Annotated in this window: 53 protein-coding genes (2 of these 53 cut by a window edge); 24 read left to right on the plus strand and 29 right to left on the minus strand. The window is 66.9% G+C overall.

All coding sequences use genetic code 11. The features are described 5' to 3' along the window. The 7 genes from Q0632_RS18345 to Q0632_RS18375 form a co-directional block, all read left to right on the plus strand. Positions 1-601 carry the 3' portion of a DUF3047 domain-containing protein gene (locus tag Q0632_RS18345; protein ID WP_298932905.1) on the plus strand. 182 nt of this gene lie to the left of the window's left edge, so 601 of the gene's 783 nt are visible here — the last part of the coding sequence; its start codon lies beyond the left edge, outside the window; its stop codon occupies positions 599-601. A gap of 114 nt (positions 602-715) precedes the next feature. Then, positions 716-1696 (plus strand): ABC transporter permease, encoded by a 981-nt coding sequence (locus Q0632_RS18350; RefSeq protein WP_298932907.1) that lies wholly within the window; start codon positions 716-718, stop codon positions 1694-1696. Next, a complete protein-coding gene (locus tag Q0632_RS18355) occupies positions 1696-2907 on the plus strand; it encodes a M20 aminoacylase family protein (RefSeq protein ID WP_298932909.1) in 1212 nt (403 codons plus the stop codon). The genes Q0632_RS18350 and Q0632_RS18355 overlap by 1 nt, the downstream gene beginning before the upstream one ends. Before the next feature lie 34 nt (positions 2908-2941). Next, a complete protein-coding gene (locus Q0632_RS18360) occupies positions 2942-4522 on the plus strand; it encodes an ABC transporter substrate-binding protein (protein ID WP_298932911.1) in 1581 nt (526 codons plus the stop codon). Further along, positions 4522-5457 carry an ABC transporter permease gene (locus Q0632_RS18365; RefSeq protein ID WP_298932913.1) on the plus strand — a complete coding sequence of 312 codons (936 nt, stop codon included), beginning with the start codon at positions 4522-4524 and terminating at the stop codon, positions 5455-5457. The genes Q0632_RS18360 and Q0632_RS18365 overlap by 1 nt, the downstream gene beginning before the upstream one ends. A 19-nt stretch (positions 5458-5476) precedes the next feature. Beyond that, a complete protein-coding gene (locus Q0632_RS18370; RefSeq protein ID WP_298932915.1) occupies positions 5477-6454 on the plus strand; it encodes an ABC transporter ATP-binding protein in 978 nt (325 codons plus the stop codon). Continuing rightward, positions 6451-7458 carry an ABC transporter ATP-binding protein gene (locus tag Q0632_RS18375; RefSeq protein ID WP_298932917.1) on the plus strand — a complete coding sequence of 336 codons (1008 nt, stop codon included), beginning with the start codon at positions 6451-6453 and terminating at the stop codon, positions 7456-7458. The genes Q0632_RS18370 and Q0632_RS18375 overlap by 4 nt, the downstream gene beginning before the upstream one ends. Before the next feature lie 4 nt (positions 7459-7462). Here Q0632_RS18375 and Q0632_RS18380 read toward each other — a convergent pair whose 3' ends face one another. Continuing rightward, entirely contained in the window at positions 7463-8311 is an 849-nt protein-coding gene (locus Q0632_RS18380) for an SIS domain-containing protein (protein WP_298932920.1), read from the minus strand. After that, complete coding sequence (zwf, locus tag Q0632_RS18385) at positions 8305-9759, minus strand: glucose-6-phosphate dehydrogenase (RefSeq protein ID WP_298932922.1); 1455 nt, start codon at positions 9757-9759, stop codon at positions 8305-8307. Before zwf ends, Q0632_RS18380 begins: the two co-directional genes overlap by 7 nt. A 172-nt stretch (positions 9760-9931) precedes the next feature. On the opposite strand from zwf, the gene Q0632_RS18390 reads away from it, so the two are divergent. The 6 genes from Q0632_RS18390 to Q0632_RS18415 all read left to right on the plus strand — a co-directional run bounded on the left by Q0632_RS18390 (position 9932) and on the right by Q0632_RS18415 (position 17276). After that, positions 9932-10945 carry an ABC transporter substrate-binding protein gene (locus tag Q0632_RS18390; protein ID WP_298932924.1) on the plus strand — a complete coding sequence of 338 codons (1014 nt, stop codon included), beginning with the start codon at positions 9932-9934 and terminating at the stop codon, positions 10943-10945. 22 nt (positions 10946-10967) lie between these two features. Further along, positions 10968-13184, plus strand: a complete 2217-nt coding sequence (locus tag Q0632_RS18395; RefSeq protein WP_298932926.1) for an iron ABC transporter permease — start codon at positions 10968-10970, stop codon at positions 13182-13184. Next, positions 13181-14236 carry an ABC transporter ATP-binding protein gene (locus tag Q0632_RS18400; RefSeq protein ID WP_298932928.1) on the plus strand — a complete coding sequence of 352 codons (1056 nt, stop codon included), beginning with the start codon at positions 13181-13183 and terminating at the stop codon, positions 14234-14236. Before Q0632_RS18395 ends, Q0632_RS18400 begins: the two co-directional genes overlap by 4 nt. A gap of 45 nt (positions 14237-14281) precedes the next feature. Continuing rightward, a complete protein-coding gene (gene tal / locus Q0632_RS18405; protein WP_298932930.1) occupies positions 14282-15229 on the plus strand; it encodes a transaldolase in 948 nt (315 codons plus the stop codon). Positions 15230-15231: 2 nt separating this feature from the next. Next, positions 15232-16830 (plus strand): glucose-6-phosphate isomerase, encoded by a 1599-nt coding sequence (pgi, locus tag Q0632_RS18410; protein WP_298932931.1) that lies wholly within the window; start codon positions 15232-15234, stop codon positions 16828-16830. 71 nt (positions 16831-16901) lie between these two features. Next, entirely contained in the window at positions 16902-17276 is a 375-nt protein-coding gene (locus Q0632_RS18415; RefSeq protein ID WP_298932933.1) for a DUF805 domain-containing protein, read from the plus strand. 52 nt (positions 17277-17328) lie between these two features. Here the strand turns inward: Q0632_RS18415 and groL are convergent, their stop codons facing one another. Then, positions 17329-18981: a chaperonin GroEL gene (gene groL / locus Q0632_RS18420; RefSeq protein WP_298932935.1), complete on the minus strand. Its 1653-nt coding sequence runs from the start codon at positions 18979-18981 to the stop codon at positions 17329-17331. A 46-nt stretch (positions 18982-19027) separates the two neighbouring features. After that, the gene (gene groES, locus Q0632_RS18425; protein WP_298932937.1) at positions 19028-19318 is read right to left on the minus strand and encodes a co-chaperone GroES; all 291 of its coding nucleotides are present in this window, start codon (positions 19316-19318) and stop codon (positions 19028-19030) included. 201 nt (positions 19319-19519) lie between these two features. Here groES and Q0632_RS18430 point away from each other — a divergent pair, with 201 nt between their 5' ends. Next, positions 19520-20488 (plus strand): DMT family transporter, encoded by a 969-nt coding sequence (locus Q0632_RS18430; RefSeq protein ID WP_298932939.1) that lies wholly within the window; start codon positions 19520-19522, stop codon positions 20486-20488. Between the two features lie 18 nt (positions 20489-20506). Here the strand turns inward: Q0632_RS18430 and Q0632_RS18435 are convergent, their stop codons facing one another. From Q0632_RS18435 to Q0632_RS18450, 4 genes are read right to left on the minus strand one after another with little or no spacing between them, the layout of a single operon-like run. Further along, the gene (locus Q0632_RS18435; RefSeq protein ID WP_298932940.1) at positions 20507-21406 is read right to left on the minus strand and encodes a 5'-nucleotidase; all 900 of its coding nucleotides are present in this window, start codon (positions 21404-21406) and stop codon (positions 20507-20509) included. Continuing rightward, a complete protein-coding gene (gspF, locus tag Q0632_RS18440; protein ID WP_298932942.1) occupies positions 21407-22630 on the minus strand; it encodes a type II secretion system inner membrane protein GspF in 1224 nt (407 codons plus the stop codon). 51 nt (positions 22631-22681) lie between these two features. After that, on the minus strand, positions 22682-24292 hold the full coding sequence (locus tag Q0632_RS18445; RefSeq protein ID WP_298932944.1) for an AMP-binding protein: 1611 nt from the start codon (positions 24290-24292) through the stop codon (positions 22682-22684). A gap of 19 nt (positions 24293-24311) precedes the next feature. After that, entirely contained in the window at positions 24312-24788 is a 477-nt protein-coding gene (locus tag Q0632_RS18450) for a MarR family winged helix-turn-helix transcriptional regulator (RefSeq protein WP_298932946.1), read from the minus strand. Positions 24789-24942: 154 nt separating this feature from the next. Between Q0632_RS18450 and Q0632_RS18455 the strand changes: the two genes are divergently transcribed. Continuing rightward, positions 24943-26205, plus strand: a complete 1263-nt coding sequence (locus tag Q0632_RS18455) for a class I SAM-dependent methyltransferase (RefSeq protein ID WP_298932949.1) — start codon at positions 24943-24945, stop codon at positions 26203-26205. Beyond that, positions 26205-26498, plus strand: coding sequence for a DUF1840 domain-containing protein (locus tag Q0632_RS18460; protein ID WP_298932951.1), 294 nt, complete (start codon positions 26205-26207; stop codon positions 26496-26498). The genes Q0632_RS18455 and Q0632_RS18460 overlap by 1 nt, the downstream gene beginning before the upstream one ends. Positions 26499-26505: 7 nt before the next feature. Here Q0632_RS18460 and Q0632_RS18465 read toward each other — a convergent pair whose 3' ends face one another. From Q0632_RS18465 to Q0632_RS18505, 9 genes are all read right to left on the minus strand, one after another. Beyond that, entirely contained in the window at positions 26506-27516 is a 1011-nt protein-coding gene (locus Q0632_RS18465; RefSeq protein ID WP_298932953.1) for a tripartite tricarboxylate transporter substrate binding protein, read from the minus strand. Positions 27517-27595: 79 nt separating this feature from the next. Then, positions 27596-28585 (minus strand): tripartite tricarboxylate transporter substrate-binding protein, encoded by a 990-nt coding sequence (locus tag Q0632_RS18470; RefSeq protein ID WP_298932955.1) that lies wholly within the window; start codon positions 28583-28585, stop codon positions 27596-27598. A gap of 170 nt (positions 28586-28755) precedes the next feature. Further along, a complete protein-coding gene (locus tag Q0632_RS18475) occupies positions 28756-30003 on the minus strand; it encodes a phenylacetate--CoA ligase family protein (RefSeq protein WP_298932957.1) in 1248 nt (415 codons plus the stop codon). Between the two features lie 11 nt (positions 30004-30014). Further along, positions 30015-30824 carry an ABC transporter ATP-binding protein gene (locus Q0632_RS18480; RefSeq protein ID WP_298932959.1) on the minus strand — a complete coding sequence of 270 codons (810 nt, stop codon included), beginning with the start codon at positions 30822-30824 and terminating at the stop codon, positions 30015-30017. 68 nt (positions 30825-30892) lie between these two features. After that, the gene (locus Q0632_RS18485) at positions 30893-32227 is read right to left on the minus strand and encodes an ABC transporter substrate-binding protein (RefSeq protein ID WP_298932961.1); all 1335 of its coding nucleotides are present in this window, start codon (positions 32225-32227) and stop codon (positions 30893-30895) included. Between the two features lie 58 nt (positions 32228-32285). Next, the gene (locus tag Q0632_RS18490) at positions 32286-33362 is read right to left on the minus strand and encodes a branched-chain amino acid ABC transporter permease (RefSeq protein ID WP_298932964.1); all 1077 of its coding nucleotides are present in this window, start codon (positions 33360-33362) and stop codon (positions 32286-32288) included. A 15-nt stretch (positions 33363-33377) separates the two neighbouring features. Beyond that, positions 33378-34307 carry a branched-chain amino acid ABC transporter permease gene (locus Q0632_RS18495; RefSeq protein ID WP_298932965.1) on the minus strand — a complete coding sequence of 310 codons (930 nt, stop codon included), beginning with the start codon at positions 34305-34307 and terminating at the stop codon, positions 33378-33380. A 1-nt stretch (position 34308) separates the two neighbouring features. Then, on the minus strand, positions 34309-35133 hold the full coding sequence (locus Q0632_RS18500; RefSeq protein ID WP_298932967.1) for an ABC transporter ATP-binding protein: 825 nt from the start codon (positions 35131-35133) through the stop codon (positions 34309-34311). Next, the gene (locus Q0632_RS18505) at positions 35130-37076 is read right to left on the minus strand and encodes a long-chain fatty acid--CoA ligase (RefSeq protein ID WP_298932969.1); all 1947 of its coding nucleotides are present in this window, start codon (positions 37074-37076) and stop codon (positions 35130-35132) included. The genes Q0632_RS18500 and Q0632_RS18505 overlap by 4 nt, the downstream gene beginning before the upstream one ends. A 118-nt stretch (positions 37077-37194) precedes the next feature. Here Q0632_RS18505 and Q0632_RS18510 point away from each other — a divergent pair, with 118 nt between their 5' ends. After that, positions 37195-37923, plus strand: coding sequence for a Crp/Fnr family transcriptional regulator (locus tag Q0632_RS18510; protein WP_298932971.1), 729 nt, complete (start codon positions 37195-37197; stop codon positions 37921-37923). 66 nt (positions 37924-37989) lie between these two features. Continuing rightward, a complete protein-coding gene (locus tag Q0632_RS18515; protein WP_298932973.1) occupies positions 37990-38766 on the plus strand; it encodes a pseudouridine synthase in 777 nt (258 codons plus the stop codon). A 7-nt stretch (positions 38767-38773) separates the two neighbouring features. Here Q0632_RS18515 and Q0632_RS18520 read toward each other — a convergent pair whose 3' ends face one another. The 5 genes from Q0632_RS18520 to Q0632_RS18540 form a co-directional block, all read right to left on the minus strand. After that, positions 38774-39619, minus strand: a complete 846-nt coding sequence (locus tag Q0632_RS18520) for a spore coat protein U domain-containing protein (RefSeq protein ID WP_298932975.1) — start codon at positions 39617-39619, stop codon at positions 38774-38776. Then, a complete protein-coding gene (locus Q0632_RS18525; protein WP_298932977.1) occupies positions 39616-41922 on the minus strand; it encodes a fimbria/pilus outer membrane usher protein in 2307 nt (768 codons plus the stop codon). Before Q0632_RS18525 ends, Q0632_RS18520 begins: the two co-directional genes overlap by 4 nt. Positions 41923-42001: 79 nt before the next feature. Further along, the gene (locus tag Q0632_RS18530; protein ID WP_298932985.1) at positions 42002-42730 is read right to left on the minus strand and encodes a molecular chaperone; all 729 of its coding nucleotides are present in this window, start codon (positions 42728-42730) and stop codon (positions 42002-42004) included. A gap of 34 nt (positions 42731-42764) precedes the next feature. Beyond that, positions 42765-43271 carry a hypothetical protein gene (locus Q0632_RS18535; RefSeq protein WP_298932986.1) on the minus strand — a complete coding sequence of 169 codons (507 nt, stop codon included), beginning with the start codon at positions 43269-43271 and terminating at the stop codon, positions 42765-42767. Between the two features lie 29 nt (positions 43272-43300). Further along, positions 43301-43738, minus strand: coding sequence for a hypothetical protein (locus Q0632_RS18540; protein ID WP_298932987.1), 438 nt, complete (start codon positions 43736-43738; stop codon positions 43301-43303). A 278-nt stretch (positions 43739-44016) separates the two neighbouring features. On the opposite strand from Q0632_RS18540, the gene Q0632_RS18545 reads away from it, so the two are divergent. The 4 genes from Q0632_RS18545 (at position 44017) to Q0632_RS18560 (ending at position 46859) form a co-directional block, all read left to right on the plus strand. Next, entirely contained in the window at positions 44017-44406 is a 390-nt protein-coding gene (locus Q0632_RS18545; protein WP_298932988.1) for a hypothetical protein, read from the plus strand. After that, a complete protein-coding gene (locus tag Q0632_RS18550) occupies positions 44406-45077 on the plus strand; it encodes a response regulator (protein ID WP_298932989.1) in 672 nt (223 codons plus the stop codon). The genes Q0632_RS18545 and Q0632_RS18550 overlap by 1 nt, the downstream gene beginning before the upstream one ends. Further along, positions 45077-46429: an ATP-binding protein gene (locus tag Q0632_RS18555; RefSeq protein ID WP_298932990.1), complete on the plus strand. Its 1353-nt coding sequence runs from the start codon at positions 45077-45079 to the stop codon at positions 46427-46429. Before Q0632_RS18550 ends, Q0632_RS18555 begins: the two co-directional genes overlap by 1 nt. A gap of 139 nt (positions 46430-46568) precedes the next feature. After that, positions 46569-46859, plus strand: a complete 291-nt coding sequence (locus Q0632_RS18560; RefSeq protein ID WP_298932991.1) for a DUF4148 domain-containing protein — start codon at positions 46569-46571, stop codon at positions 46857-46859. Positions 46860-46920: 61 nt separating this feature from the next. Here Q0632_RS18560 and Q0632_RS18565 read toward each other — a convergent pair whose 3' ends face one another. Further along, positions 46921-47157: a hypothetical protein gene (locus tag Q0632_RS18565; RefSeq protein ID WP_298932992.1), complete on the minus strand. Its 237-nt coding sequence runs from the start codon at positions 47155-47157 to the stop codon at positions 46921-46923. Between the two features lie 118 nt (positions 47158-47275). On the opposite strand from Q0632_RS18565, the gene htpG reads away from it, so the two are divergent. Continuing rightward, positions 47276-49186 (plus strand): molecular chaperone HtpG, encoded by a 1911-nt coding sequence (gene htpG / locus Q0632_RS18570; protein ID WP_298932993.1) that lies wholly within the window; start codon positions 47276-47278, stop codon positions 49184-49186. A gap of 13 nt (positions 49187-49199) precedes the next feature. Here the strand turns inward: htpG and Q0632_RS18575 are convergent, their stop codons facing one another. The 4 genes from Q0632_RS18575 to Q0632_RS18590 form a co-directional block, all read right to left on the minus strand. Continuing rightward, the gene (locus Q0632_RS18575) at positions 49200-49802 is read right to left on the minus strand and encodes a hypothetical protein (RefSeq protein ID WP_298933010.1); all 603 of its coding nucleotides are present in this window, start codon (positions 49800-49802) and stop codon (positions 49200-49202) included. A gap of 153 nt (positions 49803-49955) precedes the next feature. Continuing rightward, complete coding sequence (locus Q0632_RS18580) at positions 49956-50663, minus strand: molybdate ABC transporter substrate-binding protein (protein ID WP_367181221.1); 708 nt, start codon at positions 50661-50663, stop codon at positions 49956-49958. Continuing rightward, positions 50660-51619 carry a tripartite tricarboxylate transporter substrate binding protein gene (locus Q0632_RS18585; protein ID WP_298932994.1) on the minus strand — a complete coding sequence of 320 codons (960 nt, stop codon included), beginning with the start codon at positions 51617-51619 and terminating at the stop codon, positions 50660-50662. The genes Q0632_RS18580 and Q0632_RS18585 overlap by 4 nt, the downstream gene beginning before the upstream one ends. A gap of 20 nt (positions 51620-51639) precedes the next feature. Beyond that, on the minus strand, positions 51640-52608 hold the full coding sequence (locus Q0632_RS18590; RefSeq protein WP_298932995.1) for a tripartite tricarboxylate transporter substrate binding protein: 969 nt from the start codon (positions 52606-52608) through the stop codon (positions 51640-51642). 75 nt (positions 52609-52683) lie between these two features. On the opposite strand from Q0632_RS18590, the gene Q0632_RS18595 reads away from it, so the two are divergent. Beyond that, positions 52684-53559, plus strand: a complete 876-nt coding sequence (locus tag Q0632_RS18595) for a fumarylacetoacetate hydrolase family protein (protein WP_298932996.1) — start codon at positions 52684-52686, stop codon at positions 53557-53559. A gap of 16 nt (positions 53560-53575) precedes the next feature. Here Q0632_RS18595 and Q0632_RS18600 read toward each other — a convergent pair whose 3' ends face one another. Next, positions 53576-54586 carry a serine/threonine protein kinase gene (locus tag Q0632_RS18600; protein ID WP_298932997.1) on the minus strand — a complete coding sequence of 337 codons (1011 nt, stop codon included), beginning with the start codon at positions 54584-54586 and terminating at the stop codon, positions 53576-53578. Positions 54587-54617: 31 nt separating this feature from the next. After that, positions 54618-55251, minus strand: the 3' portion of a protein-coding gene (locus Q0632_RS18605; RefSeq protein WP_298932998.1) for a DUF2855 family protein. 464 nt of this gene lie beyond the right edge of the window; 634 of the gene's 1098 nt are visible here — the last part of the coding sequence; its start codon lies beyond the right edge, outside the window — the gene reads right to left on this strand; its stop codon occupies positions 54618-54620.

The raw sequence follows: 55251 nt of genomic DNA on the forward strand, positions 1-55251 counted from the left end.
GTTGCCCGGCAAAACCCCCACCGAATTCAGCTACGCGCGCAAGGATGGCCGCCACTGTATCGCCGCCATGGCCCAGTCGTCCGCCAGCATGCTGCGCAATGCCGTGCGCATCGAGCCGGCCGACCTTGGCAAGGTGCGCTTCTCGTGGAAGGTGCCCGAACTCATTGCCCAGGCCGACGGCGCGCTGCGCGATGCCGACGACTCGCCCGTGCGCATCGTGCTGGCCTTCGAGGGCAGCCGCTCCAGCTTTTCCGCCAAGGACGCCATGCTGTCCGAACTGGCGCTCGCCCTCACCGGCGAAGAGATGCCGTACGCCACCCTGATGTACGTCTGGTCCAACAAGCGGCCGGCGGGCACGGTGGTGCCCAGCCCGCGCACCGATCGCATCCGCAAGCTGGTCGTCGAGTCAGGGTCGAAGAAACTGGACCAGTGGCTGGACTACGAGCGCGACATCCGCGCCGATTTCCAGCGCGCTTTCGGCGAGGCGCCCGGCGCCCTGGTGGGCATCGCCATCATGACCGACAGCGACAACACGCGTTCCACCACCAGGGCCTGGTATGGGCCGGTGCAACTGGCGCCGGTGGTGCTTGGCAAACGCTAGTCCGGTGCCCGCTGCTGAAGGCCTGGCTGACGCATTTGCTTTAAGCCTCAAGGAAAGCCCTGTGTCGGCACGACACTTGCTCTGCTAGCATCGCCTCGCTCTTTTCCCAACTGCATGCTTGTCTTCATCCTGCGCCGTCTGGTCCAGGCCATCATCGTGATGGTCGTGGTCGCGTTCATTGCTTTCCTGCTGTTTCAGTACGTCGGTGATCCGGTGGTCTTCCTGCTGGGCCAGGACGCCCGGCCCGATCAGATCGCGCAGTTGCGCCGCGACCTTGGGCTGGACCAGCCCTTCTTCGTGCAGTTCTGGCACTTCCTGGTGAACGCCGCCCAGGGCGAATTCGGCCTGAGCCTGCGCCAGGGCGCCAAAGTCTCGCGCCTGCTGGGTGAGCGCTTCCCCGCCACCTTCGAGCTGGCCGTGGTGGCCGGCGTGCTGGCCGTGGGCATCGGCATCCCCATGGGCGTGTACACGGCGCTGCGCCGCGGCAGCATCGGCAGCCAGATGTTCATGACGGTCTCGCTGCTGGGCGTGTCCCTGCCGCCCTTCCTGGTCGGCATTTTGCTGATCCTGGTGTTCGCCGTGGTGCTCGGCTGGTTTCCCAGTTTCGGCCGCGGCGATGTCGTCAAGCTCGGCTGGTGGAGCAGCGGCCTGCTCACGCGCGACGGCTGGCACCACATCGTGCTGCCAGCGATCACGCTGGCGGTGTTCCAGCTCACCCTGATCCTGCGCCTGGTGCGCGCCGAGATGCTGGAGGTGCTGCGCACCGACTACATCAAGTTCGCACGCGCCAGGGGCCTGCCCAACCGCGCCATCCATTTCGGCCACGCGCTGAAGAACACCCTGGTGCCGGTCATCACGGTCATTGGCCTGCAACTGGGCACACTGATCGCCTTTTCCATCATCACCGAGACTGTGTTCCAGTGGCCCGGCATGGGCCTGCTGTTCATCCAGGCCGTGACCTTCGCCGACATCCCGGTGATGGCCGCCTACCTGTGCCTGATCGCGCTGATCTTCGTCGTCATCAACCTGCTGGTCGACATGCTGTACTTCGCCGTCGATCCTCGCCTGCGTACCGGCGGCGCCAGGGGACATTGATGCTTGCTCCACGCCTGAAGGCGGGCGGCCGCGCGTTCGCCCACATCGCAGCCTTCCATCCCGAGCTCACCGCGCTACGGCGCGACCTGCACGCCCATCCCGAGCTGGGCTTCGAGGAGGTCTACACCTCAGCCCGCGTCGTCGAGGCGCTCAGGCTGTGCGGCGTCGACGAGGTCCATACGGGCATCGGCAAGACCGGCGTGGTCGCCTTGGTCAAGGGCAAGCGCTCGGCCAGCGGCAAGATGATCGGCCTGCGCGCCGACATGGACGCGCTGACCATGACCGAGCACAACGACTTCCCCTGGAAGTCGGTCACCGCCGGCATGATGCACGGCTGCGGCCACGACGGCCACACCGCCATGCTGGTGGGCGCCGCGCGCTATCTGGCAGAGACGCGCAACTTCGACGGCACGGCGGTGCTGATTTTCCAGCCTGGCGAGGAAGGCTTCGCCGGCGCCAAGGCCATGGTGGAAGACGGTCTTTTCGAGCGCTTCCCTGTGCAGTCGGTGTATGCCATGCACAACTGGCCGGCGATGAAGCCTGGCACCATCGGCATCAACCCCGGCCCCATGATGGCGGCCGCCGACCGGGTGAGGATAGAGATCACCGGCCGCGGCGGCCATGGCGCCCACGCCTACCTCACGGTCGACCCGGTGCTGGTGGCGGCCCACATCATCACGGCGGCGCAAAGCATCGTCTCGCGCAATGTCAGGCCCATCGACAACGCCGTGGTCAGCCTGTGCGCCGTCCAGGCCGGCGACCTGCACGCGATGAGCGTCGTCCCCGGCAGCGCCACCATCGTCGGCACGGTGCGCACCTTCAGTTCCGAGGTGCAGGCTCTGGTGGAAAGGCGCCTGCAGGAGTTGTGCAGCGCCGTCGCCCTGGGCTTCGGCGCCACCGCCAGCGTGCAGTTCGAGCGCATCTATCCGGCCACCATCAACACGCCCGCCGAGGCCCTGTTCGCCGGCGACGTTGCGCAGGCCCTGGTGGGCGAGGGCAATGTGGTGCGCGACATGGAGCCGAGCATGGGCGCTGAAGATTTTTCCTTTATGCTGCAAACCAAACCGGGCGCCTACCTGCGCATCGGCCAGGGGGGCGAGGGCAGCTGTTTCCTGCACAACAGCCGCTACGATTTCAACGATGACATCCTGCCACTGGGTTCGGCGCTGCACGCCGGCCTGGCGGAGCAGGCCATGCCATTGGCCGACTGATTTTTATGTGTCCGTTCCACTCGAGGAGATCCTGATGAAATTCAAATCGAACCTGCTGACCGCCGCTGCTGCGGTGGCGCTGGGCGCCGCCAGCTTCGCCGGCCACGCGGCCACCCTGAGGGTGGGCAACCAGGGCGACGCCCTGTCCATGGACCCGCATTCGCTCAACGAGTCGCTGCAGCTGAGCGTTACCGAGAACGTCTACGAACCTCTGGTCGTGCGCAACCGCGACTACAAGCTGGCGCCGGCCCTGGCCGCCAGCTGGAAGGCCACCTCGCCCACTGTCTGGCGCTTCGAGCTGCGCAAGGGCGTGCAATTCCATGACGGCACCCCCTTCACCGCCGACGACGTGATCTTCAGCTACGAGCGCGCCAAGAGCGACGGCTCGGACATGAAGACCTACGTCGGCCCGATCAAGGAAATCAAGAAGATCAACGACCACCAGATCGACATCGTCACGACCTCGCCCTTCCCCATCCTGCCGGAGCTGTTCACGCACTTCAACATCATGAGCAAGAAGTGGTGCGAGACCAACCAGGCCACCAAGCCGGTGGACCGTCGCAAGGGCATCGAGAACGCGGCATCGTTCCGCGCCAACGGCACGGGCCCGTTCCGCCTGCGTGAGCGTCAGCCCAATGTGCGCACGACCTTCGTGCGCAATGGCAACTACTGGGGCAAGATCGAAGGCAACGTCGACGAGGTCATCTTCAATGTGATTGGCAACGACGCCACCCGCGTGGCCGCCCTGATCTCGGGCGAGATCGACGCCATGGAGCCGGTGCCCGTGCAGGACGTGGAGCGCATCAAGGGCGCGTCCAACCTCAAGGTCATGCAAGGCCCCGAGCTGCGCGTGATCTTCCTGGGCATGGACCAGAAGCGCGACGAGCTGCTGTTCTCCAACATCAAGGGCAAGAACCCCTTCAAGGACAAGCGCGTCCGCCAGGCCTTCTACCAGTCCATCGACGTCGAGGGCATCAAGCGCACCGTCATGCGCGGTGCCTCGGTGCCGATCGCCCAGATGTTCCCCGAGCAGGTCAACGGTTATGCGCCCGACCTGAACAAGCGCCTGCCCTACGACGTGGAAGGCGCCAAGAAGCTGCTGGCCGAAGCTGGCTACCCCAATGGCTTCGAGGTGACCATGAACTGCCCGAACGACCGCTACGTCAACGACGGCGCGATCTGCCAGGCCGTGGCCGCCAACCTGGCCCGCGCCAACATCAAGATCAAGCTGGAAGTCGAGACCAAGGGCACCTACTTCCCCAAGATCCTGCGCCGCGACACCGGCTTCTACATGCTGGGCTGGACCTCCTCCACGGTGGACGCGCACAACGTGCTGTACGCCATCCTGTCCTCGCCGGGTGAAGGCGGCCGCGGCCAGTTCAATCTGGGCGCTTACAGCAACCCCAAGGTCGATGAGCTGACGGCCAAGATCGCTTCGGAAACCGACGTGAAGAAGCGCAATGAAATGATCCACGAGGCGATCAAGACCCACCAGGACGACATCGGCCACATCCCGCTGCACGCCCAGACCCTGAACTGGGGCGTCAAGAAGAACGTCGACCTGGTGCAATGGCCTGACAACGGCATGATGTGGAGATACGCCACCGTCAAGTGATGAGCAGCGCAGCAATGGGGGGCTGGTTCGGCCGGGCCTGGCACAGCGACGTCGGTTACAGCTTCCGCACCTCCCCGGTCGCGGTGGCCGCGGCCATCGTGGCCTTCGTCTGCCTGTTTTGCGCGGTGTTCGCCAACCTGGTGGCGCCGCACAATCCGTTCAATCTGGCCTCGCTGGAACTGATGGACGCCTTCCTGCCGCCGGCCTGGCTGCCGGAGGGCAGGAGCCGTTACCTGCTGGGCACCGACGACCAGGGCCGCGACATCCTGTCGGCGGTGATGTTCGGTGCGCGCATCTCGCTGTTCGTGGGGATCGCCGCGGTCATGCTGTCGGTGGCCATGGGTGTGAGCCTGGGGCTGCTGGCCGGTTTCGCCGGCGGCAGGATCGACACCGTGATCATGCGCGTCTGCGACGTGATGCTGTCCTTCCCGCCCATCCTGGTCGCGCTGCTGATCATGGGCGTCTCGCGCGCCTTGTTCCCCAACGCGCAGGACATCCTGGTGTTCGGCGTGCTGGTCCTGTCCATCACCCTGACCGGCGGTAGCGGATGGGTGCAGTACGCGCGCACCGTGCGCGGCAGCGTGATGGTCGAGCGCAACAAGGAGTACGTGCAGGCGGCCCGCGTCACCGGCGTGCGGCCGCACCGCATCGTCGTCAAGCACGTGCTGCCCAATATCCTGGGCCCGGTGATGGTGCTGGCCACCATCCAGGTGGCCACCGCCATCATCACCGAGGCCACCTTGTCTTTTCTGGGTGTGGGCGTGCCGCCCAACTCACCGTCCCTGGGCACCCTGATCCAGGTCGGCAACAAGTTCCTGTTCTCCGGCAACTGGTGGATCACGGTGTTCCCCGGCCTGATGCTGGTGGCCATCGCCCTGTCCATCAACCTGCTGGGCGACTGGCTGCGCGATGCGATGAACCCCCGCCTGCGCTGACCCCGACGATCACCATTCCATGAGCCTCCTCCAGGTTGACCGCCTCGTCGTTGAATTCCCCGGCCGCCACGGCACGCTGCGGGCACTCGACGGCATTTCCTTCGAGATCGCCCCGGGGGAGATCCTGGGCGTGGTCGGCGAGTCCGGCGCCGGCAAGTCGCTGACCGGCGCTTCCATCATCGGCCTGCTGGAGCCGCCGGGGCGCATCGCCTCCGGCCAGATCCTGCTGGAAGGCCAACGCATCGACAACCTGCCTTACGAGCAGATGCGCCACATCCGCGGCCGCAAGATCGGCGCCATCTTCCAGGACCCGCTGACTTCGCTGAACCCCTTGTACAGCGTGGGCCGCCAACTGGTCGAAACTATCCAGGCCCACCTGCCGGTGAGCAATGCAGAGGCAAGACGGCGCGCCATCGGCCTGCTGGAGGACACCGGCATTCCGGCGGCGGCCGAGCGCGTCGACCATTTTCCACACCAGTTCTCCGGCGGCATGCGCCAGCGCGTGGTGATCGCCCTGGCGCTGGCGGCCGAGCCCAAGCTGATCGTCGCCGATGAGCCGACCACGGCGCTGGACGTCTCCATCCAGGCGCAGATCATCCAGCTGCTCAAGAAGATCTGCAAGGACCGCGGCGCCGCCGTCATGCTGATCACGCACGACATGGGCGTGATCGCCGAAACCTGCGACCGCGTTGCCGTGCTGTACGCCGGCCGCGTGGCCGAGATCGGCCCGGTGCACGAAGTCATCAACCAGCCGGCCCATCCCTACACCCTGGGATTGATGGCGGCCATTCCCGACATCAGCGTGGACCGTGAACGCCTGCACCAGATCGATGGCGCCATGCCCCGCTTGAACGCCATCCCGGCGGGCTGCGCCTACAACCCGCGCTGCCCGCGGACTTTCGACCGCTGCACCCGGGAGCGCCCTGAGCTGCTGACCGCCGGCGCCACCAGCGCGGCCTGCTGGCTGCACGACGCCCACGCAGGAGCGCAGGCATGAGCGAGTCCAGCACGGTCCCCCTGGTGCAAGCCCAGGACCTGGCCAAGACCTTCGACGTGTCGGCGCCCTGGTTGAACCGGGTGCTCGAAGGCAAGCAGCGACAGCTGCTGCACGCGGTGGACGGCGTGAGTTTCGAGATCCAGAAGGGCCAGACCCTGGCCCTGGTGGGCGAGTCCGGCTGCGGCAAGAGCACGGTGGCCAAGCTGCTGGTCGGCCTGTACGAGCCCAACGAGGGGCGCTTCCGTTTCGATGGCCAGGATGCCCACCAGGCCTACCGCTCGCCGCAGGGCCGGGCCTTGCGCCGGCGCGTGCAGATGATCTTCCAGGACCCCTATGCCAGCCTGAACCCGCGCTGGACGGTGGAAGACATCGTGGGCGAGCCGCTGCTGGAGCACGGCATCGTGACCGCCAAGCCCGAACTCAAAGAGCGCGTTGCCGACCTGCTCAAGTCGGTCGGCCTGTCGCCGCTGGACATGGTCAAGTTCCCGCACCAGTTCTCCGGCGGCCAGCGCCAGCGCATCTCGATTGCCCGCGCACTGGCCACGCAGCCGGAGTTCCTGGTCTGCGACGAGCCGACCTCGGCGCTGGACGTGAGCGTGCAGGCCCAGGTCCTGAACATCATGAAGGACCTGCAGCGCGAGCGCGGCCTGACCTACCTGTTCATCTCGCACAACCTGGCGGTGGTGCGCCACGTGAGCGACCAGGTCGGCGTGATGTACCTGGGCCGCCTGGTGGAACTGGCTGGCAAGCACCAGCTGTTCGGCAATCCGCGCCATCCCTACACGCGCATGCTGCTGGACGCGATCCCGAAGATGCACGACACCGGCCGCTCGCGCACGCCGGTGCAGGGCGAGGTGCCCAACCCGCTGAACCCGCCCACGGGATGCACCTTCCATCCGCGCTGCCCGCACGCCAATGCGCGCTGCAAGGCCGAGCGGCCGGCGCTGCTGACCATCGCCGGCGCCAGGATCGCCTGCCACGCGGTGGAAGAGGGCCGGATCTAGGTTTTCAGGCGTAGCGCTTGTTGCGCAAATTGTTCTTCATCTCGCGCAGCAGCGGCTGCAGGCGGCCGCCGCCGATGCGCAGCGCCACGGTGGTGGCCAGCACGTCGATGATCATCAGGTGCAGCAGGCGCGAGACCATGGGGCTGTAGCGGTCGTAGCCTTCCGGGTGGTCGGCCGCCAGGTGGATGTGGCCGGCCGAGGCCAGCGGCGAGGCCGTCGCGGTAATGACGATGGTGGTCGCCCCGTTCTTGCGGGCGATGTCGCAGGCATCCATCAGGTCGCGCGTGCGGCCCGAGTTGGAGATCACCACCAGGCAGTCACCCGGGCCCAGCATGGAGGCGCTCATCACCTGCATGTGGCCGTCGCTGTACGCGATGGTGTTGACGCCCAGGCGGAAGAACTTGTGCTGCGCGTCCTGCGCCACGATGCCGGAGTTGCCTGCGCCGTAGAACTCGATGCGACGGCCCGTTTTGTAGGTGCCGGCCAGGGCCTCGACCGCCTTCTCGATGGCGAAAGCGGAGGCGTCGTTGCGGTACTTGAGAAAGGCCGCCACCGTGTTGTCGATCACCTTGACCAGCACGTCGCCGGTCTTGTCGTCCACGTCGACACTGCGGTGGATGAAGGGAACGCCTTCGCTGACGCTGCCGGCCAGCTTGAGCTTGAAGTCCGACAGGCCGTCATAGCCCATGCTGCGGCAAAAGCGCACGACCGTGGGCTTGCTGACGTGGGCCCGCTCCGCCAGCTCGGTCACCGGCAGGTTGGCGAAGGCGCGCGGGTCTTCCAGCACGACGCGGCCCACGCGCTGCTCCGCCGGCGCCAGCGAGGACAGCGAAGCTTTGATCCTGTCTAACATTCTTCAGACCAACAGTAGCCGTCCCGGGCGATCATGGCGCTGGACGCGCTGGGCCCCCAGGTGCCGGCGTTGTACGGGCGCAGGCTGCTGCTGTCGGTGCGCCAGTGCTCCAGGATGGGCTCGACCCAGCGCCAGGCTTCTTCCTGCTCGTCGCTGCGCACGAACAGGTTCAGCCGGCCGTCGATCACGTCCAGCAGCAGGCGCTCGTAGGCGCCGACCCGCTCCGAGCCAAAGCGCTTGTCGAAGTCCAGGTCCAGCTGCACCGGCGCCAGCGACTGGATGGCGCGGCGGTTCTCCTGGCCCTCGGCCAGCAGGTGCAGCTCCAGGCCGTCCTTGGGCTGCAGGTTGATCACCAACTGGTTGGTCGCGCCCGGCGGCGACTTGAAGATGGCATGGGGCGCCGGCCGGAAGTTGATGACGATGTGGGCATCGCGCTCGGCCAGCCGCTTGCCGGTGCGCAGGTAGAAGGGCACGCCGGCCCAGCGCCAGTTGGCGATCTCGGTGCGCAGGGCGACGAAGGTCTCGGTCGTGCTGGCGGGGTTCACGCCCGGCTCCTGCCGGTAGCCTGGCACGGCCTCGCCGCCGGACGTGCCCGCCGCGTACTGGCCGCGCACCACATGTTGCGACAGCGTCTGCGCCGTCCAGGGCTTGAGCGAGCGCAGCACCTTGAGCTTCTCGTCGCGGATGGCGTCGGCATGGGCATTGATCGGCGGCTCCATGCCGATGGCGCACAGCAGCTGCAGGGCGTGGTTTTGCACCATGTCGCGCAGCGTGCCGGTCTGGTCGTAGAAGGCGCCGCGCTTTTCCACGCCCAGGTCCTCGGCGATGGTGATCTGGATGTTGGCGATGGTCTCGCGCCGCCACAGCGGCTCGAACAGCGCGTTGCCAAAGCGCAGGGCGAACAGGTTCTGCACCGAGGGCTTGCCCAGGTAGTGGTCGATGCGGAAGATCTGGCGCTCGCTGAAGGCGCGCCGCACAGCCTCGTTGATCAGCCGGTTGGAGGCCAGGTCGTGGCCCAGGGGCTTTTCCAGCACGATGCGGGTCGTCGGGCTGTTCAGGCCGGCGGCGGCCAGCTGCTCGCAGGCCTGGGTGAACAGCGAAGGCGCGGTCGCCAGGTACATCACCACCGTGTCGGCATTGCGCTCGCGCAAGTTGGCCGCCAGTCGCGCGTAATCCTGCGGCTTGGACAGGTCCATCTGGACGAAGTGCAGCAGGGCGGCAAAGCGCGCGAACTCTTCCTCGCTGGGCCGTTTGGCCAGTTCGACCTGGTCGAAGCGGTCGTGGATCAGGGCGCGGTACTGGGCGTCGTTGAGCGCGTCGCGCGCCACGCCGATGATGCGGCCGCCGGAGGGCAGAGTGCCGTGGCGGAAGGCCTGGAACAGCGCGGGCATCAGTTTGCGCCAGGCCAGGTCGCCGGTGCCGCCGAAAAGGACAAGGTCGAAGCTCATGGCAGGAGTGCTTTGGTTTTTTGTGACTGTAACTTAGTTTCATGCCCTTCTGATTGACAGGAACAAGACAGCTTGACGCACCTCCGATCAGTGTTCGGCTGGTGTTTTCCCCGTTCCATTGCACCCTGGCGCTGCCTATGCTCGGCAGGTAATCAAGTTACCCACGACCCACATGAAAAAACTGTCCATTGCAGCCCTGCTGGCGAGCGCTTCCCTGGGCGCCGCGGCCCAGGGCCAGATCAACGTCATCTGCTCGGTGCAGGCCGAGTGGTGCAACCTGATGTCCACCGTCTATGCCCGCACCACGGGCGTCAAGGTCAACATGACGGCCAAGGGTTCGGGCGAGGCCCTGGCCCAGCTCAACGCCGAGAAGGCCAACCCCAAGACCGACATCTGGTTCGGCGGCACGGGCGATCCGCACCTGCAGGCCGCCGAGCAGGGCCTGACGCTGGAGTACAAGTCGGCCCAGCTGGCCCAGCTCTATCCCTGGGCGCAAAAGCAGGCGGTCGATTCCAAGTACCGCACCGTGGGCGTCTACCTGGGCCCGCTGGGCTTCGGCTACAACACCGAGCTGCTGGCCAAGAAGAAGGTCGCGCCGCCCAAGTCCTGGGCCGACCTGCTCAAGCCCGAGTTCAAGGGCGAGGTGCAGATGGCCAACGCCGCCTCCAGCGGGACGTCCTACACCGTCATCGCCACCCTGGTGCAGCTGATGGGCGAGGACAAGGCCTTCGACTACCTGCGTGCGCTGCACAAGAACGTCAGCACCTACACCCGCTCGGGCGTGGCGCCGGCCAAGGCCGCCGCGCGCGGCGAGACCGGCGTGTCCATCAGCTTCGTGCACGACGTCACCACCGAGGCCGTGCAGGGCTTTCCGGTGGCCTCGGTGACGCCGGCCGAGGGCACGGGCGCCGAAGTCGGTTCCATGAGCATCGTCAAGAACGGTCCCAACACCGAGTCGGCCAAGAAGTTCTACGAATGGGCGCTGACGCCCGGCGGCCAGCAGTTCGGTCTGGCGGCCAAGCAGTTCCAGCTGCCCAGCAACTCCAAGGTGCCGGTCGACCCGCGCATGAGCAACCCGGCCAAGATGAAGCTGATCGACTACGACTACGCCAAGTACGGCGCCAGCACCGAGCGCCGCCGCCTGATCGCCAAGTGGGAAAAGGAAGTGCTCAACCAGTCGCGCTGAACACGCGGCTGCGGCGCACGACATGATGGCTGCTGCGAACCGGGCCCCGGCCCTGTGGGCCCTTGCCGGCCTGCTGGCCTATCTGGCCTTGCCCTGGTATGCGATCCAGGATGCCAACGGCCTGACCCAGGTCCTCCAGGTGTTCTCGACGGAACAGGCCGGCAACGGCCTGTTGCAGGCGGCCGCCTTCGGCCGGCCCTGGCTGTGGCTGGGCCTGCTGGGCCTGGCTGTCGCAGCGGTCGGCGCTGCCATGGTGCCCGGGCGGCGCCAGGGCACGGTGCTGCTCGCCGGCGGTGGCCTGGGCCTGCTGGCCCTGCTGGCCAGTGGCTTCCTGGTCGGCGCACGCGGCTGGGCCTTCGAGTCCTTGACAGCGGCCTTCGGCGAGTTGGCCGCGCGCCAGCCAGGCATGGGCTGGGGCGCCTTCGCCGCGCTGACGGCGCTGCTGGTGCTGGCGGCATTTGGTGTCGCCCGGCGCGGCTTTTTCAAGGGCGACCTGTTCGTGGCCGCGGCCGTGCTGGCCTGCGGCAGTTTGCTGCTGCTGTTCATCGTGTTCCCGGTGACCAAGACGCTGGCGGCCGCCTTTGTGGCGGAGGATGGCCAGCCGTCCCTGGCGGCGTTCGCCGAGCGGGTCGCCAATGACCGCAACTTCGGCCTGTCCTGCCTGGCCGGCGGTGTGCGCTGCGGCGTGGCCTGGAACACGCTGTTCCTGGGCCTGCTGACGGCCGGCACCACGACGCTGCTGGGCACGCTGATGGCGCTGATGGCCGAGCGCGGCGGCCGCGCCCTGCGCCGGCCGCTGAACGTCCTGGCCATGCTGCCCATCATCACGCCGCCCTTCGTCGTCGGCCTGGGCCTGATCCTGCTGTTCGGCCGCGCCGGCGTGGTCAACCAGCTGCTGGAAAGCTGGTTCGGCGTCGAGCCCACGCGCTGGTTCTATGGCTGGTTCGGTGTCTGGGTGGCGCAGACCTTCGCCTTCACGCCCATCGCCTTCATGATCATGCGCGGCGTGGTGCAGGGCGTGGCGCCCAGCCTGGAAGAGGCCTCGCAGACCCTGCGCGCCAGCCCGCAGCAGACCTTCATGACGGTGACCCTGCCGCTGCTCAAGCCCGGCCTGGCCAATGCTTTCCTGGTGGGCTTCATCGAGAGCATGGCCGACTTCGGCAACCCTATCGTGGTGGGCGGGCAGTTCTCCGTGCTGTCCACCGAGATCTTCTTTGCCATCGTCGGCGCGCAGTACGACCAGGGCCGTGCCGCCTCGCTGGCCTGGGTGCTGACGCTGTTCGCGCTGGCAGTGTTTGCCATCCAGCGCGCCGTGCTGGGCCGGCAGAACTTCACCACCGTCAGCGGCAAGGGCGATGCCGGCGTGCCGCTGCCGCTGCCGCCGCGGGTCAAGGCCCTGGTCAACGGCCTGGCCTTGCCGTGGATCGCCTTCACCATGGTGGTCTACCTCTTCGCCTTTGCTGGCGGCTTCGTGCAGACCTGGGGCCGCGACTACAGCTTCACGCTGAACCACTTCAAGACGGCTTTCGCGCTGGAGTGGGGGCAGTTCGGCATCGTCTGGGCCGGCACGGCCTGGAACTCCTTCTTCACCACGGTCAAACTTGCCGCGCTGTCCGCGCCGATGACGGCGACGCTGGGTCTGGCCATCGCCTGGCTGCTGGCGCGCACCGAGTTCAAGGGCCAGGGCCTGTTCGAGTTTGCCGCCCTGCTGGCTTTCGCCATCCCCGGCACGGTGCTGGGCGTGAGCTACATCCTGGCCTTCAACGTGCCGCCCTTCGAGCTGACCGGCACGGCGCTGATCATCGTGCTGTGCTTCATCTTCCGCAATCTGCCGGTGGGCGTGCGGGCCGGCACGGCGGCCTTCAAGCAGCTGGACAAGTCGCTCGACGAGGCCTCGGTGATGCTGCGCGCCTCCAGCCTGCAGACCTTGTGGCACGTGGTGCTGCCCTTGCTCAAGCCGGCCATCGTCGCGGCCCTGGTCTACAGCTTCGTGCGCGCCATCACCACGGTGTCGGCCGTGATCTTCCTGGTCACGGCCGAGAACGAACTGGCCACCACCTACATCATCGGCCGCGTCGGCAACGGCGACTACGGCGTCGCGCTGGCCTACTGCACCGTGCTGATCCTGCTCATGAGCGGCGCCACGGCGCTGATCCAGCTGCTGGTCGGCGAGCGCAAGCTGGGGCGGCGCCAGCGCGCAGTCGCGCCGCTGCGGGCGGCAACCCAGGGGACCCCATGAACGCATCCGGCCCAGGCATCGAATTTCGCAACGTCAGCAAGCGCTATGGCAGTCAGGCCGGCGCGCCGCTGGCCGTCAGGGACATCAGCTTCAGTGTGCCCAGCGGCTCGCTGACCACCATCCTGGGCCCCTCGGGCTGCGGCAAGACCACCACCTTGCGCATGATCGCCGGGCTGGAGGCACCGACGGCGGGCCAGATCCTCATCGCCGGCAAGGACGTCACCACGCTGGGGCCGGCGCAGCGCAACGTCAGCATGATGTTCCAGAGCTACGCCCTGTTCCCGCACATGGACGTGGCGCACAACGTGATGTATGGCCTGAAGATGTCCGGCGTGGCCAGGGACGTGGCCCGAGCGCGGGCGACCGAGGCCCTGCGCAACGTCGGCCTGGTGGGCTATGACGACAGGCTGCCCAGCGAGCTGTCCGGCGGACAGCAGCAGCGCGTGGCGCTGGCCCGCGCCCTGGTGCTCGAGCCCGACGTGCTGCTGTTCGACGAGCCGCTGTCCAACCTCGATGCCCGTCTGCGCCGCGAAATGCGCGAAGAGATCCGCTCGCTGCAGCAGCGCCTGGGCCTGACGGTGGCCTATGTCACGCACGACCAGAGCGAGGCCCTGGCCGTGAGCGACCACATCATCGTGATGGACCAGGGCACGATCGCCCAGCGCGGCACGCCGCAGGAGCTGTACGAGTTTCCCAAGAGCGAATTCGTCGCCGGTTTCATGGGCGAGGCCATGCTGTTTGCCGCCCGCGCCGATGCGGCAGGCACCGTCAGCCTGGGGCCGCTGCGCATCACGCCGCGCCAGGCCATGGCGCAAGGCGCGGTGAAGGTGGCGGTGCGGCCCGAGGCCTGGCTGATCGGCCCGCCCGGCGCCGGCATCGCCGGCCGGCTGGCCAAGGCGGCCTACCTGGGCAGCAACTACGAATACGTTTTCGAGACCGAACTGGGCCCGGTCTTCGTGGTCTCGCCCGACATCAGCGCCGCGCTGGCGGTGGGCGCCGACGTTGGACTCAGCCTGGCTGGCCATGGGGTCTCGGTGGTGCAGGTTTCGTAACCGCGACAAGCCGCATCCGGGCGCCGGCCGCTGGATAATGCGGCCATGAACCAACTCGACGCGCTCAAGCAGTTCACCACCGTGGTCGCCGACACCGGCGACTTCCGCCAGCTGGCGCAGTTCCAGCCGCAGGACGCCACGACCAATCCCTCGCTCATCCTCAAGGCGGTGCAAAAGCCCGAGTACGCGCCGCTGCTCCAGGAGACGATGGCCAGGTACCGCACGGCGCCGCTGGACGAGGCCATGGACCGCCTGCTGGTGCGCTTCGGCACCGAGATCCTGTCCATCATCCCCGGCCGGGTCTCGACCGAGGTCGATGCGCGCCTGAGCTTCGACACCAATGCCACCCTGACGCGCGGCGAGCGCATCATCGATCTGTACCGCGCCGCCGGCGTGCCCACCGAGCGCGTGCTGATCAAGGTCGCCGCCACCTGGGAAGGTATCCAGGCGGCCGCCGCCCTGGAGCAGCGCGGCATCCGTACCAACCTCACGCTGCTGTTCTCCTTTGCCCAGGCTGTGGCCTGCGGCCAGGCCAGGGTGCAGCTGATCTCGCCTTTTGTCGGGCGCATCTACGACTGGTACAAGAAGAGCGCCGGCAGCAGCTGGGACGAGGCCGCCAGGGCCGGCGCCAACGATCCCGGCGTGCAGTCCGTGCGCCAGATCTACCAGCACTACAAGCATTTCGGCATCGCCACCGAGGTGATGGGGGCGAGCTTTCGCAACCTGGGCCAGATCACCGCTTTGGCCGGCTGCGACCTGCTGACCATCAGCCCGGAGCTGCTGGCCCAGCTGGCCGCCAGCGATGCGCCGCTGGAGCGCGCGCTCGACCCGCAAGCGGCCAAGAGCATGGCGTTGGAGCCAGTGAACTACGACGAGGCGGGCTTTCGCTATGCGCTCAATGAGGATGCGATGGCCACCGACAAGCTGGCCGAGGGCATCCGTGCTTTCGCCGCCGATGCGGTCAAGCTCGAACAGCTGATGAAGGCGGCCTGAGCATGGCCACTGCCGCCCCGGTCTGGCCGCGCTGCGACGAAACGCCTGCTTGGCACCAGCTGCAGCAGGCGTTCGCAAGCAGTGGCCGCACGTTCGATCTGCGAGCCGCCTTCGCAAGCGATGCGAACCGCTTCCAGGCCTTCAGCCAGGAAGCGCCCCATGTCTTCGCCGACCTGTCCAAGAACCTGGTGGACGCGCCCACGCAGTCGCTGCTGCTGGCGCTGGCGCGCCAGTGCGCTCTGGAAGCGCAGCGTGACGCGATGCTCTCCGGTGCCGCGGTCAACAACACGGAAAACCGTTCTGTTCTCCATGTTTTGTTGAGAAAACAGGCCGCAGCCCCCGGCAATACTTCCGATGCAGCTATTGAAAACATAGCAAGCAAGCTGTCCGACGTGGCGGCAACACGCGACGCCATGCTGGCCTACGCGCAGCAGGTGCGTGCCGATGCGGCCATCACCGACATCGTCAACATCGGCATCGGCGGCTCCGACCTGGGGCCGCAGATGGCGGTGCTGGCGCTCGACGGCCTGGCCACGCCGGGGCGGCGCCTGCACTTCGTGTCCAACGTGGACGGCCACGAGCTGGCGGCCGTGCTGGCCAGGGTCGAGCCGCGCAGCACGCTGTTCCTGGTCGCCTCCAAGACCTTCACCACGGTGGAGACCATGACCAACGCGCGCTCGGCGCGCGACTGGTTCCTGGCCCATGGCGGCACCGACGTGGCCCGCCATTTCGCCGCGCTGACGACCAACGTGCAGGCGGCGCGCGACTTCGGCATCAGCACCACCTTCGGCTTCTGGGACTGGGTGGGCGGGCGCTATTCCCTCTGGTCGGCCATCGGCCTGCCGATCGCCATTGCCATCGGCGCGCAGGGCTTTCGCGAGCTGCTGGCGGGCGCGCAGGCGATGGACGAGCACTTCGCCAGCGCGCCGCTGGAGCGCAACCTGCCGGTGCGCCTGGCCTTGCTGGACGTCTGGTACCGCAACTTCCACGGTTTCAGCAGCCGCAGCATTGCTCCGTACCACAGCGCGCTGCGCCGGCTGCCGGCCTACCTGCAGCAGCTGGAGATGGAGAGCAACGGCAAGCGGGTGGACCGCCACGGCCGGCTGCTGCCCTTTGGCACGGCGCCGGTGCTGTGGGGCGAGCCCGGCACCAATGGCCAGCACGCCTACTTCCAGATGCTGCACCAGGGCACGGACGTGGTGCCGGTGGAGTTCATCGCGGTCAAGCAGGCGGCGCACAAGCTGGCCGGCCACCACACGCAGCTGCTGGCCAATGTGCTGGCGCAGGCCCAGGCCCTGATGCAGGGCAAGGCCGATGCGGGTGGCCACAAGGATTTTCCCGGCAACCGGCCCAGCACCATGCTGGTGCTGGAACGCCTGGATGCGGCCAGCCTGGGCGCCCTGATCGCGCTGCAGGAACACCGCGTGTTCTGCAGCGGCGCGCTGTGGGGCATTAACAGCTTCGACCAATGGGGTGTGGAGTTGGGCAAGGTGCTGGCCGGCGACATCGCGCCGCGCTTTGCCAGCGGTGATCTTCGCGGCCTGGACGGCTCCACCGCCGGCCTGCTGCAGCGCCTGCGCAGCCCAGATGTGACTTCCTGACTGGCGCATTCGCGCCGGGCCGCATACCATGCCCTCGCACCTATCCCGGTGGTGAACATGAGGAGTGAGCGATGGAAGAGATCCAGAAGGCGGTCAAAACCTGCCTGAGCAAGTACGCCGACTTCAATGGCCGCGCGGCCCGGCCGGAGTTCTGGTGGTTCATCCTGGCCCAGGTGGTGGTCAGCCTCGTCCTGAGCATGGTGGCGCCGGTGCTGGGCTGGCTCTTTTCCCTGGCCATGATCGTGCCCACCGTGGCGGCCGGCTCGCGCCGTCTGCATGACATCGGCAAAAGCGGCTGGTTGCAGCTGGTCGGCTTCATCCCGCTGATCGGCTGGATTCTCCTGGTCTACTGGGCGGCCCAGCCTGGCGAGGCGCGCAGCAACCAGTACGGCCTGACGCCGCAGGACGCGGAGCTGCCGGCCACCGTGATGCCCGGCGAACAATAAAAAAGGGCCGCTTGCGCGGCCCTTTTGCTTTGAGCGTGAGCTCAGGCGGACATTACATGTCCATGCCGCCCATACCACCCATGCCGCCCATGCCGCCACCGCCCATGCCGCCGCCGGCAGCTTCTTCCTTGGGGGCTTCAGCAACCATGGCTTCGGTCGTGAGCATCAGCGAAGCGACGGAGGCTGCGTTCTGCAGGGCAGTGCGCGTCACCTTGGTCGGGTCCAGGATGCCCATTTCGATCATGTCGCCGTAGGTGTCGTTGGCGGCGTTGAAGCCGTAGTTGCCCTTGCCGGCCAGCACGGCGTTGACCACGACGGAGGCTTCGCCGCCGGCGTTGTAGACGATCTCGCGCAGGGGCGCTTCGATGGCGCGCAGCACCAGCTTGATGCCGGCGTCCTGGTCGGCGTTGTCGCCCTTGATGGTGCCAGCAGACTGCTTGGCGCGCAGCAGCGCAACGCCGCCGCCAGCCACGATGCCTTCTTCAACGGCGGCACGGGTGGCGTGCAGCGCGTCTTCCACGCGGGCCTTCTTTTCCTTCATCTCGACTTCGGTGGCAGCGCCAACCTTGATCACGGCAACACCGCCGGCCAGCTTGGCCACGCGCTCTTGCAGCTTTTCACGGTCGTAGTCGGACGTGGCTTCCTCGATCTGCACGCGGATCTGCTTGACGCGCGCTTCGATGTCACCAGCGGCGCCGGCGCCGTCGATCACGGTGGTGTTTTCCTTGCCCACTTCGATGCGCTTGGCCTGGCCCAGGTCGGCCAGCGTGACCTTCTCGAGCGTCAGGCCGATTTCTTCGGCGATGACCTTGCCGCCGGTCAGGATGGCGATGTCTTCCAGCATGGCCTTGCGGCGGTCGCCGAAGCCAGGGGCCTTGACGGCGACAACCTTGAGGATGCCGCGCAGCGTGTTGACCACCAGGGTCGCCAGGGCTTCGCCCTCGACTTCTTCGGCAATGATCAGCAGCGGACGGCCGGCCTTGGCGACCTGCTCCAGAACGGGCAGCAGGTCACGGATGTTGCTGATCTTCTTGTCGAACAGCAGCACGAAGGGGTTGTCCAGCAACGCCGATTGCTTCTCGGGGTTGTTGATGAAGTAGGGCGACAGGTAGCCGCGGTCGAACTGCATGCCTTCGACGATGTCCAGCTCGTTGTCCAGGCTCTTGCCGTCTTCGACGGTGATGACGCCTTCCTTGCCGACCTTGTCCATGGCCTTGGCGATGATCTCGCCGATGGATTCGTCGCTGTTGGCCGAGATGGAGCCGACTTGCGCGATTTCCTTGGAGGTGGTGGTGGCCTTGGAGGCCTTCTTGAGCTGCTCGACCAGGGCCACGACGGCCTTGTCGATGCCGCGCTTCAGATCCATCGGGTTCATGCCGGCGGCAACGTACTTCATGCCTTCGTGCACGATGGCCTGGGCCAGCACGGTGGCGGTGGTGGTGCCGTCACCGGCGTTGTCGCTGGTCTTGGAAGCGACTTCCTTGACCATCTGCGCGCCCATGTTCTGAAGCTTGTCCTTCAGTTCGATTTCCTTGGCGACGGACACGCCGTCCTTGGTCACGGTGGGGGCGCCGAAGGAGCGCTCGAGCACCACGTTGCGGCCCTTGGGGCCCAGGGTGACCTTGACTGCGTTGGCCAGGATGTTCACACCCTCGACCATGCGTGCGCGGGCTTCGCCGCCGAAGACTACGTCTTTTGCTGCCATGTTGATGACTCCAGAAATTCAGTTGATCGGTTGATGCGGCGAGAAATTACTTCTCGACCACGGCGAAGAGGTCTTCTTCTTTCATGACGAGCAGTTCGTCGCCATCGACCTTGACGGTCTGGCCGCTGTACTTGCCGAACAGCACGCGGTCGCCCACCTTGACGTTCATGGCCAGCAGTTCGCCCTTGTCGGTCTTCTTGCCAGGACCCACGGCCAGGACTTCGCCCTGGTCAGGCTTCTCGGCGGCTGCGTCGGGGATGACGATGCCCGAGGCGGTCTTGGTTTCGCTGTCGATACGCTTGACGATCACGCGATCGGCGAGAGGACGAAGTTTCATTTGCATCTCCTTGGATGGAAGCGGGGAAGGGGAATCAAAAAGCGCCAACAAAGTTAGCGCTTGTTAACAACGGCGGAGGCTGGTGTTAGCACTCAACTCCGGCGAGTGCTAATCATAAGGGATTTTCTTAGGCATTCAAGCTGGGCGGAAATGGCAGCACCGCATCTGGCATGGCTGAGACGCGCCCCTATAGTGGGCAGCATGGAGACAAGACATGGGGTGGTGGAGGGGCGCGCCGGCCGGCCCCGAGGGAGCTTGCGCCGCTGCGCCGCCATCGCCCAGCGCCGGGTCGCGCGGCTGGACCCGACGGTGCGGGGCCTGCTGTGGTCCATGGTGGCGGGCCTGTTGTTCGTGCTGCTCAACAGCCTGATGCGCGCTCTGGCCTTGCAGCTGGACCCGTTCCAGGCGCAGTTCCTGCGCTATGCCTTCGGCGTGCTGGTGATGCTGCCGCTGATGCTGCCGCTGATGCTGCGCAGCGGCCTGGCCAGCTGGCGGCCGAAAAACATCAGGGGCCAGTTCACGCGCGGCGCCATCCACACCCTGGGTCTGTGCCTGTGGTTCCTGGCCGTGCCCCACATCACGCTGGCCGACACCACGGCCATCGGCTTCACCGGACCCATCTTCATCATGATCGGCGCCGTGCTGATCTTTCGCGAGCCCATGCGCTGGGAGCGCTGGGCTGCTGCTGCGGTGGGTTTTGCCGGCGTGCTGCTGGTCGTCGCCCCCAAGCTGACGGGAGCCGGCGGCATCTATGCGCTGGTCATGCTGGCGTCCGCCCCTGTGTTCGCCGCGTCTTTCCTCATCACCAAGGCCTTGACGCGCTACGAACGCGCCTCGGTGATCGTGGCCTGGCAGACCATCTCGGTCACTTTCTTCAGCTTGCCCCTGGCGCTGCTGCACTGGCAGTGGCCGACGGCTGCGCAATGGGCCGGCTTCCTGGTGTGCGGCATGCTGGGCAGCGCGGGCCACTATTGCCTGACCCGCTCGTTCGGCGTGGCCGACATTTCCGCCACGCAGTCGGTCAAGTTCCTGGACTTGGTCTGGGCCTCGGCCCTGGGCTGGCTGGTGTTTGGCGACCTGCCCAGCCAGTGGACGCTGGTGGGCGGTGTGGTGATCTGCGCCTCCACTTTGTGGATCGCCCGGCGCGAGTCGCGCAGTCCGCGCGCCTGAAGCGCCTTGGGCGCACCGTCAGGACGGCAGGTTGGTGATGCCGCCGGCCACATGGCCTGACGGCACGTGCAAGGCGGCGTGGTTGACGTGGCCGGTCTGGTCGTCGAAGAAGAAATCGGGTTCGAACTCGCGCAGGAACTCACCCTTGGGCAGGCCGCCCAGGAACATCGCTTCGTCGACGTGGATGTTCCAGTCCATCAGGGTGCGGATGGCTCTTTCATGGGCAGGCGCGCTGCGTGCCGTGACCAGGGCCGTGCGGATCTTCATCTCGGTGCCGGCCTGCTGCAGCCGGTGCAAGGCCGCCAGCAGCGGCTTGAAGGGCCCTTCCGGCAGGGGCTGGGCGGCTTTGCTCAGCTCGTGCTGCTGGAATGCGTCCAGGCCCTGGGCCTGGAACACCCGCTCCGCCTCGTCCGAGAAGAGCACGGCGTCGCCGTCGAAGGCGATGCGCACTTCATGGGGGTAGTTGCTGCCGGCCAGCACGGACTCGGTCAGCACCCGCGCCGCGGGAAAGCCGGCGGCAAGGGCTTCACCCACATCCTCGGCGTTCGCGGACAGGAACAGGTGCGCGCGCAAGGGGCGCAGGTAGCGGAACGGCGCCCGGCCCTGGGTGAAGACGCCGCGCTCGAGCTTGATCTGGTTGGCATGGCCGGAGCGGAAGATGCGCATGCCCGAGACCGGGTCGTTGCGCGACAGGATCACGACTTCCACGCGCTGGGTGCTCGCGTCGTTGAAGGCCAGCAGTTTGCGGATCAGCGAGAAGGCGATGCCGGGCCGCGCCGGCGTCTCCAGGCGCTGCAGTTGCAAGGCCATATAGGCTTGGGCCTCGCCGCTTTCGAAGATGCGGTTTTCCTCTTCGAAGTTGAACAGCGCACGCGATGAGATCGCGACCACCAGTTTGTTATCGAGCGTGGCGGCCATCTAGCGGACCCATGTGTTGAGTTGGATGATGGGCAGCAGGACGGCCAGCACGATGAGCATCACGACCAGGCCCATGGTGACGATCAGCAGCGGCTCCAGGATGGTGGCCAGCTGGACGGCCCGGCGCTGAACTTCGGTGCTAAGCTGGTTGGCCGCCCGTTGCAGCATCGCCGGCAGCTGGCCGGTCTGCTCCCCGAGGCGGGCAAACATGCTCAGCAGGCCGGGAAAGCGCTTCTTCTGGGCTATGGCCGAAGCCAGCGGCGCACCTTCGCGCACCAGGACCACGGCGCTGACCGCGTCCGCGCGCATGGCCCGGTTGCTCAGGGTTTCACCGGCCGTCTGCAGTGCCTTCAGGATGGGCACACCGGCCCCGGCGAGCATGGCCAGCGTGCTGGCGAAGCGCGCCGCGTTGTAGCCCCGTGACAATTTGCCGACCAGGGGGATCGTCAGCCAGAAAGCGTCGAAACGTTCCCGGAAGCCATCATTGCGCAGCGCGAACCCCATTCCCGTGGCCGCCAGAACAAGGACGAAGAGCATGGCCCAGCCGTAGTCGCGCACCGCAGAACTGATGCCCAGCATGGCCACCGTCAGGAAGGGCAGGGCGCGCTTGGTGCCGATAAAGACATTGGCCACCTGCGGGACCACGTAGGCGACCAGGAACAGCACGATGGCGATGGCGACCAGGGTCACGATGGCCGGATACAGGGCGGCTGCCAGCAGCTTGGCTTTCAGGGCCTGCCGTTCCTCGAGGTCGTCCGCCAGCTTCTCCAGGACCAGGCCCAGATGGCCGCTTTGCTCGCCGGCGCCAATCACAGCGGTGTAGATCTGGGAGAAATCCCGGGGGAACTGGGCCAGCGCCTTGGCAAAAGCCGAGCCCGCGTTCACTTCCGAGCGCAGCGTTGCCAGCAAATGGCGTTCGGATTCTTTCTCGGCTTCATCCGTCAGGACGGTCAGCGCCCGCTCCAGCGGCAGCCCGGAGCTGATCAGGCCTGCCAGCTGGCGGGTCCAGATGGCCAGGCCGGTGGAACTGAAGACGGGACGGGTCAGGAGGCTCCAGCCGCCTGTCTGGCTTTGGGCAGGGGAGGCGCCGACCAGCACCACTTGCAAGGGGACCAGGGTCTGGGTTCGCAGCAGGCCTCGGGCCGCTTTGACCGTGTCTGCCTCCATCACCCCCTTGCGGATGGCGCCCTGGGTGTCCAAAGCTTCAAAGGAATACGCTGGCATGGCCCATTATCGGGGCCCCGCTGCCAGATCGAACCCCCAACGCAGTTGCCCTCAGGCCTGGCGCAGCCGGAAGCGCTGGAGCTTGCCGGTTTCGGTGCGCGGCAGGGCGGTGACGAATTCGATCTCGCGCGGGTACTTGAAGGGCGCGATCGTGGCTTTGACGTGGTCCTGCAAGGCCTTGACCAGCGCGGGGTCGCCCTGCTGGCCGGGCTTGAGCACGCAGAACGCCTTGACGATCATGCCGCGGTCCTCGTCGGGCTTGCCGATCACGCCGCATTCGGCGACGGCGGGATGCCGCAGCAGCGCGTCCTCCACCTCCGGGCCGCCGACGTTGTAGCCGGCCGTGATGATCATGTCGTCGTCGCGTGCCTGGTAGAAGAAGTAGCCGTCCGCGTCCTGGGTGAAGGCATCGCCGGGGTAGTTCCAGCCGTCCTTCACGTAGCGTGCCTGGCGCGCATCGTCCAGATAGCGGCAGCCCGTTGGCCCCACCACGGCCAACTTGCCGACGGTGCCGCGCGGCACTTCCTGGCCGGCATCGTCCACCACCTTGGCCGTGTAGCCCGGCACAACCTTGCCGATGGCGCCCGGCCGCACGTCGGCACCGGCCGAGGAAATGAAGATATGAAACATTTCGGTGGCGCCGATGCCGTCGAGCATCTCGATGCCGCTGGCCTGCTTCCACAGCTGCCGGGTGGCATCGGGCAGGGCCTCGCCGGCGCTCACGCAGATGCGCAGCTGGCCGATGCCATGCTGCTTGGCAAACGGCGCCATCTGCCGGTAGAAGGTGGGCGCGGTGTAGCAGATGGTCGCGCCGACCTCGTTCATCAGCTGCACCATGGCCTGCGGCGTGTACGGCACGTCGGGGAAGTAGACCGAGGCGCCGGCCCACATCGGGAACAGCAGCAGGCCGCCCAGACCGAAAGTGAAAGCCAGCGGCGGCGAGCCCATGACCACGTCGTCGGGCCTGGCCCGCAGGATGTGGCGCGGCCAGGCCTCGCAGGCAGCCAGCACATCGCGGTGGCTGTGCAGGGCCGCCTTGGGTTTGCCGGTGGTGCCCGAGGTGAAGGCCATCAGGGCGATGTCATCGGCGGCCGTGGGGCAGGCGCTGAAACGCCCGTCCTTGGTGGCCGAGCGCACGGCCATCGAGCCCGGCGCGTCCAGGGTGTTGAAAGCGATGACGTCGCGCAGGACAGGGCGGCCTTCGCGCGCCAGTTCCAGTTCTTCCATCAGCTTCAGATCGCACAGGGCCAGCACCGGCTGCGCCTTGTCGATGATGTCGCCCAGTTCGCGGGCGCGCAGCAAGGGCATGGTGGCCACGGCAACCAGGCCGGCCTTGACCACCGCCAGCCAGGCCAGGGACAGGCCGACGGAGTTGCCCCCGCGCAGCAGCACGCGGTTGCCCGGCGCCAGACCAAAGTCCTCGGTCAGTACCTGGGCGATGCGGTTGACCCGCTCCTGCACCTCGGCGTAGGTCAGCGTGATGCGGCTGGAACGCAGCAGGGGACGCTCGCCCAAACCCTTGGCCTGCGCCTTGTCCAGCAACTCCTCCACCAGGTTCAGCTGACCGGGCAGCTGCAGTTCGGGGCGCTCGTAAAGCATGGTCGGCCGCTGGCCGGGCGGCGGCAGGCGGTCATGGACAAAGCGATCAGTCTGTGCCGACATGGTCTTCCTTCTGGCGGTGTCAGGCCGCAGCCTGGCTGTGGCTGCGCGAATGGTCCTTGACCTTGCCCAGCAGCTTGTACAGGGTGGCGATGTCGCGCTCGCTCAGCGCCGAAAAAGCCTCGACGATCCATTCCTCGTGCTGGCCGGCCATCTCGTGGAACAGCTTGCGGCCCTTGGCGGTCAGGCGCACGCGGTAGGCGCGGCGGTCGCCTTCGACGTCGACGCGGTCGACCAGGCCTTCGGCCGCCAACTGGTCGGTGATGCCGGTGACGTTGCCGCCTGTGACCATCATGCGGCGCGACAGCTCGTTCATCTTCAGCCCTTCGGGCGAGCGTTCGAGCTGGGCCATCAGATCGAAGCGCGGCAAGGTGGTGTCGAAGCGTTCGCGCAGCTGGCCGCGCACCTGCTTTTCCACGATCTGGGTGCAGGTCAGCAGGCGCAGCCACAGGCGCAATGCCTCGGGGTGCTCGCTGTGCGCTCTGGCTTCCATGTCCATGGGACGTCCTTTGCTGATGGTCTAAATAGTTTAAGCCTCAACAAATTACTGTCAATCGGAATCGGTACCCAGGCGCGGGCGGCGGCTGAACAAGAGAAACCGTCCTACAAAGTACCAATTGACGAGCGACGGCCAGGCCGCCCAGAATTTGCGCATGGAAGCACTAGTGCGCAAGATCGAGTCGCAACTTGCCGCCCTGCCGGTGCCGGTGGCACTGAACCTGCCTGGCGGCCACCGCGCCGGCGCCGCCGCACCCGCCGTGGTCCTGTCATTTCGCGACTGGTCGGCCCTGGCCTCCCTGGCGGCCGGCCAGATCGGCCGCCTGGCCGAGGACCTGGTCGAAAACCGGGTGCAATTCGAGGGCCAGATGCGCGACCTGATGGCGGCCGCCACCCATCTGCTGCCGGGCAGCCCGGTGGGCAGCAACACCGGCTGGTGGACCCAGATGCTGCGGCGGGCGAAATCGCTGGCCGCCCATTCGCCGCACAAGGACGCCCAACAGGTCCAGTTCCATTACGACGTTTCGGACGATTTCTACGCGCTGTGGCTGGACCCGCGCCGGGTCTATTCCTGCGCTTACTACCGCGATGCGACGATGTCGCTGGCGCAGGCCCAGGAGGCCAAGCTCGATCACATCTGCCGCAAGCTCCTGCTGCGCAGCGGCGAGCGCTTCCTGGATGTTGGCGCCGGCTGGGGCGGCCTGCTGCTGTGGGCCGCCGAGAACTACGGCGTGGACGCCACCGGCATCACGCTGTCGAAGAACCAGCACGCCCACGTCAACCGCCTGATCGCCGTGAAAGGCCTGCAGGGCCGGGTGCGCATGGAGCTGCGCGACTACCGCGACCTGGACGAGGCCCAGGGTTTCGACAAGATCGCCTCGGTCGGCATGTTCGAGCACGTCGGCCTGGCCAACATGCCGACCTACTTCGCCAAGATCGCCCGCCTGCTCAAGCCCGGCGGCCTGGCGATGAACCATGGCATCACGGCCGGTGGCCTGCATACCGGCCAGCTGGGCGCCGGCATGGGCGACTTCATCGACAAATACATCTTCCCGGGCGGAGAGCTGCTGCACGTCAGCCATGTGCTCAAGGACCTGTCGCAGGCCGGCCTGGAAATGGTCGACACGGAAAACCTGCGCCCGCACTACGCGCGCACCCTGTGGGCCTGGTCCGATGGCCTCGAGGGGCGCTTGCAGCAGGCCCACGATGTCCTGGCGCGCACCGGCAGCGTGGCCGACGCCGACAAGGTACTGCGCGCCTACCGCCTCTACCTGTCGGGCTGCGCCATGTGCTTCGAGCAGGGCTGGATTGGGCTGCACCAGATCCTGGCCACGCGCCCCGACGGTGATCTGCGCGCAGGCGCACTGCGCGGCGCACAATCGGCCTATCCCTTCAACCGCCGCTACATGTACACCTGATGCTCTACAAGTTCAAATCCAAGGCGGCCGGCGATCTGATCATGCTCGAGCCCAATGGCAAACGCGTGCTGGAAATCATCGGCAAGGATGCCGGCCCCACGGGCATCATCCTGCCCGAGCAGATGCCGGCGGCGATCAGCGCGCTGGAAGCGGCCATGGCCGACGCGGCCGACGCGAAGGCCGAAGACGCATCGAGTGAGTCGGCCGTCTCGTTGCGCCAGCGCGCCGTGCCCTTCCTGGACATGCTGCGGCGCTGTTCCGCGGCCGGCCAGGACATCGTCTGGGGCGTCTGAAGCTCCCTTAGTCGACCTTGGCGCCGGAGGCCTTGACCACCGGCTGCCACTTCTTCAGTTCGGCATCGATCAGCTGGGCAAACTGGGCCGGCGTGTTGCCGCTGGGGATGGCGCCGTTGGCGAGCATCTTCTCCTTCACGGCGGCCGTGCCCAGTGACCTGGCCACTTCCTGCTGGATGCGGTTGGCGATGTCCGGCGACAGGCCGGCCGGGCCTAGCAGGCCGAACCAGGAGCTGGCCTCGAAGCCCTTGAGGCCGCCGGCCTGTTCCACCGTCGGCACATCGGGCAGCGCCGCCGAAGGCTGCGAGCTGGTGACGGCCAGGGCCTTGAGGCGGCCGGCCTTGATCAGCTGCATGGAGGAGGGCAGGTTGTCGAACATCACGTCCATGTCGCCGCCAACCAGGCTGAGCAGGGCCGGGCCCGATCCGCTGAAAGGGAAGTGCGTCATGTAGGTGCCGCTCATGGTCTTGAACAGCTCACCGGCCAGATGGATGGAGGTGCCGTTGCCGCTGGAAGCCATGTTCAGCTTGCCGGGATGGGCCTTGGCGTACTTGATGAAGTCCGCCACATTGTTGATGCCGTTGGCCCTGGCCTTGTCGGCCGCCACCACCATCACATTGGGCACGCCGGCCACCAGGGTGATGGGGGTGAAGTCCTTCTGCGGGTCGAAGGGCATCTTGCTGTAGAGCCACTTGTTGATGCTCTGCGTGCCCACGGTCCCCATCAGCAGGGTGTAGCCGTCGGGCGCAGCCTTGGCCACCATGTCGGCGCCGATGTTGCCGCCGGCACCGGCGCGGTTGTCGACGATGAACTGCTGGCCAAAGGCCCTGGACAGCTCCGGCGCGACGGCGCGGGCCAGGATGTCGGTGGTGCCGCCGGGCGCAAACGGCACGACGATGCGCACGGGCTTGCTTGGCCAGGCGGCCTGGGCAAAGGCGGCCGGGGCCGCCAGCAGGGCGCCTGCGCCGGCGAGGGTGCCGAGCAGGGCGCGGCGGCTGGGAGTGAAGGCGTCTGGCATGGTGGTCTCCTGGGTCTGGACGATTGTGGGCACAAAAAAGCCGCCCGCAGGCGGCTTCGCTCTCGGGGAGAACCCGGGGTCAGTCGGCGTAAACGCCGGCGGCCTTGATGATCGGGCTCCACTTGGCGATCTCGGCGGCGACGAACTTCTTGTGCTCGGCCGGTTCGATGCGCTTGTCGGAGACCACCACCGCGCCCAGGCCTTCCTGCTTCTTGATGAACTCAGGGTCCTTCAGGGCCGCCTTGAGGGCGTCGTTGATCTTCTTTTGCACGTCGGCCGGCGTGCCCTTGGGGGCGTACAGGCCGTGCCAGATCGTCACCTCGAAGTCCTTCAGGCCCGACTCCTGCAGCGTGGGCAGGTCCTTGAGCGCCGGCGTGGTCAGGCGCTTGGCGGTGGTCACGGCATAAGCCTTGACCTTCTTGCCCTCGATCTGCGAGGTGGTGTTGGTGGTCTGGTCGCACATCAGGTCGATCTGGCCGCCGATCAGGTCGGTCATGGCCGGCGCCGTGCCCTTGTACGGCACGGGGGTCATGTCGGTCTTGAGCGCGGTCTGGAACAGCAGGCCGCACAGGTGCGAGGCCGAGCCGACACCGGCATTGCCCAGGTTGATCTTGCCCTTGTTCTGGGCGATCCAGGCGGTGAATTCCTTGTAGTTGTTGGCCGGCAGCGCAGGCTTGCCGATCACCGTCATGGGCACGTCGTTGACCATGCCCAGGTACTCGAAGTCGCTTTCGACCTTGAAGGGGATGTTGCGCACCAGGGTGGGCATGGTGGCCATGGCAATGTGGTGCAGCAGCAGGGTGTAGCCGTCGGCCGGGGCCTTGGCCGTCTTGTTGGCGCCGATCGAGCCGCCGGCGCCGGCGGCGTTGTCCACCACGATGGTGGCGCCGCCCAGGGGCTTGCGCATGGCTTCGGCCAGGTCGCGCGCGACGCGGTCGGTGGGGCCACCGGCCGCGAACGGCACGATGATGGTGATGGTCTTGTCCTTGATGGGGAAGTCGGCAGCCTGGGCGCCGCAGGCCAGGGCCACCATGGTCAAAGGCAGCAGGGTTTTGAACAGAGTCTTCATGGGGGTCTCCTTGTGAGGCAGTGGAACCCGGCAATGGTAAGCAGGGCGGCGGCTGTGGCCATCGCGGTAATTACTTAGCCTGGAGTCGGGTTTTACCCTGGTCCTTTTGCATCAAAAATGGCTGTAACCCCCGTCAAATCGCCTCCGGTAGCTATAAAAAACAGAGCGGCCTATTTGTAGCTGCGGGCGTCCTCGATCACCTTGCCGTCGTTGGGCAGACTGCCTGGCGCCAGCAGCTGGACCTCGCCGCGCAGCTTGGTCACGTCGCGGATGGCCTCGCCGATGCGCTCGTGCAAGCCCTGCGGCGCGCCGGCGGCCTCGACCTGCAAGGTCATGGTGTCGTTGGCCATCTCGCCGTTGACCACCAGGCGCGCCTTGAGCACCTCGGGAAAGCGCCGGGCGATGTCGGCCACCTGGCCGGGATGGACGAACATGCCGCGGATCTTGGTGGTCTGGTCGGCCCGGCCCAGCCAGCCCTTGATGCGGGTGTTGCTGCGGCCCGTCGGGCAAGCTCCGGGCAGGACGGCCGACAGATCGCCTGTGCCAAAGCGGATCAGCGGGTAGCCGGCGTTGAGCGTGGTCACCACCAGCTCGCCGACCTCGCCGGGTGCCACCGGGTCGCCGGTGCCGGGCCGGACGATCTCGACGACCACGCCTTCATCCAGCACCAGGCCTTCGCGGGGCGTGGTTTCGTAGGCGATCAGTCCGAGGTCGGCGGTGGCGTAGCTTTGGTAGATGGCCATGCCGCGCTCGGCGAACCAGTCGCGCAGGCTGGGCGGGAAGGCCTCGCCGCCGACCAGGCCCTTGCGGATGCTGGAGATGTCGGCACCGGCCTCCTGTGCCTTCTCGACCAGGATGCGCAGGAAGCTGGGCGTGCCGGTGTAGGCGGACGGCCGCAGTTCGGCGATGGCCTGCAGCTGCTGCTCGGTCTGGCCCGTGCCCGCGGGAAAGACGGTGCACCCGATGGCGTGGGCGCCCGACTCCATGATGAAGGCGCCCGGTGTCATGTGGTAGCTGAAGGCGTTGTGCACCAGGTCGCCGCTGCGCAGGCCAGCGGCGTACAGGGCGCGCGCTGCGCGCCAGTAGTCCTTGCCAGCGCCCTCGGGCTCGTAGATCGGGCCGGGCGATGCATAGGCGCGTGGCATGGCCGGGCCGCGCTGCAGCGCGGAAAAGCCGCCGAAGGGGTCGCTGGCGCGCTGGGCCTGCTGGCGTTCCAGCAGCTCGTGCTTGCGCGTCACAGGCAGCCTGGCCAGGGCCTCGCGCGAGGTCACCGCCTGCGCGTCCACACCTTGCAAAATGGCGGCAAACGCCGGTGTGGCCTGTTGCGCATGGGCCACCTGCTGCGGCAGGGCCGCCATCAGCTGGGCTTCGCGTTGGCCAGGGTCGCGCGTTTCCAGCGCGTCGAAGAATTCGCTCATGACTGCCTCCCTCAGGCCAACCAGCGCTTGCGGCGCTTGTAACTCTTGACGTCCCGGAACGACTTGCGCTCGCCGCCACCCACGCCCAGGTAGAACTCCTTGACGTCCTCGTTGTTGGCCAGGTCGGCCGCCGGCCCGTCCATGACCACGCGGCCGCTTTCCATGATGTACCCGTAGTCCGAGTACTTGAGCGCCATGTTGGTGTTCTGCTCGGCCAGCAGAAAGGTCACCTTCTCGCGCTGGTTGAGATCCTTCACGATCTCGAAGACCTCCTCGACGATCTGCGGCGCAAGGCCCATGGACGGCTCGTCCAGCAGCACCATGCTGGGGTTGGCCATCAGGGCGCGGCCGATGGCGCACATCTGCTGCTCGCCGCCCGAGGTGTAGGCCGCCTGCGAGGTCCGGCGGGTCTTCAGGCGCGGGAAGTAGGTGTAGACCTTCTCCAGATTGGCCGCCACCTCGGCCTTGTTGGGGCGGGTGTAGGCGCCCGTCAGCAGGTTCTCCTCGATGGTCAGGTGGGCGAAGCAGTGGCGCCCCTCCATCACCTGGACCACGCCGCGGCGCACCAGGTCGGCCGGCGACAGGTTCTCGATGCGCTCGCCGCGCAGCTCGATCGAGCCCTTGGTGACCTCGCCGCGCTCGCCGTGCAGCAGGTTGGAGACCGCCCGCAAGGTGGTGGTCTTGCCGGCCCCGTTGCCGCCCAGGATGGCGACGATGCCGCCCTCGGGCACCTGCAGGGACACGCCCTTGAGCACCAGGATCACGTGGTTGTAGATGACCTCGATGCCGTTGACGTTTAAAACGATGTTGGGTGTGCTCATGGTGTGTTCGCCAAATGAAAGGCCGGGCCTTTCATTTGGCGGCTCCTCGCGGAGCCGCCAGGGTTACATCAGGACTGGCAATCGGCAGGCGTGCGTGCGGTGAGCTTCTTCTCCGCCGCGTACTTGCCGGCGGTGGACTTGACCATGGGCCGGATGATCTGCTGATCGGCCTCGATCCAGTCGCTGGTGAACTCCCACTTGCTGCCGTCCCAGGTGTGGATGCGCGCTGCGCTGGCGCCCACGTGGTCGGCGCAGGAGGTGCTGACCGGGCGCATCACGCCCTTGAAGCCCAGCGCGTCGAGCTTGGCCTGGGTCAGGTTCAGGTTCTCCAGGCCCCAGCGGACCTGCTCGCCTGTCATGACCTTGCCCTTGCCGAAGCGCTCTTGCGCCGCGCGGATGCCCTCGACACCCATGGCGGCGCTCACCACGCCGCGCAGGTACAGGGTCTCGCCCACTTCGTCCTTCGGACCCGTGCCCTGGCCCTTGTCATGCAGCTTGGCCAGGATCTCCTTGACGATGGGCGCGTTCTTGTCGGTGCCGTGCTGCAGGGTCACGGCGTTGTAGCCCTTGGCACCCTGGCCCACGTCCTTGACGTCGGGCTCGGCGCCCGACCACCAGACGCCGTACATCTTCTCGCGCGGGTAGCCGGTGGCCTGGGCCTCCTTCAGCGCGGTGGAGTTCATCACGCCCCAGCCCCACAGCAGGGTGTAGTCCGGGCGGCTCTGGCGCACCTGCAGCCAGGTGGCTTTCTGCTCGACGCCGGGTGCCGTCACCGGCAGCAACTGCAGCTCGAAACCGTGCATCTTGGCGCGCTCCTGCAGCAGCGGGATCGGCTCCTTGCCGAACGGGCTGTCGTGGAAGACCAGGGCGATCTTCTTGCCCTTGAGTTTGTCGAAGCCGCCTTCCTTCTTGGCGATGGCCTGGACGATGGCGTCGGCGGCCACCCAGTAGGTGCCCAGCAGCGGGAAGTTCCACTTGAAGATGGTGCCGTCGGCGCTCTCGCTGCGGCCATAGCCGGTGGTGATCAGCGGGATCTTGTCGCCCGGGGCCTTCTCGGTCAGCGCGAAGGTGGCGCCGGTGGACCAGGGGTGGATCAGGGTGGCGCCGCCGTTCTTGCCCTTGAGGCGCTCGTAGCACTCCACGCTGCGGGCCGTGTCGTAGCCGGTCTCGCATTCCTCGAACAGCAGCTTGACGCCGTTGATGCCGCCGCGGGCATTGACCAGTTTGTAGTAGTCGACGATGCCGTTGGCCGTGGGCGTTCCGTTGGGCGCATAGGGCCCGGTGCGGTAGGAGAGCACCGGCAGGTACTGCTCCTTGGCCTGGGCCATGGCCGGGGAAGTCAGCACCGCCGTGGCGCCGGTGGCCAGCATGGCTGCGGCCAGGACGATCTTGCGCAATTTCATGGTTTGTCTCCTATTGGTGAGTTTGAGAGCGCTCGAGAAAACGTGTCAGTGCGGGGCATCAATGGGGGAAAGGCCACAGCCGCAGCTTCTGCTTGGCCGTGGACCAGAGTTTGGCCAGGCCGTGCGGCTCGACGATGAGGAACCAGACGATCAGGCCGCCGAAGATCATCAGCTCGGCATGCGAGACGGCGGTGGTGGTGATGGCGATGCCGAACAGGCCGGCCACGAAGGGCAGCAGCTGGTTCAGCGCGATCGGCAAGATGGTGATGAAGGCGGCGCCGAAGAAGCTGCCCATGATGGAGCCCAGGCCGCCGATGATGACCATGAACAGCAGGCGGAAGGAGTAGTCCACCGAGAAGGCCGAGGGCTCCCAGGCGCCCAGGTAGATGAAGGCCCACAGCGCGCCGGCCACGCCGATGATGAAGGAGCTGACGGCAAAGGCGCTGAGCTTGGCGTACATCGGCCGGATGCCGATCACCGCGGCGGCCACGTCCATATCGCGGATCGCCATCCACTCGCGGCCGATCGCACCGCGCACCAGGTTCTTGGCCAGCAGGGCGATCACCGCCAGGATGGCCAGGCAGAACAGGTACTTCGATTGCGCGCTCTCCAGCGGCAGGCCGAACACCTGCAGGTTGGAGACGGCGACCGAGCCCGAGGGCGTGTCCAGCGTGAACCACTTGATGCGCAGGAACATCCAGTCGGCGAAGAACTGCGCCGCCAGGGTGGCCATCGCCAGGTACAGGCCGCGCACCCGCAGCGAGGGCAGGCCGAACAGGATGCCGAAGGCCATGGCGCACAGGCCGCCCAGGATCAGCGCCGGCACCAGCGGCAGACCGGGGATGCGCACGAAGAAGTTGTAGGCGCCATACGCGCCGACGGCCATGAAGGCGCCCGAACCCAGCGAGATCTGGCCGCAATAGCCCACCAGGATGTTCACGCCGACGGCCGCCAGCGAGAAGATCAGAAAGGGGATGAGGATGGCCCGCATCAGGTAGTCGCTGGCCAGCAGCGGCACGGCGACAAAGGCCAGGGCCAGCAGCGCGGCGACGAAGACCCGGTCCTGCAGGATGGGGAAGATCTGCTGGTCGGCCCGGTAGCTGGTCTTGAACTGGCCGTTCTCGCGGTAAATCATGGGATGGGTCCTGCCTTACACGCGGTCAATGATCTTCTCGCCGAACAATCCCTGCGGCCGGAACAGCAGGAAGACCAGGGCCAGCACATAGGCGAACCAGATTTCGATGCCGCCGCCCACATAGGGGCCGAGATAGACCTCGGAGAGCTTCTCGCCGACGCCGATCACCAGGCCGCCGATGATGGCGCCGGGCACCGAGGTCAGGCCGCCCAGGATGACCACCGGCAGCGCGCGCAGCGCCAGGGTGGTCAGCGAGAACTGCACGCCCAGCTTGCTGCCCCAGATCATCCCGGCCACCAGGGCCACCACGCCGGCCACGCACCAGACGATGAACCAGATGCGTCCCAACGGGATGCCGATGGACTGCGCTGCCTGGTGGTCGTCGGCCACGGCGCGCAGGGCCCGGCCGGTCGAGGTCTTCTGGAAGAACAGGCTGAGCAGGGCCACCAGGGCGGTGGCGATGGCAGCGGCGATCAGGTCTTCCTGGTTGATCAGCACGCCGCCCTGGAAGACCGACTCCAGGGCGAAGATCGGCTCCTTGGGCATGCCGATGTCCAGCTTGTAGACGTTGCTGCCGAACAGGCTCTGGCCCAGGCCGTCGATGAAGTAGGTGATGCCCAGGGTGGCCATCAACAGGGTCGAGGCCTCCTGGTTGACCAGGTGGCGCAATGCCAGCCGCTCGATCAGCCAGGCCAGCACGAACATCAGCGCGCCGGCGCAGAGGAAGGCCAGCACATTGGCCAGCCACTTGCTGTCGATACCGGTCCACTGCGGGATCCATTCGGCCAGCCGGGCCATCGCCAGCGCCGCGAACAGCACCATCGCGCCCTGGGCGAAATTGAACACGCCCGAGGCCTTGAAGATGAGCACGAAGCCCAGCGCCACCAGCGAATACAGCATGCCGACCATCAGGCCGCCGAGCAGGGTTTCGAGAAAAAATGCCATATCAGTGCGATGTGCCCAGGTAGGCTTTGATGACGTCGGGGTTGTTGCGCACCGCGTCGGGCGTGCCGTCGCCGATCTTCTTGCCGTAGTCCAGCACCACGACGCGGTCGCTGATGTCCATCACCACGCCCATGTCGTGCTCGATCAGGACCACGGTGGTGCCGAACTCGTCGTTGATGTCGAGCACAAAGCGGCACATGTCCTGCTTCTCCTCGACGTTCATGCCGGCCATGGGCTCGTCCAGCAGCAGCACCTGGGGCTCCATCGCCAGGGCCCGGCCCAGGTCGACGCGCTTTTGCAGGCCGTAGGGCAGCTGGCCCACCGGCGTCTTGCGCCAGGCCTGGATCTCCAGGAAGTCGATGATGTGTTCGACGAACTCGCGGTGCCGGATCTCTTCGCGCAGCGCCGGCCCGATGCGAAGGGCCTGCAGCAGGATGTTGCTTTTGATCTTGAGGTTGCGCCCGGTCATGATGTTGTCCAGCACGCTCATGCCCTTGAACAGGGCCAGGTTCTGGAAAGTCCGGGCCACGCCCATGGTGGCCACCTGGTGGCTGTTCATGTGGCGGAAGGTCTGGCCGCGAAAGCTGATCGAGCCTTCCTGCGGCTGGTAGACGCCGTTGATGCAATTGAGCATCGAGCTCTTGCCGGCACCGTTGGGGCCGATGATGGCGCGGATCTCGTGCTCGCGCACGTCAAACGAGATGTCGCTCAGCGCCTTGACGCCGCCAAAGCGCAGCGAGATGTTCTTCACGTCCAGAATCACATCGCCGAACTTGCGGCCATTGCCGTCCTGCGCTGACACCAGAGGTTCGCTCATCATGTTCATGCGGCAGCCTTGACCGGTGCGAAGACCTTGCTGTCGGCGATCTTCAAGGTGGCGCTGACGCTGCCGCTGCGGCCATCCTCGAACTTCACCTGGGTTTCGATGTACTGCTCGGGCTTGCCGCCGTAGAGCGCGTCGATCAGCACCAGGTACTTGTCGGCGATGAAGCCGCGCCGGACCTTGTTGGTGCGCGTGAGTTCTCCGTCATCAGCGTCCAGCTCCTTGTGCAGCACCAGGAAGCGGCTGATCTGCGAGCCGGCCAGCAGCGGGTCGGCCGCCAGGTCGGCGTTGACCTTTTCCACGCAGTCCTTGAGCAGGGCGTAGACCTCGGGTTTTTGCGCCAGGTCGGTGTAGCCGGCATAGGGCAGGTTGCGCCGCTCGGCCCAGTTGCCGACGGCGTCGAAGTCGATGTTGAGCATCACGCAGACCTGGTCGCGGCCGTCGCCATAGGCCACGGCCTCCTTGATGTGGGGGAAGAACTTGAGCTTGTTCTCCACGTACTTGGGCGCGAACATGGCGCCGTCATGGGCGCCGCCGGCGATGCGGCCCACGTCCTTGACGCGGTCGATGATCTTCAGGTGCCCTTGCGCGTCGATGAAGCCGGCGTCACTGGTGTGGTACCAGCCGTCGGCGGTCAGCACTTCGGCCGTGGCCTCGGGGTTCTTGTAGTAGCCGCGCAGCAAGCCGGGCGAGCGCACCAGGATCTCGCCGTTGTCCGCGACCCGGATCTCGACGCCGGCAATCGGGATGCCAACCGTGTCGGCGCGGGCCTGGTCATCGGGCTGCAGGCAGACGAAGACGGCGGTCTCGGTCGAGCCGTACAGCTGCTTCAAGTTGATGCCGATGGAGCGGTAGAAGCTGAACAGGTCGGGGCCGATGGCCTCGCCCGCCGTGTAGGCCACGCGCACGCGCGACAGACCCAGGTTGTTGCGCAGCGGGCCGTAGACCAGCGCATTGCCCAGGGCGTACTTGATGCGGTCCCAGGCGCCCACGCTCTTGCCGTCCATCAGCGCCGGACCGACGCGGCGGGCCAGCGCCATACAGGCGTGGAACAGGGCGCGCTTGGGCGCGCTGGCGTCTTCCATGCGGATCATCACCGCGGTCAGCAGGCCTTCGAAGATGCGCGGCGGCGCGAAGTAGTAGGTGGGTCCCACTTCCTTCAGGTCGATGGTCACGGTGGCGGCGGATTCGGGGCAATTGACCACGTAGCCGCAGGCCAGCCACTGGCCGTAGCTGAAGATGTTCTGGCCGACCCAGGCCGGCGGCAGGTAGGCCAGAACCTCCTCGGCATGCGTCAGCCTGTCGAAATCGGCGCCGGCCTTGGCGCGGTCCAGCAGCGTGCGGTGGCTGTGAACCACGCCCTTGGGGTTGCCGGTGGTGCCGGAAGTGAAGAACATGGCGGCGACGTCGTCGGGCAGGCCCCGGTCGACCTCGGCGCGGAAGAAGGACGGATGGCTTTGCGCGAAGGCGGCACCGCTCTCGATCAGCGCGTCCAGCGCCACCAGGCCGGGCTCGCGGTAGTTGCGCAGGCCACGCGGGTCGTCGAAGTAGAGGCCCTCGAGTTGCGGGCACTGGGCGCGGATCTCCAGCAGCTTGTCGACCTGCTCCTGGTCTTCGGCGAAGGCAAAGCGCACATGGGCGTTGTTGATGGGGAACACGCACTCGGCCGACGCCGCATCCTGGTACAGCGGGATGGGGATGGCGCCCAGCGCTTGGGCCGCCAGCATGGTGGCGTAGAGACGGGGCCGGTTGGCGCCCACCACCACCATGTGTTCGCCGCGCGTCAGGCCGGCCTGGTGCAAGCCGCAGGCGATGTGCTCGACCAGCGCCGCCATGGCCGACCAGCTGTGGCTCTGCCAGATGCCGTACTCCTTCTCGCGCATGGCCGCGCCGCCGGGGCGCTGCGCCGCATGCAGGAGCAGCAGTCGCGGGAACGTTGTCTCCATGGTGTCCTTCAAGCCTGGGCTTGTTGTCTCGGTTGGCCGCATCCTAGGCCGCGCTTTGACGTTGGCTTGTCTTTGCAACGACAATTCGCGGGAATTCCCGAAGGTCGTTTTCCCGAACATGGCTGCCACCGCCCCCGAACTCTCGCTGCACCAGCGGCGCCGTGCGCCGACGCCGGCCGAACTGGCCGGCATCCCCTGGCTGCGCGTGCTGCAGCCGGCCGAATACGGCCGCGCCATCGGCGATATCAGCGTCGGCGATGCCCTGCCCGGCGACCTGGTCTGCCGCATGGGCCGGCCCGTGACCTACTGGTTCGGTGTCATCGAAGGCCTGCTCAAGATGAGCATGGACAACGCGCAGGGCCAGACCATGACCTTCACCGGCGTGCCGCCCGGCGGCTGGTTCGGCGAGGGCACGGCGCTCAAGCGCGAGGCCTACCGCTACAACATCCAGGCGTTGCGCAAGAGCGTGGTGGCCGGCCTGCCAGTGGACACCTTCCACTGGCTGCTGGACCACTCGATCGGCTTCAACCGCTTTGTCATGAACCAGCTCAATGAGCGGCTGGGCCAGTTCATCGCCGCGCGCGAGATCGACCGCATGAACAATCCCGACCTGCGGGTGGCGCGCAGCCTGGCGGCCCTGTTCAACCCTGTGCTGTACCCGGGCGTGGGCGAGGTGCTGCGCATCACCCAGCAGGAGCTGGCCTACCTGGTGGGGCTGTCGCGCCAGCGGGTCAACGAGGCGCTCACCGCGCTGCAGGCCCAGGCCACAATCCGTGTCGAGTACGGCGGCCTGCGCATCCTCGACCTGGACGCGCTGCGCTCCAGTGTGCTGCCCAAGCCCCTTTGACAATAAAATAGCCTTCTATCCCCCGCCAATTGGGCGTGAGCAGCTATCAAAAAAGTAGCATTCAGCATGACGGAACCCGCAAGCACCTCCCGACTGAACAAGCGCATGGCCGAACTGGGCCTGTGCTCGCGCCGCGAGGCCGACGACTGGATCGCCCAGGGCTGGGTCAAGGTCAACGGCGCGGTCGCGGCCATGGGCGTGAAGGTGCAGCCCTCGGACCGCATCGAAGTCGACCGCAAGGCGCAGGGCCACCAGGCCACCCAGGTCACCATCCTGCTGAACAAGCCCATGGGCTATGTCAGCGGCCAGGCGGAGGACGGCCACGAGCCTGCTGTGGTGCTGATCAACCCGCGCACCCACTGGCGCGAAGACCCCGGCAGCAACCGCTTCTCCCCGCCGCAGCTGCGCGGGCTGGCGCCGGCCGGTCGGCTGGACATCGATTCGATCGGCCTGCTGGTGCTGACCCAGGACGGCCGGGTGGCGCGCCAGCTGATCGGCGAAGACTCCGGCATGGAGAAGGAGTACCTGGTGCGCGTGACCTACGGTGAACGCGGCGAGGTAGCCACCGACGTGCAGAAGGCCTTTCCCGTTGCGCAGCTGGAGCGGCTGCGCCATGGCCTGAGCCTGGACGGCAAGCCGCTCAAGCCGGCCCAGGTCGACTGGCAAAACCCCGAGCAGCTGCGCTTTGTCCTGACCGAGGGCAAGAAGCGCCAGATCCGCCGCATGTGCGAGCAGGTGGGCCTGAAGGTGGTGGGCCTCAAGCGCATCCGCATCGGCCGCGTCGTGCTGGGCGCGCTGCCAGTGGGGCAGTGGCGCTATCTGGGACCGGGCGAGCGCTTCTGACGTTCTTCTAGTAGCTGAGCGTGACCGTGTGCGGCACGGAGCCGGTGCAGACAGCGCCGTTGCAGCTGCCCGGCTGGCCCGCCGGCATGGTGCCGGTGATGGTGAAGTTCTGGGCGCCGCCGGTGCCCGTGGCCGAGGTGGCGCTCAGGCTCAGTGAGTAGGTCAGTCCCACCACCGTGCCGGTGGTCGGGCTCACTGCAAGGGTATAGGGCATCAGGCGGGAGCACTCGGTCGAGAAAGTCGTTGAAGCCGTCACTGCCGCGCCGAACGCGGTATAGGTGAAATTGATGTTGGTTGGCGTCGCCGTGAAGTCGCAGGCGGCCGGCGCATAGACCTTGACGGCTGCGACGCCGGTGGCGGTGGTCACGTTGTTGGCTTGCAGAGTGAACGTCACCGTGTCTTCATAGGCGCCCGCGTACATCCCGGTCTGGCTGGGAATGCAGGTCCAGTAGGCCGTCTGCTTGGTCCTCAGGCTGGTGTCGGTACCGCCGGACCAGGTGATGGTGTCGCTGATCCGCGTGTTGTTCGTGTCGGTCCATGCCGAACTGCAGGCGGCGTTGCGGTACATGTCGTAGTTCATGTAGATTGGGATGATCCACCACTGCTCGCGCGCCCGGTTCTGTGCGCCGTTGGCATAGAGGCCGTTGTCGACACCCACCGCGTAGGTGACCGACAGCGGATCGCCAGTCTGGCGCGAGCAGCTGACGGAAAAGTAGCTTTGCTCGGACAGCGTCACCCCCGCCGGATAGCTGACCGTGATGCCGGGCGACGTGATGCTGCAATTGATCCGCGCCGACGCCGGCGTGCAAGCCAGGGCCAGCAGGCCGAGCAGGCCCGTGAGCCAGTAGTTCATCGATTCACCCCTTTGCACAACAGTGGGCCGACGCGTGCGATCTCATCGTTGGCTGCCTTTGGCAAGACGACATCCATGCTGCACTGCTGGTTCTTCCACGTCAGTGCCAGCTTGTTGGATGCCTGCATGCCGGTGACATAAGCCTCGCCGCGGCGGGCCACATAAAAATACTCGGCGTCGCCGCTGAGCTTGACGGTGGCGCCGGCAGGCGCGACGTCGCCGTCGTCCAACACGATGCGCAGCAGGGCGGCGCGTCCGCTGCGCACCGGGAAGTCCACCTTCACGCCGCTGCGCCAGGACGGCACGATGATGCTTTCGATGTTGCCGATCTCAGCGCTCACGGGCAGGTCCTTCGGGTTGATGCGCACGGAGTTCGGCTGGTAGGGCGAGAGCACGGGCAGGATGGCGATGCCGTTCTTGTCGGTGCGGGTCATGACATTGCCGCCCAGGCCGACGCCGATGTTCTCCATGTCCTTGATCTGCGCAATGGCGAAGCTCTGCTCGATCCGCCGCGTTGCAAACAGGTGGGCGTCGGCGGCCACCAGCGCGCCGCTGGCACTGGTGCGCACGGCCTGCTGGTCGGGGGAAACGCTGACATCGCCGTACAACCTGCCATAGCGGCCGGTGTAGTAGAGGCCGCCCTCTGAGTAGGGCTGGTCCTGGCGGGCGCCGCCCTGCAGGCGCCAGCCCAGGCCTTCCTGCGCGTCGGGCGAGCGGGAGGCCGACGCGTAGTAGTCATGCGAGCTGCCCCGGATGTTGGCGGTGGCGCTGACGATGGTCGTGTCGTCCAGCGGGACGAACAGCGATGCATTGACGCCCAGGCCGCTGGCGCCATCGAGCACCTTGCTGACGCTGACGCTGAGGTTGTTGCGCCTGCCCACCAGCTGCGAGTAGTTGGCCGACACCGTGGTGATCCGGCGGGCGAGGAAGCGCTCGATGGTGGCAAAGCCCAGGCCGACGGTGCCATAGCCCGGGGTGGAGTAGCTCAAGCTGGCTGCCGCCTGGAATTTCACGGGCAGCTCGAGCCGGTCCATACCCAGCATGCGAAAACTGCGTGAAGCGCCTTCGAGCTGGACCTGCGCCAAGGCCCGCAGCCATTCGCGCTGCAGGCCCAGCACCCACTGGTGGCCGCGGGCACGGGCATCGTCTTCGCTGGTGACGTAAGCCGCCCGGCCGAGCACCCCGCCGGGCAAAGTGGTGATCAGGCCCAGGCCGCCGGTCCAGGATTTGGCGCTCACTTCGCCGCGGCCTTCGAGCGTCAGCCAGTCGTTCCAGCCATGGCGCCAGGTGCCGCTGCCGAAAGCGCTGCCGTAGTTCGCGTTGGCCAGCCCGAGGTCGTGGCGCAAGGTGCCCGCCTCCACGCTCCAGTCGTTCAAGCCCTTGGTCAGCAGTTCCGCGGAAGTGAAGAAGGGCTGGACGATGACCACCTCCCGGCCCAGCAGGTCGCGCACCACCAGCCGGGCTTCGCCGTTGCCTGTCACAGAGGCCGTGTTGTCGATCGAGAAGGGCCCGGGCGGCACGTTGGATGTCTGCTTGAGCACATCGTTGACGTACAACTCCACCGTCGACGGCGCGGACGACACACCGCGCAGCACGGGCAATGGCTGCGTGATGAAGCCGGGTGTCAGCGCGAAGTTGCTGCCGTATTGCACGCCGCCGAAATAGACGCTGCGCCCCCACATGCCCTGTCTGGTGGCCGTGTCGCCCAGCCGCAGCGTGCGGTTGCGTTCCGTGTCGTCGCGGGTGAAGGTCGTTTCCAGCCGCAGCCAGCCGCTGCTCGCGTCCAGCCCGCCCGAGCCGGTCAGATTGCGTCCCACATGGCTGCTGGTCAACACGCCCCAGTCGTTGGACAGCCCCGCCTCTGTGACCGCGCCGAAGTCGCGGCCGCCCCCACCCAGGCGCGAACGCACGCTGGTGAAGCTGACGTCATAGTTGAAAAAGGCGCTGGGCAGCACCGGGCTGCGTTTGACCCGCTCGCTCAGTTCCGTGGACAGCTTGGTGGCTGCAAAAGCCTGCGGTGCCAGCGTCAGCGCGATCGACTGGTTCTGGAAGTCTGTCTTGGCGCTGAAACCGGGCAGTGCCGGCAGCGCCACGTACTCGCCGCCGCGCGCCGTCACTCTGGGCATGTCGGGCAGGGGCTGGATCCGCCATTCCTCCAGGGCATCGATGGGGGCGTGCAAGACGCCCTGGCGCTCCAGAAAGGGCCAGATGCCTCCCTTGGCACCATTGACCGTGACTTCCAGCGGGACGAACCGGTCGGCGACCGGCACGGCTGCCGGCACCATTGCGGGGGTTTGCGCCATGGCGGTCCCCATTGGTAGCAGGACGCTACCGCCCCATCCCAATCCCAATGCCAGAAGTGCTTTCCATGACATGGGCCGTCTAGTCAGTCAATGCGAGGTCGACAGCCTGCATGGTGCCGTCGTCCAGCGCAACCTGCAGCTTCATCGCCCCCGAGGGAATGGCCGCGCCTTCCCGCTTGATCTCGAAGCTGCGCGTGATCTCCGGCAGGATGTAGCCGCCGGTGTCGCGGGTGGCGATCCGCTCGCCATTGCTTGCCAGCAGAACGAACTCACGCACCTGCGCAAAAGCCGTTCCACTGTTCTTGCAGGTTGCCATCACCGCATTGGCCGATGCGCGTGTTGCGCTGCAGCTGAGGTCGCGCTTGGCGGTGGGCGGCGTGATGAAGATGGGCAGTGAGAACGCCAGCGCGATCTGCAGCGTGTTGTCGGTGCTTGCCGGCCGGGCTTCGGGAATCTCACGCACGATCATCCGGTAGGTCAGCTGGCTGCCAGCCGGCGGCGGGCCCAGCCGCGCGAGCCGTACAACCTGGCGGGATTTGGGTGCGAGCTTGAGGATGGGGGGAGAAAGGATCAGGTCCTCGGTCGGGACGAGATCGAATTCACCGTCGGGCTTTTGCTTCCAGACGAACAGATCGGCCTGCATCACGATTTCTTGCTCGCCGTCATTGGTGACGGTGATGGCCACGGCGCGGTCGCGCGGCTCCATGAAGATGCGCACCGGTGTGATCGAGAAGTCGGCGGCGCCCGCGGGCAGGCCCAGGCCGCAAAGCGGGAGAAGGAGTGCCAGCGCCCTGAGAGAGTGATTCATGCGATTCCCCAATGTTCCGATACGGCAGCTTACATCACCAACTCAGCACCACTTCCAGGTACTCGCGGCCGCCCCAGCTGACCATCCTGCTGGCGGCCTCGCGGCCGGAGCGATCGGGGTTGGCTTCAGATGCAAGCCGGACCCTGGTGAAGGGCAAGAGGTAGCTGCCGGTGATCCCATTGCCGTTCAGATCCGGCCGGTCTGGCGCCAGGGGCTGCGCAACCAAGGGGCCGGGCGCAAGGGGATCTGGGACTGCGCCAGGGAGGATGGGGATCGCGCCGTAGTCCCCGTCCGGCAGCGGCGGGGTGGGCAAGGTGGGGATGGGGTCCGCCGGCGGCGTGCCGTTGCACTGGATGGAGGCCGGGAACTGGACCAGGCTGCATGTGGCCGATCCGCCGCCACCACCCGTCACCAGCTGTACGGTGACACTGAACTGGGCACTGGCCTGTCCGGCATGCGCCGTGCCAACGGCCAGTGCCGCTGCCACGGCGAGGCCGGCAATCCTGAGCGAAGGCGCGGTGCCGGATTTCAGCTCAGGCATCGCGCGTTCTCAGGCCGACAGGCCGGGTTTCAGTAGGCGATGGTCAGGGTGTGGGAGACCGCGGCGGTAGAGGCCGCCGCGTCGCCGGCCTGGCCCGACGCCATCGTACCGGTCACCACGTAGCTGTAGACGTCCGGGTTGTTACCGGTGGCGGCGACCTTCGTGCCCGCGGCGACCGCCAGGGTGTAGGCCAGGCCGCCAATCGTGCCTGAGCCCGAGCTCAACGTGGCGGTGGGCGTGGTCAAGCCACGCGTGCACTTGAAAGAAATGGTGCTGGTCGGGGCGGGCGTTGCAGCGGAGCCAAAAGCCGTGTAGGCGCCGAAGGCCACAGCGGCCGGAGTGGCGTTGTCGGTCTGGCACACGGAGGTCAGCGAGGCCGTGACATTGAAGGCCTGGCCAACGGTGCCAGCAGCGTGGGCACCAACAGCAGCCATGGCGAGGGCGGAAACCAGAATAAGCTTTTTCATGAGAGCTCCTTCAAAAATTTGCTTAGGGACGGCAAGAGAATTTCTTAACGTGATCGGACTTTAGAGACATGTGTAACTATTTGCAATAGAAAAAACACAGATAAATCAACGATCTATTCTCGAAATCGATAAAAGCGTGTGATTTGTCACTCAATGCTACATGAAGTGCCCTCAAGTTCTGCCGGCTTTGGCCGGGGCGGCGACTCGGGCAGGCGCTGCGCTAATCCAGGCATAAGACAGCCTGTTTAAGCTCATCCTCTTGTTCCTGGAGCATCGCCATGCATGAGTTGTTTCACCGCACCGCCCTGGCCGCGCTGGCTGCCGCCGGCGGTCTGATCTGGGTCTCGCCCTGGCTGGCGGGACCGGCTTGGGGCGCGCCAACCACGCTGTTGGCGCAGTGGCAATTCATGCTGGGGCTGCTGGGAGCGGGGCTGGTCCTGGCCCTGTTCCTGCCGCGGCTGCGGGCGGCTGCCATCGCGGCGGCGCTGGTGAGCAAGCTGGCCTTCCTGGCGATTTCCTGGCGGCTGGCCGCGGCGGTCGATCCGCTGGCGCTGGCCGCCGACACCAGCAGCGTGCTGCTGCTGGTGTTTGCAGGCGCGGTCTTTGCGCGCGAGGCCTGGCAGCAGGCCCGCTGGGATGGCATGCTCCCCCTTCGCACGGAGGCCTGATGCGCGTTCTGCTGGTGGAAGACGACGAGATGATCGGCCAGAGCCTGCAGCGGGCCCTGGAGGCCAACGGCTGGTCGGTCGACTGGGTCAAGGAAGGCCTGCTGGCGCAAAGCGCCCTGGCCGACGGCGGGTATGCCTGCGTGCTGCTGGACCTGGGCCTGCCCAAGCTCGATGGCACCGAGGTGCTGCGCAAGGCCCGGGCCCAGGGCGACCGCACCCCGGTGCTGGTGCTCACCGCGCGCGACGGTGTCGACGACCGCATCCTGGGCCTGGACATCGGCGCCGACGACTATCTGATCAAGCCCTATGAGTTTCGCGAACTGCTGGCGCGCATGCGTGCCGTGATCCGCCGACGCGACGGTGCCGCCCATTCCATCATCGGCAGCGACGCCCTGGGGCTGGACCTGACCACCCGCGAGGTGCTGGTGCAGGGCGAGCGCTCCCAGCTGTCGGCGCGCGAATTCGCGTTGCTGCATGCCCTGCTGGAGCGGCCCGGCGCCATCCTGTCGCGCGACCAGCTGGAAAGCCGCATCTACGGCTGGGGCGAAGAGGTCAGCAGCAACGCGGTCGATGTCCTGATCCACGGCATGCGGCGCAAGCTGGGCGCCGAGGCCATCCGCAACGTGCGCGGGCTGGGCTGGCGCATTGCCGCTGCGAGCGTGGGGGTCTGATGCACATGCACATCTTTTCCTCCAGTCCGATGTGCTCGCTGCGGCGCACTCTGCTGTGCTGGCTGGTGCCGCTGTTTCTGCTGGTGGGCGGCGCCTCAGCGGTGTTCTCCTACTGGAGCTACAGCACCATGGTCAACGCCTTCATGGACGAGCAGATGCAACAGCTTGGCGACTCGGTCGCCGCCCAGGACGAGCGCGTGGCGCTGCCGACCATGACGCGCACGCGTGTCCATGAATGGGGCAGCTATGTCACCCAGGTCTACGACACGCAGGGCCGCCTGCAGGCCAGCTCCTTCTCGCTGCCCGGCAGCGCGCTGGCGCAGTCCGCGGGCTTTCATGACGTGCGCATCGAGGGCCAGTCATGGCGTGTCTACACTTCGGCGGCTTCGACATCCGGCCAGCAGGCCCAGGTGCTGCAAAGCGGCATGTTTCGCACGCACCTGGCGGTAGAGCGCGCTGGCGCCGCGCTGGCCCCGGTGCTGATCCTGCTGCCACTGGCCATCCTCATCCTCTGGGGTTTTGCCAACGGCGTCTCGCGCGAGATCCAGGACATCGCGCGCCGTGCCGCGCTGCAGGACGAGAACTCCATCACCGAGCTGCCGCTGACCCGTGTGCCGCGCGAGATCGCGCCGCTGGTGCTGTCCTTCAACAGCCTGCTCACGCGCCTGCGCGACGCCTTTGCCACGCAGCGCCGCTTCGTGCAGGACGCTGCGCACGAGTTGCGCACCCCCATCACGGCCGTGGCCCTGCAACTGGAAAACGTGCGCGGCGACCTGCCCCCCGGCGCCTGCGCCCAGAGCTTTGCGCAGCTGGAGGCCGGCGTCAGCCGCGCCCAGCGTCTGGTCGACCAGCTGCTCAAGCTGTCGCGCCAGGAGTCCTCCGCGCAGGAAGCGCCAGCCGCCCTGGATCTGCACACCCAGCTGCACGAGAGCATCAGCGCGCTGATCGCCCAGGCCGACCAGCGCAACATCGACCTGGGCCTGGTGGCCGACGCGACGGCCGCCGGCGCGCAGATGCTGCGCTGCCCGGCCAGTGACCTGCGCAGCGTGCTCGACAACCTGATCGAGAACGCGCTGCGCTACACGCCCGAAGGCGGGGTGGTGGATGTGCGCCTGTCCAGCACCGGCGGTCGGCCGGTGGTGGAGGTGGTGGACACAGGCCCTGGCATCCCGGCCGAGGAGCTCGAGCGGGTGTTTGACCGCTTTTTCCGCGTGCCCGGCAATGGCGTGCGCGGCAGCGGGCTGGGCCTGGCCATCGCACGCAGCGCTGCGCAACGCTGCGGTCTGCGTGTCTCCTTGCGCAACCGCGAGGACCGCAGCGGCCTGGTCGCGCGCATCGAGATGGCGGGCTAATTTTCAACTAAGGAAGCGCTAAGCATCGCCTAACTGGCGCTGCCTACAGTGAGGACACGGTTGACGCAGGGGTTCGAAAGGACCGCGGAAACCGCGAACAACCACAGTCAACGCATCCAAACTTGAAAGGTTCCTCACCATGAACACCAAAGCCATCATCGCCCTCGCCGCTTTCGCCGCCATCGCTTCCACCGGTGCGCGCGCCGAAGCCGACGCCTCGCAGTACGTCGTCCAGTTCGAAGGCAACCGCCTGCGCGCCGAAGTCCAGGCCGAAGCCGCCACCGTCGCCAAGAACCGCAGCACCGAGCCGGCCGGCTCGCGCGTCGCCGCCCCGCTGCAGTCGACGGTCGATACGAAGCTGGTGCGCGCCCAGGCCGCTGAAGCCGTGCGCCTGGGCAAGATCTCGGCCGGTGAAGTCGGCACGATGTAATTCCTGCCTTCCGGCAAGCAAAAAGCCCCTCGCGAGGGGCTTTTTTGCGTCCGGGGTGGACTCAGAAGGTGATGGTCGTGGCGCAGGGCGCGCCGCCGCGCACGCTCACCCGCGCGCCGTCGTCCAGCGCCAGCAGGCTGGCGCCCAGGCGGGCATGGCCCAGCCACAGCGGCTCCGCCGATAGCAGGGCGGAGCCGCCCTGGCGCACGGTCAGGGTGTGGGCCGCGGTGGTCGCCAGCGCAGCGGCGCCCGAGGATTCCAGCGCGAACGCCCTGAGGGATTTGAGATCGATCTCCATGAGGGGCGTACTGTAACAACTTGTGGTGCGGCTGCGCGCGGTTTGCGATTTCCCGACGCGCCAAAGGTGCACGGGACGTTGAATTTGTCACGTGCAGGACCGTTATAGTGCGCTTCCTATGAGCCAGAAACAGACACTTTCCTTCCAGGCCGAGGTCGCGCAACTGCTGCACCTGGTCACGCATTCCCTGTATTCCAACAAGGAGATCTTCCTGCGCGAGCTGATCTCCAACGCATCGGACGCCTGCGACAAGCTGCGTTTCGAAGCGCTGGACAACAACGCGCTGTACGAGGATGCGCCCAACCTCGAGGTGCGCGTGAGCTTCGACAAGGACTCCCGCACCCTGACCATCGCCGACAGCGGCATCGGCCTGTCGCAGCAGGAGGCCATCGACAACCTGGGCACCATCGCCAAGAGCGGCACACGCGAGTTCATGGGCAAGCTCTCGGGCGACCAGAAGCAGGACGCCCAGTTGATCGGGCAGTTCGGCGTGGGTTTTTACTCCGGCTTCATCGTCGCCGACAAGATCACGGTGGAGTCGCGCCGTGCCGGCGCACCGGCCAGCGAAGGCGTGCAATGGACCAGCGGCGGCGCCGGCGACTTCGAGGTGGAAGCCATCGAGCGCGCGCAGCGCGGCACCAGCGTCACCCTGCACCTGCGCGAAGACGCATCCGACTACCTGAGCACCTGGAAGCTCAAGTCCATCATCAACAAATACTCGGACCATATCTCCCTGCCCATCCTGATGCGCAAGGAAGAGTGGAAAGAGGGAGAAGATGACAAGGGCGGCGAGATGGTGCTCGCCGACGAGTGGGAGACCGTCAACCAGGCCAGCGCCTTGTGGACGCGGCCCAAGAAGGACGTGACGCCCGAGCAGTACCAGGAGTTCTACAAGCAGATCAGCCACGACCATGAGGCGCCGCTGGCCTGGGCCCACAACCGCGTCGAAGGCTCGACCGAGTACATCCAGCTGCTCTACATCCCGGCCCATGCGCCCATGGACATGTGGAACCGCGACAAGGCCGCCGGCGTCAAGCTCTACGTCAAGCGCGTCTTCATCATGGACGAGGCCGAGGCCCTGCTGCCGGTCTACCTGCGCTTCGTCAAGGGTGTGATCGACTCGGCCGACCTGCCGCTCAACGTCAGCCGCGAACTGCTGCAGGAAAGCCGCGACGTCAAGGCCATCCGCGACGGCAGCACCAAGCGCGTGCTGTCCATGCTTGAAGACCTGGCCAAGGCCGAGAAGGACGAGGCCGCGAGCGACGAGGACAAGGCCAAGTACGGCAAGTTCTACGCCGAGTTCGGCGCCGTGCTCAAGGAAGGCCTGGGCGAGGACTTTGCCAACAGCGAGCGCATCGCCAAGTTGCTGCGCTTCGCCTCCACCACCTCGGACACCGCCAGCGTTGCTCTGGCCGACTACAAGGCGCGCATGAAGGAAGGCCAGGAGGCCATCTACTTCATCACGGCCGATACCCTGGCCGCGGCCCGCAACAGCCCGCAGCTCGAGGTCTTCCGCAAGAAGGGCATCGAGGTGCTGCTGATGACCGACCGCGTCGACGAGTGGGCGCTCAATCACCTGAGCGAGTTCGACGGCACGCCCATGCAGTCGGTGGCCAAGGGCGCGGTCCAGCTGGACACGCTGCTGGACGAGGGCGAGAAGAAGGCCGCCGAGGAAGCGGCCGAGGCCTTCAAGCCGGTGCTGGCCCGCCTGAAGGAGGCGCTCAAGGACAAGGCCGAGGATGTGCGCGTCACCACCCGTCTGGTCGACTCACCGGCCTGCCTGGTGGTGACCGACAGCGGCATGAGCATGCAGCTGGCGCGCATGCTCAAGCAGGCCGGCCAGAAGGCGCCCGAGGTCAAGCCGGTGCTCGAGGTCAACCCCGAGCACCCGCTGGTGAAAAAACTCGAGGGCTCGGTGCACTTCCACGACCTGGCGCAGATCCTGTTCGACCAGGCCCTGCTGGCCGAGGGCGGCCTGCCCGAGGACCCGGCGGCCTACGTCAAGCGCGTCAACGCCTTGCTGATCTAGGGCGCGTGACGCCTCAGCGGCCGACCAGTGCGCTGTAGGCGGCGCGGGTCTCGGGCGCCACGGCCGCGACCAGCTGGGTGTGCGAGGTCTTGTGGCGCGCCAGCATGCGTGCCGACGCCACGGAGCGCGACTTGCAGAACCAGTGGCAGGTGTGCTGCATCAGGAACAGCTCGGCCGACATGGTGAAGGCCGTGTCGCGCGAGGGCGCCTGCGCGCTGTTGCGTGCCGCAGCTTCGATGCCGCGCGCATGGATGACCAGCGCCTCGCGCGCATCGAAGGTGGCGGCGGCAAACAAGCGGTCGGCAAACGGGATGGAGAAGGCCAGCTTGCTGGTGCGCGTCTGGGCCGCATCGGCGCGCGCAAACTCCTGCGCAAAGCGGCTGAACTGGCTGGTCAGGGTCTGCTCGGTCGCCTGCAGCAGCTGCAAGACCTGCTCACGGCGCTGGGGATCGCTCTCGCCCAGGGCGCGCAGATAGCCCTGGGTCAGCGTCTCCATGTGTTTCTCGATCTGGTAGCGGCCCAGATGCCGCCCCAGCAGCGCGATGCGCCGCCCCTGGTCCTGCCTGCGCAGCGCCCAGTACGCCAGCAGCAGCACCGTCAGTCCCAAAATCTCCATTGCAGCCTCGCGCCCATGGCGGGCGAAAGCTGTCAAGTGTAGCGACGCCTCTGCCTCTGATTTGAGCAGCGCCCGCAGGCCGAGCACTGGCGCGGCCTGGCGCAGTTGTCCCCGTGCTTGTCCACAGAGGGGTGCACAGAAGGCGGGTACAACTCAGGCGGCTTCGAAGCCGCCGGCCTGGCGCAGTGCGCGCGTGTCGTCGCCCGCCAGCATGGCCACCAGGGCCTGGGCCGCGGCCGGATCGGCCGCGCGCGTGCACACCGCTGCGGTGTACATGGTGGCCAGCTCGAACTTCTTGGGCAGCTGCCCGACCATCTGCACGCCGGGCGTGTAAAGGATTTCCGTGACCTGGGTGCAGCCCAGCAAATGCTCGCCCTCGGCCGCTGCCAGCTCACGCATGGCAGTGGCACCGTTGGGGAAGGGCCGCAGCGCGGGGGCCAGTTCGTCGCGCAGGCCCAGCATGGACAGCACCTTCATGAAGTGGATGCCGGCCGTGGCTTTTTGCGGATCGGGAAAGTAGATGCCCTTGGCGGCGCGCAGCGCGGCTTCCAGCGCCTTGGCGGTGCTGACGTCGGGCATGGGCGCTCCCTTCTTGACGGCCACGCCGGTCTTGACCGTGCCCAGGGCGCGGGCGCTGCCCGAGACCATCTGGCCCTGGCTGGCCAGGTTGGAGACCAGCTCGCCGGTCAGGATCAGCACATCGCAGGGTTCGCCAGCCAGCAGCCGGTCGCGCATCGCGCCGACGGCGCCGAAGGTGCCCTCGATGGCCAGGCCATGTTCCTTGGCGAAACGCTCCTGCAGCTGGCCCACCAGGCCTTGCGCGGCGCCGCCGCTGATGACGTGGATTTTCTTCATGCTCATTCGGCCTTGATGTTGGCGGACTGGATCACCTTGGCCCACTTGGCGATGTCGTCCTGGATGTACTTGTCGAACGCTGCCGGCGCCATCACCATGGGTGTCGCGCCCTGCCGGCCCCATTGTTGCCGCACCTCGGGCTGGTTCGCAATCTTGCTGACCGCCTCGTTGAGCTTGTCGACCACGGCGCGCGGTGTGGCCTTGGGCGCCATCAGGCCCAGCCAGATGGTGGCCTCGTAGTTGGGCACGCCGGCCTCGTGCACCGTGGGCACATCGGGCAGCACGCTCGAGCGCTGGCGGCCGGTGGTGGCCAGGGCCTTGACCTTGCCAGCCTTGACCTGTTCGACCATGGTGGTGACGGCGTCGAACATCAGGTCGACCTGGCCGCCCAGCACGTCGGTGCGCGCGCCCGAGCTGCCGCGGTAGGGGATGTGGACCAGGTAGACCCCGCCCATGCTCTTGAACAGCTCGCCGGCCATGTGATAAGGCGTGCCCGGCCCAGACGATGCGTAGTTGAGCTTGCCGGGTCTGGCCTTGGCCAGCGCCAGCAGCTCGCCGATGTTGTTGGCCTGCAGCGAGGGATGGGCCACCAGCACCAGGTCGGAGTAGTTGATGGGCGCGATGCCGGCGAAGTCGCGCGCCAGCTGGAAGGCCTTGCCCGTGATCAGGGTCTCGTTGACCGTGTGCGCGTTCGACATCAGCAGCAGGGTGTAGCCGTCGGCGGCCGACTTGGCCGCCACGTCGGTGCCGATCACCGAGCCGGCGCCGGGCTTGTTGTCGACCACGAACGACTGGCCCAGGCTCTCGCCCAGGCGCTGGGCGATGAAGCGCGCGTAGTTGTCGGCCGGCCCGCCGGTGGCGAAGGGCACGATGATCTTGACCGGCCGGTTCGGATAGGCCTGGGCGCCGCCTGCCAGCAGCGCCCCCAGGCCCAGGGCGATGAACCAGTTGCGCATTGCCATGGCGGCCTCCTTGAGGAAAGCTATTCGACCTTGCCGATCTTCTTGACCACTTCGGCCATGCGCTGGGCATCGGCCTGCACGTACTTCTCGAAGTCGGGCGTGTCCTGGTAGAGGATGGGGCTGCCCGCGTTGTGGATCACCTCGCGCACCTTGGCGTCGTTGGCCGCCACACGGGCGGCGGCGCGCACGCGCTGGACCACGGCGTCGGGCGTGGCGGCCGGCACGAACAGGCCCGACCATTGCGCGTACTCGGCGTTGTAGCCGCTGTCCTTGAGCGAGGGCACTTCGGGCAAGGTATCGAGCTTGCCGTTGCCCCAATGGCCCAGCACGCGCAGCTTGCCAGCCTTGACATGCTGCAGCACCGTGGCTGGCCCCGACGAGACGGCGTCGATCTGGCCGCCCAGCAGCGCCACCACCGCGGGCGCGGCGCCGGTGAAGGGGATGTGCGTCATCTTGATGCCGGCCGTCTGCGCCAGGATCTCCATGGGCACATGCATGGTGCCGTAGTTGCCCGAGGAGCCGTAGTTGATGGCGCCGGGCCGCTTCTTCGCGTCCTCGACGAAATCCTTGACCGTCTTCCAGGGCGCGTCGGCGCGCACCGCCAGCACCGTCGGGTCGGCGGTGAAGCGGGCGATGGGCCGCAGCGAGGCCAGCGTGTACATGGGTGCGCGGCCCAGCAGCACATCGGCTTCGGGCAGCACGGTGAAGGACGACAGCGAGAGCAGCACGGTGTAGCCATCGGGCGCGGCCTTGGAGGCTTGTGCCATGCCGATGCCGCCGCCAGCGCCGCCCTTGTTCTCCACCAGCACCGGCTGGCCCAGCTCGCGCGCCATGGCTTCGGCCACCGGCCGGCCAACGATGTCGGCCAGGCCGCCCGGCGGGAAGGGCACGACCATGGTGATGGGCTTGGCGGGCCAGGCGCCCTGGGCGCAGGCCAGACCGCTGAGGGCCAGCAGCGCGGTGGCGGCGAGGACGGAACGACGTTGCATCAGGTCTCCTTTGTCTTTTTGACTTCTCGTTAGCATGCTACATTCGCGCCGCCGTATCGACAGAGAGTTTTCCCCATGAAGATTGCTGCCTACATCGACCAGGGCCAGGCCCAGGTCGGCATCGTGTCCTCGGACCTGCTGAGCATTGTTCCCTTCGACCTGCCGGCCGAGCAACGCGCGCGCGGCGCGCTGCCGGTGGTGGAGGCCCTGGCTGCGGGCCGCGCCATGGCGGCCACCGGCGCGCCGGTGGCGCTGGCTGCGGTCAAACTCATTGCGCCCATCCCTGTGCCGCGCCGCAACATCTTTTGCGTGGGAAAGAACTACCACGCGCATGCCAAGGAATTCGCCGGCAGCGGCTTCGACAGCAGCGCCCAGGCGGGCGGCGACATCCCCAGCGTGCCGATCTATTTCAGCAAGGTGCCCGAGTCGGTGATCGGTCCGGACCAAGACATCTTGGTTCCCGTTGGCGTGTCTGAAGCGATCGACTACGAGGTGGAGTTGGCGGTGGTGATCGGCAAGGGCGGCAAGGGCATTCGCAAGGCTGATGCGATGGGGCACGTCTGGGGCTACACCATCATCAACGACGTGACGGCGCGCGACTGGCAGCAGCGCCACCTGCAGTGGCTGCTGGGCAAGTCCTTCGACACCTTCTGCCCCATGGGCCCCTGGCTGGTCAGCGCCGACGAGCTCGATGGCGCCAACACCAATGTGCGCTGCTTCGTCAACGGCGAGAAGCGCCAGGACGCCAACACGCGCGACCTGATCTTCGACATCCCCACGATGATCGAGACGCTGTCGGCCGGCATCACCCTCTATCCCGGTGACATCATCGCCACCGGCACGCCGGTGGGCGTGGGCATCGGCTTCAAGCCGCCCAAGTACCTCAAGGCCGGCGACGTGGTGCGCCTGGAGATCGACGGTATCGGCACGCTGGAAAACACGCTGCGCTGAAAGCGCAGCCAAGGTTTCAGGCGACGAGTGGCGGCTCGGCCATCTGCTCGATCTGCTCTTCCAGCATCTGCACCTGGCCCTGCCAGTAGTCGCTGCTGCCGAACCAGGGGAAGGTGGCGGGAAAGGCCGGGTCGTCCCAGCGCCGCGCCAGCCAGGCGCTGTAGTGGATCAGGCGTAGCGTGCGCAGCGGCTCGATCAGGGCCAGCTCGGCACGGTCGAACTCGCGGAACTGCTCATAGCCGTCGACCAGCGCGCCCAATTGCTTCTGGCGTTGCATGCGGTCGCCCGACAACAGCATCCACAGGTCCTGCACCGCCGGGCCGGTGCGCGCATCGTCCAGGTCGACGAAGTGCGGACCGCTGTCCGGCGTCCACAGGATGTTGCCGGGATGGCAGTCGCCATGCAGCCGCAGCAGCCGGAATTCTGAGGAAGATTGGCCTCTGGCCCCCGGCCACCGCACCTGATCAGCTATCAATTCAATAGCGGTGTTGCAAGCCTTGAGCCACTGGGCCTGGACATCCAGCGGGATTGCGTTGTGTTCCAGCAGCCAGTCGCGCGGCTCGATGGCAAAGCCCTGCACGTCCAGCAGCGGCCGCGTGGCAAAGGGCCGCGCGGCGCCCACGGTGTGGATGCGTGCCAGGAAGCGGCCTATCCACTCCAGCACCTCGCCGTCGTCCAGTTCGGGCGCGCGGCCGCCGCGGCGCGGACTGACGCTGAACAGGAAGTCGCCGAAGCGGTGCAGCGTGCTGCCGCCCAGCAGGAGCGGACCCACGGCAGGGATTTCGGCCTCCATCAATTCCTGCGCGAAGGCGTGCTCCTCCAGGATCTGCGCCTCGCTCCAGCGGCCCGGCCGGTAGAACTTGGCGACCACAGCGCCGTGGCCTTCGAAAGGGTCCTCCAGCTGGGCCAGGTAGACGCGGTTCTCGTAGGAGCTCAGCGCCATCAGGCGGCCGTCGCCGTGCAGGCCAACGCCGGCCAGGGCGTCCATGACGGCGTCGGGCGTCAGCGTTTCGTAGGGATGGGACATGCGGCGATTGTCACCGCCACGCGCCGCAGGCTCAGCCCCTGCGCTCGCGCAGGTCCAGCATGTGGCCGGCGCGGGCGTCGCCCTTGCCGGCCAGCACCAGGGCGTAGGCCTGCTGCACGGCCTGCGCGCCCCGGTGCCATTGCGCGGCCAGCCAGGGCGGCGATGCGCCGTTGACGCGCGCCAGGAAGGCCTGCCAGGCCTGCAACAGCTTGGCGTTCAGGACCGCACCGCCCCATTCGGCGCTGCGCTTTTTCACCTGGGCCGGCGCGAAGAACAGCACAGGCCGCGGACCCGGCAGGTCCTTGCCGCCGCCCAGCTGCTGCACATGGGTGCCGCCGATGGAGCAGTCGTATTTGAGCTGCGTAAAGCGGGTGTGGATGTCCTTGCGCAAGGCAGCATTGCCGGCGAAGTCGATGTAGACGCAGGGTGTGTCGGCCGCCAGCTGCGCCAGCTCTTCGTACGTCAGCACCTTGCTGTAGCAGCCCAGGCTGTCGCAGAAGGCCTTGTTGGCGGCCGAGGTCAGGGCGATCACCTGCAGGCCGGGCCGCTGGGCCAGCACGAAGGCCGTGCCGTAGGCCGTCTTGCTCGAGGCGCTGGACAGCAGCAGGGTCTGGGCGCCGAAGAAGGCGTTGTCGGCCAGGAAGTCGTCGATCAGCCAGGAGGTG

Origin of the sequence: uncultured Ramlibacter sp. (genome assembly GCF_936925435.1) — a bacterium.
Lineage (GTDB): Bacteria > Pseudomonadota > Gammaproteobacteria > Burkholderiales > Burkholderiaceae_C > Ramlibacter.

Excerpts from the sequence above, each read along its gene's own strand:
- Q0632_RS18490 (WP_298932964.1), bottom strand. The coding sequence starts at position 33,362 with ATGATTTACCGCGAGAACGGCCAGTTCAAGACCAGCTACCGGGCCGAC.
- Q0632_RS18475 (WP_298932957.1), bottom strand. The coding sequence starts at position 30,003 with ATGAGCGAATTCTTCGACGCGCTGGAAACGCGCGACCCTGGCCAACGC.
- pgi (WP_298932931.1), top strand. The coding sequence starts at position 15,232 with ATGGCCACTGCCGCCCCGGTCTGGCCGCGCTGCGACGAAACGCCTGCT.
- Q0632_RS18520 (WP_298932975.1), bottom strand. The coding sequence starts at position 39,619 with ATGAACTACTGGCTCACGGGCCTGCTCGGCCTGCTGGCCCTGGCTTGC.
- Q0632_RS18510 (WP_298932971.1), top strand. The coding sequence starts at position 37,195 with ATGGCTGCCACCGCCCCCGAACTCTCGCTGCACCAGCGGCGCCGTGCG.
- Q0632_RS18565 (WP_298932992.1), bottom strand. The coding sequence starts at position 47,157 with ATGGAGATCGATCTCAAATCCCTCAGGGCGTTCGCGCTGGAATCCTCG.
- Q0632_RS18485 (WP_298932961.1), bottom strand. The coding sequence starts at position 32,227 with ATGAAATTGCGCAAGATCGTCCTGGCCGCAGCCATGCTGGCCACCGGC.
- Q0632_RS18370 (WP_298932915.1), top strand. The coding sequence starts at position 5,477 with ATGAGCCTCCTCCAGGTTGACCGCCTCGTCGTTGAATTCCCCGGCCGC.
- Q0632_RS18600 (WP_298932997.1), bottom strand. The coding sequence starts at position 54,586 with ATGTCCCATCCCTACGAAACGCTGACGCCCGACGCCGTCATGGACGCC.
- Q0632_RS18580 (WP_367181221.1), bottom strand. The coding sequence starts at position 50,663 with ATGAGCATGAAGAAAATCCACGTCATCAGCGGCGGCGCCGCGCAAGGC.
- Q0632_RS18530 (WP_298932985.1), bottom strand. The coding sequence starts at position 42,730 with ATGAATCACTCTCTCAGGGCGCTGGCACTCCTTCTCCCGCTTTGCGGC.
- Q0632_RS18525 (WP_298932977.1), bottom strand. The coding sequence starts at position 41,922 with ATGGCGCAAACCCCCGCAATGGTGCCGGCAGCCGTGCCGGTCGCCGAC.
- Q0632_RS18495 (WP_298932965.1), bottom strand. The coding sequence starts at position 34,307 with ATGGCATTTTTTCTCGAAACCCTGCTCGGCGGCCTGATGGTCGGCATG.
- Q0632_RS18375 (WP_298932917.1), top strand. The coding sequence starts at position 6,451 with ATGAGCGAGTCCAGCACGGTCCCCCTGGTGCAAGCCCAGGACCTGGCC.
- Q0632_RS18550 (WP_298932989.1), top strand. The coding sequence starts at position 44,406 with ATGCGCGTTCTGCTGGTGGAAGACGACGAGATGATCGGCCAGAGCCTG.
- Q0632_RS18480 (WP_298932959.1), bottom strand. The coding sequence starts at position 30,824 with ATGAGCACACCCAACATCGTTTTAAACGTCAACGGCATCGAGGTCATC.
- Q0632_RS18445 (WP_298932944.1), bottom strand. The coding sequence starts at position 24,292 with ATGTCGGCACAGACTGATCGCTTTGTCCATGACCGCCTGCCGCCGCCC.
- Q0632_RS18585 (WP_298932994.1), bottom strand. The coding sequence starts at position 51,619 with ATGGCAATGCGCAACTGGTTCATCGCCCTGGGCCTGGGGGCGCTGCTG.
- Q0632_RS18535 (WP_298932986.1), bottom strand. The coding sequence starts at position 43,271 with ATGCCTGAGCTGAAATCCGGCACCGCGCCTTCGCTCAGGATTGCCGGC.
- Q0632_RS18505 (WP_298932969.1), bottom strand. The coding sequence starts at position 37,076 with ATGGAGACAACGTTCCCGCGACTGCTGCTCCTGCATGCGGCGCAGCGC.
- Q0632_RS18360 (WP_298932911.1), top strand. The coding sequence starts at position 2,942 with ATGAAATTCAAATCGAACCTGCTGACCGCCGCTGCTGCGGTGGCGCTG.
- Q0632_RS18465 (WP_298932953.1), bottom strand. The coding sequence starts at position 27,516 with ATGCCAGACGCCTTCACTCCCAGCCGCCGCGCCCTGCTCGGCACCCTC.
- Q0632_RS18395 (WP_298932926.1), top strand. The coding sequence starts at position 10,968 with ATGATGGCTGCTGCGAACCGGGCCCCGGCCCTGTGGGCCCTTGCCGGC.
- Q0632_RS18540 (WP_298932987.1), bottom strand. The coding sequence starts at position 43,738 with ATGAAAAAGCTTATTCTGGTTTCCGCCCTCGCCATGGCTGCTGTTGGT.
- Q0632_RS18555 (WP_298932990.1), top strand. The coding sequence starts at position 45,077 with ATGCACATGCACATCTTTTCCTCCAGTCCGATGTGCTCGCTGCGGCGC.
- Q0632_RS18595 (WP_298932996.1), top strand. The coding sequence starts at position 52,684 with ATGAAGATTGCTGCCTACATCGACCAGGGCCAGGCCCAGGTCGGCATC.
- Q0632_RS18430 (WP_298932939.1), top strand. The coding sequence starts at position 19,520 with ATGGAGACAAGACATGGGGTGGTGGAGGGGCGCGCCGGCCGGCCCCGA.
- Q0632_RS18545 (WP_298932988.1), top strand. The coding sequence starts at position 44,017 with ATGCATGAGTTGTTTCACCGCACCGCCCTGGCCGCGCTGGCTGCCGCC.
- Q0632_RS18390 (WP_298932924.1), top strand. The coding sequence starts at position 9,932 with ATGAAAAAACTGTCCATTGCAGCCCTGCTGGCGAGCGCTTCCCTGGGC.
- Q0632_RS18415 (WP_298932933.1), top strand. The coding sequence starts at position 16,902 with ATGGAAGAGATCCAGAAGGCGGTCAAAACCTGCCTGAGCAAGTACGCC.
- Q0632_RS18365 (WP_298932913.1), top strand. The coding sequence starts at position 4,522 with ATGAGCAGCGCAGCAATGGGGGGCTGGTTCGGCCGGGCCTGGCACAGC.
- tal (WP_298932930.1), top strand. The coding sequence starts at position 14,282 with ATGAACCAACTCGACGCGCTCAAGCAGTTCACCACCGTGGTCGCCGAC.
- gspF (WP_298932942.1), bottom strand. The coding sequence starts at position 22,630 with ATGCCAGCGTATTCCTTTGAAGCTTTGGACACCCAGGGCGCCATCCGC.
- Q0632_RS18435 (WP_298932940.1), bottom strand. The coding sequence starts at position 21,406 with ATGGCCGCCACGCTCGATAACAAACTGGTGGTCGCGATCTCATCGCGT.
- Q0632_RS18500 (WP_298932967.1), bottom strand. The coding sequence starts at position 35,133 with ATGAACATGATGAGCGAACCTCTGGTGTCAGCGCAGGACGGCAATGGC.
- Q0632_RS18460 (WP_298932951.1), top strand. The coding sequence starts at position 26,205 with ATGCTCTACAAGTTCAAATCCAAGGCGGCCGGCGATCTGATCATGCTC.
- Q0632_RS18590 (WP_298932995.1), bottom strand. The coding sequence starts at position 52,608 with ATGCAACGTCGTTCCGTCCTCGCCGCCACCGCGCTGCTGGCCCTCAGC.
- Q0632_RS18455 (WP_298932949.1), top strand. The coding sequence starts at position 24,943 with ATGGAAGCACTAGTGCGCAAGATCGAGTCGCAACTTGCCGCCCTGCCG.
- groES (WP_298932937.1), bottom strand. The coding sequence starts at position 19,318 with ATGAAACTTCGTCCTCTCGCCGATCGCGTGATCGTCAAGCGTATCGAC.
- Q0632_RS18380 (WP_298932920.1), bottom strand. The coding sequence starts at position 8,311 with ATGTTAGACAGGATCAAAGCTTCGCTGTCCTCGCTGGCGCCGGCGGAG.
- Q0632_RS18450 (WP_298932946.1), bottom strand. The coding sequence starts at position 24,788 with ATGGACATGGAAGCCAGAGCGCACAGCGAGCACCCCGAGGCATTGCGC.
- Q0632_RS18515 (WP_298932973.1), top strand. The coding sequence starts at position 37,990 with ATGACGGAACCCGCAAGCACCTCCCGACTGAACAAGCGCATGGCCGAA.
- Q0632_RS18400 (WP_298932928.1), top strand. The coding sequence starts at position 13,181 with ATGAACGCATCCGGCCCAGGCATCGAATTTCGCAACGTCAGCAAGCGC.
- htpG (WP_298932993.1), top strand. The coding sequence starts at position 47,276 with ATGAGCCAGAAACAGACACTTTCCTTCCAGGCCGAGGTCGCGCAACTG.
- groL (WP_298932935.1), bottom strand. The coding sequence starts at position 18,981 with ATGGCAGCAAAAGACGTAGTCTTCGGCGGCGAAGCCCGCGCACGCATG.
- Q0632_RS18355 (WP_298932909.1), top strand. The coding sequence starts at position 1,696 with ATGCTTGCTCCACGCCTGAAGGCGGGCGGCCGCGCGTTCGCCCACATC.
- Q0632_RS18350 (WP_298932907.1), top strand. The coding sequence starts at position 716 with ATGCTTGTCTTCATCCTGCGCCGTCTGGTCCAGGCCATCATCGTGATG.
- Q0632_RS18560 (WP_298932991.1), top strand. The coding sequence starts at position 46,569 with ATGAACACCAAAGCCATCATCGCCCTCGCCGCTTTCGCCGCCATCGCT.
- zwf (WP_298932922.1), bottom strand. The coding sequence starts at position 9,759 with ATGAGCTTCGACCTTGTCCTTTTCGGCGGCACCGGCGACCTGGCCTGG.
- Q0632_RS18575 (WP_298933010.1), bottom strand. The coding sequence starts at position 49,802 with ATGGAGATTTTGGGACTGACGGTGCTGCTGCTGGCGTACTGGGCGCTG.
- Q0632_RS18470 (WP_298932955.1), bottom strand. The coding sequence starts at position 28,585 with ATGAAGACTCTGTTCAAAACCCTGCTGCCTTTGACCATGGTGGCCCTG.